Raw genomic sequence first — 42,099 nt, forward strand, 5'->3', positions numbered from 1 at the left:
CAGCTTTCCTGATCGCGCGGATTGTCCTTCAGCCCCTTCTGGAGCAGCGCGGCGGCATCCCCGAAGCGGCCCTGCCGGGCGAAGGCATCGGAGGTGATGAGATAGCCGGGCGGCGGCGTGCCGTGATCGAACAGCGCGGCGCGGCCCTCGACCATGTCCTCGCCCTGCGTCCCCTCCGCAAGCGCGCGCGCCTTGGGCGCGGAGGCGAGGCCGGGCGAACCTTGCCAGGCATAGCCGGCAATGCCGAACACCAGCACCGCGCCGAACAGCGTCAGCCCTTCGCGGGGGAGCTTGAGAACCAGCACGGCAAAGGCAAAGGCCGCGAGCGCCAGCGCGCCCACCGCGAGCCAATCCCCGATCATGCCGCCTCTCCCGCATTGTCATCATCGCTGCGCCGCCTGCCGAGCCGCCGCAGCAGCACGCCGGCGACGATCAGGATCACCAGCACCGGAATGGCGAACAGCGGCCAGGTGGTCGAACTCACCTCGGGCTCGTAACTGACATAGTCGCCATAACGCGCGATCAGCCAGCTGCGGATCTGCTCGGGGCTTTCGCCCGCGAGAATGCGGCTCCTCACCTGATGGCGCATGTCGCCCGCCATCGGGGCGTCGGAATCCGCGATGCTCTGCGACTGGCACTTGAGGCAGCGCAGCGTGTGCATCAGCGCCGAGGCCTCGGCCTCGAGCTTCGGATCGGACAGCTGGTTATAGGCATAGGGCGCAGGCGGCATGGTGTCCTGCGCGGCGAGCGGCAGGGCGGCGAGTGCCAGCACTAAAGCGAGCCACCAGCGGATCATTTCGCCTTCTCCAGTTCCGCAAGCAGCACGGGCACATCCTCGGGCCGGATATCGCCGATCTTCTGGTAGCGGATGACGCCCCTGGCATCGATCACGAAGGTCTCGGGCACACCGGAGGAGCCGATCGCAAGCTGCACCTCGGAAATCTTGTCGCTGCCGATGCGGGTGTAGGGGTTGCCGTACTTGCTGAGGAAATTGGCGACATCCTCGGGCCGGTCGCGGATCGCGATGCCGATGATCTCGACCCCCTGCCGGTTCAGCGCCTCGAGCTGCGGGGCCTCGGCGATGCAGGGCAGGCACCAGCTCGCCCAGACGTTGAGCAGCTTGGGCTTGCCGGTGAAGTCCGCCTTCGAGGCGCCGGGCAGACCGTCGAAAGCCGGATCAAGCGCGAAGGCCGGGAGCGGCTGGCCGATCATCGTGCTTTCGACGAATTCGTCCTTGGGCTGGGTCAGCATGAAGGCCGCCAGCCCCGCGAAGAAGGCGAACGGGAGAAGCGGAACCCACAGGAACAGGCGCGAGCGCATCGCGGGCTACTCCGCCGGCACCGGCGCGGGGGCGCCGAGCGCTTCGACATCGGCGCGGCGGCGCGCGCCCTTGGCCGAAGCAACGCGGCGCTTGACGTCGACCCGCACGCGCCCGGCAATCGCCAGCACCCCGCCCAGCGCCACCAAGATGCCGCCATACCAGATGAAGGTCACGAAGGGCTTCCACCACAGGCGTATCTGCCAGCGCCCGTCTTCGGCCTGGTTGCCGATCACGGCGTAGAGCTGGCCGTCCCACTTGGTCAGCAGCGCGCTTTCCGAGGTGGACTGCGGCGGCGACCAGAAGGTGCGCGCCTGCGGATCGAGGATCACCGGCGCAGCGCCATTGTCGCTGACCGAAAGCTGCGCCTGCATGGCGGTCCAGTTCGGCCCGGCAATCGGCATCACGCTGTCGAGGGTGACCTTGAAATCGTCGATCTGCTCGGTGCCGCCGACCGCGACCGCAGCGAGGCGCTCTTCGGAGAAGGCACCCTCGCAGGCCATGCCGAACAGCGAGACCGCGATGCCGAAATGGGCGATGACCATGCCCCATGTGGCCACCGGCACGCGGGTGAGCTTGCGGCCCTTCAGCGGCAGCACCGCGGCCACCGCGAGCGCGGCGGCAAGGCCGAGCCCGAGCAGCGGCAGCAGCGGATACTGGCCGAAGAAGCTCACCAGCGCGATCACCCCGATCACCAGCGCCGCGATCAGCGCCAGCTCGAACTGGAGCCGCGCGGGCTTGTCGCTCTTCCAGCGCAGCAGCGGGCCGACCGCCATCACCAGCAGCATAGGAATTGCGAAGATCGCCGAGGCCGGGTTGAAGTACGGCGGGCCGACAGAGACGCGCACGTCGAAAGCCTCGGTCAGCAGCGGGTAGAGCGTGCCCAAGAGCACGATCGCGAGGATCGCGGAGAGCATCACGTTGTTGAACACCAGCGCGCCCTCGCGGCTGAGGGCGGCAAAGCGCTTGCCCTCGGCCACGGCGCCCGCGCGCAGGGCGAAAATGGTGAAGGCCCCGCCGATATAGATGCCGAGCAGGCCAAGGATGAAGGCCCCGCGCTCGGGATCGACCGCGAAGGCGTGGACGCTCGTCAGCACGCCCGAGCGCACGAGGAAGGTGCCCAGCATCGACATCGAGAAGGCGAGCACGCCGAGCATGATCGTCCACGTCCGCAGGGCATCGCGCGCGGCCAGCACGCTCACCGAATGCATCAGCGCGGTCGCAGCCAGCCACGGCATCAGCGAAGCGTTCTCGACCGGGTCCCAGAACCACCAGCCGCCCCAGCCGAGTTCGTAATAGGCCCAGTAGGAGCCCGCCGTGATCCCCAGCGTCAGCAGCACCCAAGCGCCCAGCACCCATGGGCGCATGACGCGGGCGAAGGCGGGATTGACCTCGCGGGTCAGCAGCGCACCCATCGCAAGGGAGAAGGCGACCGACAGGCCGACATAGCCCGCATAGAGCGTCGGCGGGTGGATCGCGAGGCCGATGTCCTGCAGCAGCGGGTTGAGGCCGCTGCCCTCGGCCGCGGCGACCGGCAGGCGCTCGAACGGGTTGGAGGCGAGCAGCAGGAAGGCATAGAAGCCCAGCGCCACGAAGCCCTGCACCGCCAGCGTCGCGCCCATGGTGCGATCGGGCAGGCGCTTCTCGAAAGCCGACAGCAGCCCGCCCGAGGCTGCCAGCACGCCGACCCACAGCAGCATCGAGCCCTCGTGGTTCCCCCAGGTGCCGGTCAGCTTGTAGATCAGCGGCTTCATCGAATGGGAGTTCGATGCCACCAGCTTCAGCGACAGGTCGGTCACCGCGAAGGAATAGAGCAGCGTGGCGAAGGCCAGCACCGCAAGGAAGGCCTGCACGATCGCCGCAGGGCGGGCATAGATCGCGAGCGGATTGACCTCGCCCGGGGCTGCGCGCAGGCTCGCCGCGCCCGATACCATCTGGAGCACCGCCAGCGCCGCGGCGAGCCACAAGGCGGCCAGACCAATCTCGGGTATCATCGCTTGGCCCTCGCCTGTGTCACGCGCTTACTTCAGACCCACGGTGGTGTCGGCCGCCATCTTGGCCGCCGCATCGGTGCCCATGCCCTCGAGCTCCTTGGGCACGTAGTTCTCGTCATGCTTGGCGAGGAGGTTGGTCGCCTTGAACACGCCGTCGGGGCCAAGGCTGCCCTCGGCCACCACGCCCGAGCCTTCGACGAAGAGGTCGGGCAGGATGCCGCTGTAGCGCACGGGGATCGCATCGGCGCTGTTGCCGGTCACCTTGAAGTTCACCGTCACGCCGTCGGCCTCGGTGACGAGCGAGCCCTTCTGCACCATCCCGCCAAGCCGCACCGCCTGCCCGACTTCGGGGGGCGCCTTGGCCATCTGTTCGGGCAGGTAGAAATAGTTCGCCTGATTGCGCAGGCTCCACGCCGCAAGCAGCCCTGCGCCGACAATCGCCAGGAGAGCGATGATCACGAGGACCAGACGTTGGTGCTTGGCTTTCATCCCGTCACTCTCGTTCAGCGGCGCTTTGCAGCGTCACGCTTGGTCTCGGCGCGGACCATGCTGCGCCATGTCCAGACAATCAGCAGCGCCAGTGCGACCGCCGATACCCCGTAGGCGAGCCACACGAAATCCCACTGGTTCAGCGCCTCGCGCATCAGGCCTGCTCCATCACGGCTGCGGGAGCGGGAGCGGCGGCGGGCGCATCGTCATCCAGTGCGCGGCGGCGCAGGCGCGCCTCGACCTGCGCCTCGGCGATCAGCGCGCGCATCCGCATCAGCACCAGAGCGCCGAACAGCAGCGAAAAGCCCACCACCGCCACCAGCAGCGGCGCAAGGAAGGTGCCCTGGATCGCGCTCTTGCCGAGGGTGATGCTCGAAGGCTGGTGGAGCGAGTTCCACCACACCACCGAACGGTTGATGATCGGCACGTTGATCGCGCCCACCATCCCGAAGATCGCGGCGATCTTGCTCGACGAGCCTTCCTGCTCGGCCGCTTCGGTCAGCGCGATGTAGCCCGCGTAGAGAAACAGCAGCACCAGCATGGAGGTCAGCCGCCCGTCCCACTCCCACCAGGTGCCCCATGTCGGGCGGCCCCAGATCGAGCCGGTGGCGAGACACACCGCACAAAATACCATCCCCGGCACGGCAATCGCGCGGGCGGCAATCGCGGCGAGAGGGTGCTTCCAGATCAGCAGCATGGCCGAGGAAATCGCGATCCCGGCCCAGCCTCCCATGCCCAGCCATGCGGCCGGCACGTGGATGAACAGGATGCGCACCGTATCGCCCATCAGGCGGTCCTGCGGGACCACGAACAGGCCCCAGCCAATCGCGCCCAGCGACAGCACCAGACCGCTCCAGAACAGGAGCGGCGTCAGCCGCTTGGCGAGGCGCAGGAATCGGGTGGGGTTCGCGTAGATGTGCATGGGTTCAGCTGTCGGGGCGGCTTGTAGCCTTACACCCGTTCCCGACAAGAGCGCAAATGGAGGGGCGGCGGAATTGTTCCCGCCTGCCGCCTGCCATTCGTCGCGATCACCCGCGCCCGATCAGCTTTTGCGCCATCCGGTCGGCGACGACATCGGCGGTGAGGCCGCTCGATGCGCTTTCCTGCCAGATCGACTCGAGCCGTCCGGGGATCTGCGCGACCAGGGCGTTGACCTCTTCGATGTCCCCTGCCCGGCCTTCGCGGCGGGCAAGATATTCGGTCGCGACCGAGATGATGCCGCCCGCATTGATGACATAGTCGGGCGCATAGAGGATGCCGCGCGCGGCGAGCTTGGCGCCGTGCTCGGGCCGCGCGAGCTGGTTGTTCGCCCCGCCCGCCACGATCGCGCAGTCGAGCGCCGCGATGCCGGTGTCGTCGAGGATCGCGCCCAGCGCGTTGGGGCTGAAGACGTCGCAGGCCGTGCCCATGATCGCATCCGAGGCCACCGCCACCCCGCCCAGCTCGCCCGCGAGCGTGGCGGCGCGTTCGGCGTTGATGTCGGCCAGCGTCAACTTCGCGCCGTCACGTGCCAGCAGGCGGGCAACGCCGCCGCCGACCGAGCCGGTGCCCTGCACCGCCACGTGAACGCCCTGAAGGCTGTCCTTGCCGAGCTTGTGGCGCACGGCGGCCTTGATGCCGAGATAGATACCGTAAGCGGTGAACGGCCCGGGATCGCCGCCAGCGGCGCCTTCACCCTCGACCGGAAGGCCCGAGACGTGCGCAGTGCGCTTCGAGACCGCGACCATGTCGGCTTCCAAAATGCCCACGTCCTCGGCCGTGACATAGCGGCCGCCCAGCCCTTCGACCGCATCGCCGAAAGCGGCGAGCATTTCGGGGGTCTTGATCCGCTGCTCGTCGGCGAGGATCACCGCCTTGCCGCCGCCCATCGGCAGGCCCGCCATCGCGTTCTTGTAGCTCATGCCGCGCGAGAGGCGCAGCGCATCGCGCATGGCCCCTGCGGGATCGTTGTAGTGCCAGAACCGGGTGCCGCCCGCCGAGGGGCCGAGGTGCGTCGAATGGACCGCAATAATCGCCGTAAGCCCGCTCGCCCGGTCGTGGACCAGTTGCACAAGTTCGTGTGCGTCGAAATCGGGCTCGGCCCAGAATGCGGTCATGTCGTCTCCCCTGCGCGGCCGGGTATCCGGCGCGGACGTGCTTTCGCTCGGGGAAAAGGGGGAAGATGGGGCGACCAACGGGGTTCGAACCCGTGACCTCCGGTACCACAAACCGGCGCTCTAACCAACTGAGCTATGATCGCCACACGCCCCTGTCCGCAACCACCGTTCGGGTGCCTGCGGGCCCGTGCGAGAGAGCGCGGATTACGCAAGCAGACCGCACGGTCAAGTGCGCTGATCAGGGAGGCGCGCCTCTTGCACAAAGCCCTTCCCAAGGGAAGCGAAAACTTCGCCGCGCGCATTCTTGCGCAAGATTGTTACGCGGACCCAAAATCATTGCCTCGCGCCCGCACGCATCTATCCTCGCGGTCACCATGTCGATGCCGCGCGATTCCATTGCCGAACGCCTTGCCGCACAGCCCGGAGTGCAGCGCGTGCCGACCGCGAAGGCCGCGCTGTTCCAGCACAAGCGATTCGTCGCGTCCGATCTGGCCGCCGAGCTGATCGCGCTGATCGATACCGACCGCCGCCCCTCGACCATCGCCGACGACAATGGCGATGCCTATTTCCGAACCAGCGAGACCTGCGATCTGCCCGCGTACCTGCCCGCCGTTCAGCGGATCGAGGCGCTGATCACCGCGCTGTCGGGAATCGATCCGGCCTATGGCGAGCCGCTCCAGGGCCAGCGCTATGCCGAGGGGCAGGAGTTCAAGCCGCACACCGACTATTTCACCCCCGGCGGGCGCGATTATGACCGCTATTGCGCGCTGTCGGGCAACCGGACGTGGACCTTCATGGTCTATCTCAACGATGTCGCCGCAGGCGGCGCGACGCGCTTCAAGCTGCTCGACAAGATGTTCCAGCCCGAGGCGGGCAAGCTGCTGTGCTGGAACAACCGCCTGCCCGACGGAGGCGTGAACCACGCGACGCTCCACCACGGGATGAAGGTGAGGAAGGGCGTCAAATACGTGATCACCAAGTGGTACCGCGAGCAGCCCTGGCAGGGATAGGCACGCGCGCCTCAAACGAAAAAGGCGACCCCGTCGGGCCGCCCTCCTCGTTGCGGGCCGGAGCCCGCGCAGCTTGTGACGCGCTTACTTCTTGAGGCTGAGGCCACCGAAGCGCTTGTTGAATGCGGCCACGCGGCCACCTTCGGCAACCTGCTGGCGACCGCCGGTCCAGGCGGGGTGGCTCAGCGGATCGATATCGAGCGCGAGCACGTCGCCTTCCTTGCCCCAGGTCGAGCGGGTCTGGAATTCGGTGCCATCGGTCATCTTGACCGTGATCATGTGGTAATCGGGGTGACCTTCGGTCTTCATGACATATTCCTTCGAGCTTTCGCCGGTGCCGACCGGCGGTGCTATGAAACGGGAAGCGCGCGCCTTAGTGGCGAAAGCGCCTCAATGCAACCTCTCTTGCGCGATCAGGGCTGCGAGGCTGCGACCGCGGCCTTCAGCTCCTCGAGCTTGCGTTCCTGCGCCGCGAGATCGCCCACCCGCGACGCCTTGCGGAAGGCATCGTCAAGCAGCGCGCGGTCATAGGGTTCCATCGATACGCCGCCCTCTTCCGGGAAGCGGTACTGCGTGCCGTAGACCTGCGGCTGGCCGATGCTCTGGAGATAGCGGTCGAGCGTCGCTGCCGCGATCCACTCGGCGTCCTTGTGGCCCAGTGCCGCGGCCCTGACCGCCAGAACATGGGCCAGCAGGTAGTCGCGCGGCTCGTTGCCGTGCTGGAAGACGAACGCCGCTCCGAAGAAATCCGCAGCCGTGACAAGCGCCCCGCTGGCGAGCAGCTCGCGCGTCCGCACGCGGCGCTGCGTATCTGCCGCGAAAGCAGCCTCGTGATCCTCTATATCGGTCATGCGCTGGGCCTGGTCGGCCTGGAACATCGCCGCCATCTCGGGGTTGTCCGCCGTCTGCGCGAGCGCCGGAACAGCGCCTGCGAGCGCAAGGCCCAGACCGATGCCCATGAGGCCTCTGGCCAAACGTCGCATCCTTACCCTCCCCGACAGAACCTCAGGCGGACGGCGGGTCCGTCATCATCGCGGTGAATTCGACCTCGCAGGTCGTCTTCCCCTCGACGCTCGCCACGCCCTTGAACTTGTAGACGCGGCTGCGCTTCTGGGTGAATTCGACGTGGAGATCGAGCAGGCAGCCGGGCGTCACGGGGGCGCGGAACTTGGCGTTCTCGATCCCCATGAAGATCACGAGCTTGCCGGTGCCGGCGAGCTCCATCGTCTCGATCCCGAGGATGCCGGCGGCCTGCGCCAGCGCCTCGATCTGGAGCACGCCGGGCATGATCGGCGCTCCGGGGAAGTGCCCCTGGAAGAACTGCTCGTTCATGCTCACGGCCTTGACCGCGTGAATCCGCTCGCCGAGCGTGATCGCCTTGACCCGGTCGACCAGCAACAGCGGGTAGCGATGCGGCAAGGCCTTGAGGATCTTGACGATATCGTAATCCAGCGGCGCTTCCGCAGCCGCGCTACCCGTGTCGCTCATCTGTCCGTGCCCCGTGTGCCGATCAGCGGCCGACCGGCGCGGCCGGGTTGGCCGGCTGCTGCTGGGCCTGCGCGGCCTGCTGCTGCTGGATCTGCGCAGCGATCGCGAGACGCTGGGCGATCTCCTGATAGATCGTCACGGCATCGCGGTTCGGCTGGTAACCGGCGGGCGGCACGACGCCGACAGCGGGAACCTTGGTGTTGAGCGAGGCGGTCACCTTGGCGGTGATGTCGGCTTCCGGCGGCGCGTAAAGCAGCGAGCCGGGCTCGAGCACCATCTGGATCTTGTCCTTGGCGACAACTTCCTGAAGCGCGGTCGGATACTGGCCGATGATCTGCTCCACGGCGAAGACACGCGCGAGGTCGATCTGGTTCGAGAGCGCCTGGATTTCCTGATCCAGCGTCTGCAGCTTGGCGAAGTCGGGCGACTTCTGCATCGCGGCCTGCTCGGCCTCGTCGACCTGCTTGTCGCCGTTCTTGTCGAACTTGGCGAGCATGGTCTGGCGCTCCTGCGCCTTGGTGCGGCGCAGTTCGGCCTGGGTGGCGTAGGTGGTGTTGACCTGCTCGAAGCCGGTCTGGAAGGCGGTGGTGCCGATGATGGTGCGCGGAATATCGACCGTGGCGATGTTACCCTGCACCTGCGCGGCGGCCGGCAGTGCGGCAACAGCGGCGAGGATCAGGCCAGCGGGCGCAATGAGCTTGGAGAAACGGGTCATCAGAATTGGGTTCCTACGTTGAAGGTGAAGCGCCGCTCGTCGTCGCCTTCGACCTTGCGGATGGTCTGGGCGAAGTCGATGCGGAAAGGTCCGAAGGGCGAGTTCCAGTTGACCCCGATCCCGGCGGTGATGCGCGGGCTGGCGGAATCCCCGAGGAAGAGCTCGCGGATGTTGGTGTTGGGCGAGATCAGGCGGATGTTGGCCGATCCGTCGGGCTGGGTGGCGTTGGTGGTCAGCTCCGCGGTGCCCGGGATCTGGTAGAGCGCCTGGCCCTGATCGTTGCGCAGCGGGGTGCCGGCCGGGTTCACGGTCAGCACCGGGGTTTCCACGCCCCACAGCGCGCCGATATCGGCCCAGATCGAGGGCCTGAGGCCCAGCTCGCGCGCGCCCGAGCCCAGCGGGATTTCGAGCTCGGCACGGCCGAGGTAGTAGTTGCGCCCGCCGATCGCGTCATCGCGCACATTGCGGCGCTCGGTGATGAAGGTCGGGTTGCCGTTGGCATCGAGCACCGGACGGCCGAGGTTGTCGAGGATCGACACCTGGGTCAGGATGCGCGGGCCCACGCCGCGGATCGCGAAGCCGCGGATCTGCGGTTCGCCGAGGAAGAAGCGGTCGGTCAGCAGGACGTCGTCGACCCCTGCCCCGGCGCGTTCCTGCAACGGAATGATCGTGCCGCCTTCGGCCAGCACCGAGAAGATGAAGCCCGAATTGAACACGTTCCAGAACTGCTGGCCGCGCCCGCGGAAGCGGACATAGCGCACGTCCCCGCCGAGACCGGCGAATTCGGCGCTCAGCGTGACGGTCCGGCCGCGCGAGGGGCGGATGCGCGAGTTCAGCGAGTTGTAGTTGAGGCTGAGGCCGACGATCGAGCTCAGCCGCTTGCCGATCGCGTCGCACAGGAAGCGGCCGGCGCGCAGCGGATCGCACTCGGTGGTGCCGTTGCCGTCAAGGTCGGAGAAGAACAGCGACCGGTCGAGCGAGACGTCGTCGTAGTTCAGCGTGTAGCTGCCGATCAGCGACATGTATTCGGTCAGCGGCACGCCCGCCCGCAGCGAGAAGCCGGTGGTGGCCTGCTTGAAGGTCGTGTTGCGGTTGTTGCCGGTGAAGTTGAAGCTGTTGAAATCGCGGCGGTAAATGTCGATCCCGCCCGAGATGTTGCGATCGAAGATATAGGGATCGCTGAAGCTCACCTGCGCCGAGCGCGAGAACTGCGAATAGTTGAGGCTGAGGCCGATGGTCTGCCCGCGCCCGCGGAAGTTGCGCTGGCGGATGGAGCCCGCAAGAATGAACTGCTCGATCGACGAGAAACCGGCCGAGAACTGGAGTTCGCCGGTCGGCTTTTCCTCGACGTTGGCTTCGAGGATGATGCGGTCGGGCGCGCTGCCTTCGACCTGCTTCACTTCGAAGTTTTCCTGGAAATAGGCGAGCGAGTTGATGCGCGCGGTGGTGCGCTGCACGCCGAGCGAGTTGAAGGCATCGCCCTCGGCCAGACGGAACTCGCGGCGCACGACCTTGTCCTGCGTCAGCGTGTTGCCGTTGATGTCGACCCGCTCGACATAGACGCGCGGCGCCTCGCGCAGGACGAAGGTCACGTTCATCTTGCGCGTGTCGGGATCGCGCTTGAAGCGCGGCTGCACGTCGGCGAAGGCATAGCCGTAGCGGCCGGCAAGCTCGGTCAGCTGCTCGACCGTGTCCTCGACCGTCTTGGCGTTGTAGAAATCGCCGTCCTTCATCGGCAGCTGGGTGCTCATCACCTCGCTGTCGAAGTCGCGCAGCTGGCTGTCGACCTTGACCTCGCCGAAGGTGTAGCGCTCGCCTTCCTCGACGACGTAGGTGATGATGAAGTCCTGCTGGTCGGGCGTCAGCTCGGCGACAGCGGAGACCACGCGGAAATCGGCATAGCCGTTGGTCAGGTAGAACTGGCGCAGCTTCTGCTGGTCGAAGGCCAGACGGTCCGGGTCGTAGCTGGTGTTCGAGCTGAAGAAGCTGGTGAGACGCGACTGCTTGGTCACCATCTCGCCGCGCAGCTCGCCATCGGAGAACTTCTCGTTGCCGAGAATGTTGATCTGGCGGACCTTGGACTTGGGGCCTTCGGTGATCTCGAAGACGATGTCGACGCGGTTCTGCGGCAACTGCACCAGCTTGGGTTCGACCTGCGCAGCGAAGCGGCCCTGGCGCTTGTAGAGCTCGAGAATGCGCGACACGTCGGCGCGCACCTTGGAACGGGTGAAGATCTGGCGCGGCGCGAGCTTGATCTCGGGCACGATCTTGTCGTTCTTGAGGCGCTTGTTGCCCTCCAGAACGATGCGGTTGATCACCGGGTTCTCGGTGATGTTGATGACGACATTGCCGTTGTCGTTGCGGATCGAATAGTTGGCGAACAGCTCGGTTGCGCTCAGATCCTTGATCGCCTCGTCCGCGGCGGCAGCGGTGTATTCCTGCCCGACGCGCAGGCGGATGTAGCTGAGGATCGTGGTCGCCTCGAGACGCTCGGCGCCGACGACGGTGATCGAGCGGATCGTGCTGGCACGCGGCGTCGCGGCAGGCGCAGGCGCGGGCGCGGCAGGAGCGGGCTGTGCGGCAGGCTGGCCCGCGGCAGGCGCCGTCTGGGCTTCGGCCAGCGCGGGAACGCCGGCAAGGATCGAACCGCAGGCGAGCAGGCTCGCCAGACGCAGCGCCGGGCGCGGGGTGACAGGGTTGCAGTCGACCGGCACCGCGCCTGTCTCGCTCATTCGGTTCATGCAGCTAAAATCCCGTTCTCAACCCAGTGCGTCACGATCCTTGCGATCCATGACGTGCCTATCTGCCCGATCCTTCGGAGCGCCCCTGCGCGCTCGTGCTCTATCGCCCCGTGCCGCCTCTGCCCGATGTGCCCCGCGCAATCAAGCCGCGAGCGCCGTGCGGCGGCTGCGTTTCCACCGCCGGGCCTGCGCGCCCGGCCCGTCAGCTGCCGAAAATGGGGAGCGAAATAATGTCATTCACCGTCACCACCGCCATCAGCATCAGCACCAGCGCGATGCCGGTGCGATAGGCCCACTCGGTCGCCTGCGGCCCCACCGGCTTCCGGCGGATCGCCTCGGCCGCGTAGAACATCAGATGCCCGCCATCGAGCGCGGGGATTGGCAAGAAGTTGATGAATGCCAAATTAAGCGAGATCATCGCCGCAAAGTGGATGAAGGCCCCCATCCCGAGGCTCAGCTGCTCGCCCGAGAACTTGGCGATCTTGAGCGGCCCGCCCAGTTCCTTGACCGAGCGTTCGCCGGTGACGATCTGGCGGATGCCGGTGATCATCATCCCCGTCACATCCCACGCCTGCCTCGCGCCGAGCGGGATCGATTCAAGAACGCCCACATCTTCAAGCTCGTACTTGCCGCCGGCAGGGGCCACACCGATCAGCCCTTCGGCGCTGACATTGCCGAAATTGTCCTTGCGCTCGACCCGCGCGGTGGTGAGCGGATAGTCGATCCGCTGCCCCTCGCGCTCCACGGTGAAGACCATGCGCTTGCCCGGATGGAGCGCGACCTTGGTCTTGAGATCGGTGAAATCGCGGATCTCGCGCCCGTCGATCGCGACCACGACATCGCCGGTTTTCAGCCCCGCAGCCTCGGCCACGCTGCCTTCGGCGAAGGCGCCGATGGTGCGCGAATCCTGTTCGTTCGCAATCACCGGCTTGCCGATGATCGCGAAAAACGCCGCGAAGATGCCGATGGCGATAAGCAGATTGCTCACCGGCCCCGCCGCCACGATCAGCGCGCGCTTCCACAGCGCGGCGGCCTGGAAGCTGCCCTCTTCCACCGGCGCGTGGGGATCGGGGATCGAGGCGGGGTTCATGTCGCCCTTGAACTGGACATAGCCGCCCAGCGGCAGCGCCGAGAGCTTCCAGCGCGTGCCCTGCCTGTCGGTGAAGCCCGCCAGTTCCTTGCCGAAGCCGACCGAGAAGGCTTCCGCCTTCACGCCGAACAGGCGGCCGACCAGCAGGTGGCCGAGTTCATGCAGGGTGACGAGCGGCCCGAGCAGCAGCGCGAAGCCGATCACGTACATCCAGAAAGGGGGGCTCTCAAACAAGGGCGCGGTTCTCCAGCAGGCTCTGTGCCTGCATCCTTGCGGAATGGTCCACGGCGAGCACCTCATCGAGGCTCGCGGGGCGCGGGGCGTCGTTGCTGCGCATCAGGGTCTCCTCGACCAATGCGGCAATGCGGGTGAACGTGATCTGACCGGCGAGGAAGGCGGCGACCGCCACCTCGTTCGCGGCATTGAGGATCGCGGGCGCCGAGCCGCCGGCCGCAATCGCCTCGCGCGCGAGCCGCGTGGCAGGGAAGCGCTCCTCGTCGGGCGGAAAGAAGGTGAGCTCGCCGATGGCCGCCAGATCGAGCGGGGCGAGCGGCGTTTCCATGCGCTGCGACCAGGCCAGGCACGAGGCAATCGGCACGCGCATGTCCGAAGGGCCCAGCTGCGCCAGCGTCGAACGGTCGCGGAATTCGACCATCGAGTGGATCACGCTCTGCGGATGCACCACGATCCCGAGCTTCTCCAGCCCGACAGGGAAGAGGTGATAGGCCTCGATATATTCGAGCCCCTTGTTCATCATCGTGGCGGAATCGACGCTGATCTTGGCCCCCATCGACCAGTTGGGATGCGCGACCGCCTCGGCGGGGGTGGCGGCATCGAGCTGGGCCTGCGTCCACGTGCGCAGCGGGCCGCCGCTCGCGGTGAGGGTGATCCTTGCCACATCCTCGATGCGGTTGCCATTGAGACACTGGAAGATCGCGTTGTGCTCGCTGTCGGTGGGAAGCAGCGTCGCGCCGTGCCGTGCCACCGCCTCCATCAGCACCTCGCCCGCGGAAACGAGGGCTTCCTTGTTGGCGAGCGCGATGGTGCCGCCGCGCTCCACCGCCGCCATCACGGGAGCAAGGCCAGCGCAGCCGACGATCGCCGCGACGGTCATGTCGGCAGGCCGCGCAGCCGCCTCGACCAGCGCCGCGCGCCCGCCGGCGGCTGCAATCCCGCTATTGCCCAGCGCCTCGCGCAGTTCGGGAAGGCAACGCTCGTCGCCCACCACCGCAAGCTTCGCGCCGAATTCGATCGCCAGCGCCGCCAGTTCGCCCGCGCTGCAATGGGCGGTCAGCGCCTCGACCTGCCAGTCGTCGGGATTGCGCCGCACCAGATCGAGCGTCGATGCGCCGATCGATCCCGTGGCGCCCAGCAGGGTGAGGCTTCGCGTCATCCTGCCAGCATACCCGTCAGGAGCCGCAGCTGCTCGATCACGAACAGCATGAAGAACACGCTGATGAAGCCGTCGAGCCGGTCGAACAGCCCGCCGTGACCGGGGATCAGCGCGCCGGAATCCTTTACGCCCGCGCGCCGCTTCATCCAGCTTTCGAAGAAATCGCCTGCCTGCGCGATCACCGCGATCAGCACGCCGCCGATCACCGCCATCACCAGCGCGGGCGTGGTGGTGCCGGGATAGGCCGCGGGGCCGAAATCGGTGAGCTCGACCGCGAGCCCGAGCAGCGATGCCAGCACCGCGCCGCCCGCCAGCCCGGCCCAGGTCTTGGAGGGGCTGATCTTGGGCGCGATCTTCGGCCCGCCGATGGCGCGGCCCGCGAAGTATGCACCGACATCCACGGCCACGATCGGCAGCAGGAAGCTCACCAGCACGACGAGGGGGGCATAGCCCGTGAAGGCGGGGTCGAGCGGCAGGACCTGCCGGCCGTTCCGCACCGCCATCATCGCATAGGCCGCCCCGCCGACATAGATCACGCCGGCAAAGAACCACAGCGTCTCCGCCACGCCCGACACGCCGAAGCGCTCGATCAGGCGGTTCCATTCCCACAGCACGCCCAGCGCCAGCAGGATCACGAAGCCGGTCCAGAACCAGCCGCCCAGCCACAGCGCCCCGCCCGCCAGCACCAGCATCACGATGGCGCTCGCGAAGCGCACCGGCAGGTCGGACACGCCGCCGCTTGCCTGCGCCATCGCTCTATCGTCCGCCATAGCGCCGCTCCCTCCGCGCAAAATCATCGAGAGCCTGCAACAGATGCGCAGGCTCGAAATCGGGCCACAAGGTATCGACGAAAAGCATCTCCGCATAGGCCGCCTGCCACAGCAGGAAGTTCGACAGGCGGATCTCGCCGCTGGTGCGGATCAGCAGGTCGAGCGGCGGCAGGTCGGCTGTGTCGAGATGCGCAGCGATGGTGTCGATCGAGACCTCGCCCCCGCCCGCCGCAGCCTTGGCCGCCGCCCGCGCGATCTCGTGCTGGCCGCCATAATTGAGCGCCACCGCCAGCGTCTGCTTGCCGTTCGCGGTCTGCGCGAGGGCATCCTCCAGCATCGCGACGATATCGGGCGCGAGGCTCTGCCAGTCGCCGATGATCTTGAGCTTCACGTCGTTGGCGATGAATTCGGGCAGGTCCGATTTGATGAACTTGCGCATCAGGTTCATCAGATCGTCGACCTCCTCGTCAGGCCGCTTCCAGTTTTCCGAGGAGAAGGCATAGAGCGTCAGGCACTCGAGCCCGGTGCCCTCGAGCGCGCGCACCAGACGGCGCACCGCCTCCACCCCGCGCTGGTGACCCACCGCGCGCGGCAGCGCCCGCTTCTTGGCCCAGCGGCCATTGCCATCCATGATGATGGCGACATGTCTGGCGCGCGACTGGTCCAATACCATCCCCAAATATCCGTTCGCCTCGAGCGAAGTCGAGAGGCCCTGCCCGCTGCTGTGTCTCGACTGCGCTCGACACGAACGGGTGCTGGGTCTCTGAATCGCCTTACTGCGTCAGGATTTCCTGTTCCTTCTTGGCGGCCGCCTCGTCGGTCTCCTTGACGTATTGGTCGGTGAGCTTCTGGACCTGATCCTCGGCGCGCTTGCGCTCGTCCTCGGAGATTTCCTTCTTCTTCTCGTCGGTCTTGAGGCTTTCCATTGCATCGCGGCGCACGTTGCGGATCGCGATCTTGGCCTTCTCGGCATATTGCCCGGCGAGCTTCGCCAGCTCCTTGCGGCGCTCCTGCGTCAGATCGGGGATCGGCAGGCGCAGGGTCTGGCCGTCGATGATCGGGTTCAGGCCGAGATTGGCATAGGCAATCGCCTTTTCGACAGCGTGAAGGTTCGACTTGTCCCACACCTGCACGCTGAGCATGCGCGGCTCGGGCGCCGAGACGGTCGCGACCTGCTGGAGCGGCATCATCGAGCCGTAGACCTCGACCTGCACCGGATCGAGCAGGGTGGTGTTGGCGCGGCCGGTGCGCAGGCCCTGAAGATCGCTCTTCAGCGATTCCACCGCGCCCTTCATCCGGCGCTCGACATCGGCCTTGTCATATTGCGGCATGGCTGGGTTTCCCTCTGATTGTCTTAGCTGCTTTGAACAATGGTCTGGACGCCCTCGCCCGCCAGCACGCGGGCAAGGTTGCCCTTCTCGCGGATCGAGAAGACCACGATCGGGATCTTGTTGTCGCGGCACAGCGCGACAGCGGAGGCGTCCATCACCTTGAGATTGTCCGCGAGCACGCGGTCATAAGTCACGGTTTCGAAACGCACGGCATCGGGGTTGTGCTTGGGGTCGCTGTCATAGACCCCGTCGACGCTGGTGCCCTTCAGGAGCGCGTCGCACTTCATTTCGGCAGCCCTCAGGGCCGCGCCGCTGTCGGTGGTGAAATAGGGCGCGCCGACGCCGGCAGCGAAGATCACCACGCGGCCCTTCTCCAGATGACGCTCGGCGCGGCGGCGGATCACCGGCTCGCACACCTTGTCCATCTCGATCGCGGACTGCACGCGGGTCTGGACGCCGAGCTGTTCGAGCGCGTTCTGCATCGCCAGCGCGTTCATCACGGTCGCGAGCATCCCCATGTAATCGGCCTGCGCGCGGTCCATCCCCTTGGCCGCGCCCGCCATCCCGCGGAAGATGTTGCCGCCGCCGATGACGAGGCAAACCTCGAGCCCGGTTTCCTTGGCCGCCTTCACTTCCTTGGCCAGCTCGGCGACGAACTCCGGGTCGATCCCGAACTGCTGGTTGCCCATCAGCACTTCGCCCGAGAGTTTCAGGAGGACGCGCTTGATGGTGGGCAGGCTCATGGGGCGGGGAGACTTTCTGGCGGGAGTTGGCTAGCGGGGGCCTTTATCGGGGTGTCACCGTGCTGCCAAGAGGATAGCGGGGATAATGGGCAAGACAATCATCCGCAGAAGCCTCGCCGCGGTGCTGCTGCTGGCCGCGCTGGTGGCCGCCAAGGCGTGGCATGACACGATGCGCGCGCCGGCGGTGGAGCGGCTGGTGGTGGAGAGCGCGGCCCTCCCCGCCGGATCGCCGCCCGTCACCATCGCGCTGCTCTCCGATATCCATGTCGCCGGCCCCGACATGCCGCCCGAACGCCTCGCGCGGATCGTGGCGCAGGTGAACGCGCTGAAGCCCGATCTCGTGGCGATCAGCGGCGATCTCGTCAGCGAGAAGCGCACCGCCTCGCATATCTACACGCCCGCCGAGGTGGTCGCGCCGCTCGGGCGCCTGTCCGCGCCGCTCGGCGTGGTGCTGGTGCCGGGCAATCACGACCACTGGTTCGGCTGGGAGAAGCTCGCCGCCGAGATCGTGCGCTATCCCCAGATCACGGTGCTGCGCAACGAGGCCCTTGTGCGCGGGCCGCTGGTGATCGGCGGGGTCGACGATGACTTCACCGGCCGCGCCGATCTGCCCGCCACCGTCGCGGCGATGGCGGGCAAGCCGGGTGTGCGCGTGGTGCTGACCCACTCGCCCGACATCTTCCCGCAGGTGCCGGTCGATGTGCCGCTGGTGCTCGCCGGGCACACCCATTGCGGCCAGATCGCCTATCCCTGGGGCGGCTCGCCCGCGACGATGTCGGACTATGGCGACCTCTACGCCTGCGGGGTGGTGCGCCAGCATCGCAAGGTGCTGGTGACCAGCGGCGGGCTCGGCACCAGCCTGCTCCCCTTGCGGCTGTTCACCCATCCCGAGGTGTGGCTGATCGAGATCCGCCCGCAGCCGCGCTGAGGCGGGAGGCCTGTCCGGGCCTAGTGCCCGTCCGTGGCAGACGCGAGGCGGGAGAACAGGAAGCAGATCGCCGCCGTAAGTGTGAACACCACCAGCAGCGCGCCGGGCATGGTCAGCGGCTCGACCAGCAGGCGGTTGAGCGCCTCGGCGAGCGCGCCCAGCCCGCGCGCCCGTACACCGGCGCCAAGGTCAGCCCCCTCCTGCGCAATGCCGGCGAAGAGGAAGAACACGAATGTCACGACGGTGGCGATCCGGAGCGGCTTCATCGGAAGCCGAAATAAGCCGCGCCGGCAAACACCCGATTAACAACGAAAACGGCCGCCGCAGCACCAGGCTGCGACGGCCGCTTTTGCGTTCCGTTGGGAAGAAGGATCAGCCCTTGAGGGTCGCGGCGACTTCTGCGGCGAAGTCGACTTCTTCCTTCTCGATGCCTTCGCCGAGCTGGAAGCGCACGTAGTCGACCAGCTTGATCGACTTGCCGGCGTCCTTCGCGGCCTTGGCGATGTACTCTTCGACCGTCGCCTTGCCGTCCTTGACGAAGATCTGGCTGAGCAGTGCGTTTTCCTTGGCGAACTTCTTCACCGCGCCTTCGACCATCTTGGCCTGCACGTCGGCGGGCTTGCCGCTTTCAGCAGCCTTTTCGGCGGCGATCTTGCGCTCGCGCTCGATCACGTCGGCGTCGAGGCCGTCAGCGTCCAGCGCCTGCGGGAACATCGCGGCAGCGTGCTGGGCGATGTCCTTGCCGAGCGCGTTCAGCGTGTCGGCATCGGCATCCGATTCGAGCGCGACGAGCACGCCGATCTTGCCGAGGCCGTCGGCCGCCGCGTTGTGGATGTAGGGAACCACAGCGCCCTGCGTCACGGCGACCTGCTTGATGCGGCGGATCTGCTGGTTTTCGCCGATGGTGGCGACGTTCTCGGTCAGCTTGTCACCCACGGTGCCGCCGCCCGGATAGGCCGCGGCCTTGAGGGCTTCGACGTCGCTGGTGCCGGTCGACAGCGCCACGGCAGTCGCATTGCGCACGAAGGTCTGGAACTGGTCGTTCTTGGCGACGAAGTCGGTTTCCGAGTTGATCTCGACGGCCACGCCCTTCGTGCCTTCGACCAGCACGCCGACGAGGCCTTCGGCCGCGGTGCGGCTCGACTTCTTCTGGGCGGTGGCGAGGCCCTTGGCGCGCAGGGCGTCAACCGCGGCTTCGATGTCGCCGCCCGCTTCGGTCAGCGCCTTCTTGGCGTCCATCATGCCAGCGCCGGTGCGCTCGCGCAGCTTCTTCACGTCGGCGACGGAAATATCGGCCATGGGAAATTCCTTCTTGTGTGTGTTCGGGCGCCCGGCCCTGCCATCCGGGGACGGAGGCAATGCCGGGCGCGCTAGAGGGGGATTGTGACGGGGAAGCGACGAACGGAGCGCCGCATCCTCGCGCAGAAATCAGGCTTCGGTTTCTTCCGCGGCCGGTTCTTCGGCGATCACGGCTTCGGCCGGGGGTTCGGCCATCGCGCCGAAATCGCTCGACACGTCGGCCTGGAACTTGCCCTTGCCTGCGAGCGCGGCTTCACCGATCGCCTGGCAGTAGAGGCGCACGGCGCGGCTGGCGTCGTCGTTGCCTGGAACCGGGAAAGCGATGCCGTTCGGATCGACGTTGGTGTCGAGGATGCCGATCACGGGGATGCCGAGAACGTTGGCTTCCTTGATCGCCAGGTCTTCCTTGTTGGCGTCGATCACGAACATCACGTCGGGAATGCCGCCCATGTCGCGGATGCCGCCGAGCGACAGTTCCAGCTTCTCGCGCTCACGGGTGAGCTGGAGGACTTCCTTCTTGGTGAAGCCCGAGGTGTCGCCCGAGAGCATTTCCTCAAGCGACTTGAGGCGACGGATCGAACCCGAGATGGTCTTCCAGTTGGTGAGCATGCCGCCCAGCCAGCGGTGGTTGACGAAGTGCTGGCCCGACATGCGAGCGGCTTCCGCGATCGGCTCCTGCGCCTGGCGCTTGGTGCCGACGAACAGGACCTTGCCGCCCGAACGCACGGTGGCTTCGACGAAATCGAGCGCGCGCGCGAAGAGCGGCACGGTCTGCGACAGGTCGATGATGTGGACACCGTTGCGCGCGCCGAAGATGTACGGCTTCATGCGCGGGTTCCAGCGGTGGGTCTGGTGGCCGAAGTGAGCGCCGGCCTCGATCAGTTGCTGCATGGTGACGACGGGAGCCGCCATAGGTATTTCCTTTCCGGTTGTTCCTCTGGAAGGCTGGAACCGCGCTTGCGGAGTTCCCGCGAGCGGCACCGGTATGAGCGCCTTCCATGTGAATTTGCATCCGCTCCGGGCCGAATGCCCCTTGCGATGCGAGCGCGCCCTTAGCGGCGGGAACACGCGAAATCCAGTCCTGAATCCCGCGATCCGTAAAATATCGGGCCGGAACGGTTGCAAAGCCGCTTGACAGGCTGGAACATGTAGGGAACAAGGGCGTGGAACAAAGAACGAACGATTGATTCAGGGGAATTCGCCATGCTGACCGCCGCCATCACCGTCCTGTTCACTCTCACCGGCCTCGTCGCCGCGGCGACCATCGCCCATTCCCTGCGCGAGGCACGCTCGCTCTACTTTCGCCTGCTGCGCGAAGGCGAAGTGATGCGCGCCGGCATCACGCTCCAGGCCTCGGCGATCGAAATGAGCCTGCGCCCGGCTCCGCGCCGCGCGGTGGCTACACGGCGCCCGGCCGGGCTGCGTCCGATGCCGCTTCCTGCATACGCCGCCGCCTGATCCGCGCATATTTGGCAAGGCCGTAGGGCATCAGCGCCAGATAGACGAGGCTGATCGCCGCGAGCGTCCACCACGGCTCCAGCAGCAGCGCGGCAAAGGCAAGGCCGGTGAAGGCGATCAGCGGCAGGCGGATCGAGCGGCGCGGCCGCAGCGAGGCCCAGCTGAGCGTCGGCAGGTTGGAGATCATCAGCACCGCGATCACCGTCAGCCAGCCGGTCATCAGCACCGGCTCGCGGAACAGGGGCGAACCCGTCTCGAGCCACAGGTAGAACGGCGTGAAGGCCAGCCCCGCCCCGACCGGCGCGGGAACGCCGGTGAGGAAGCCCGCAGATTTGTGCGGCTGGTCGTCCATGTCGATCCGCGCATTGAACCGCGCCAATCGCAGCGCGCAGCAGATCGCGAAGGCGAGCGCGGCGAACCAGCCGAAGCGCGGCCACTCCTGAAGCGACCACAGGAACATGATCAGCGCAGGCGCGACCCCGAAGGAGAGCGAATCCGCGAGGCTGTCGAGCTCGGCGCCGAAGCGCGACTGGGCATTGAGCAGCCGCGCGATGCGCCCGTCGATCCCGTCGAGCACGCCCGCCAGCACCACCAGCCCGATGGCAAAGGCCCATTGCCCCTCGATCGCGAAACGGATGCCGGTGAGGCCCGAGCAAAGCGCCGCCGCGGTGATCGCATTGGGCAGCATCGCCCGCAGCGTCAGGCCTCCTGCGCGCGGATCGCGGATCGGCTGCTCGTCATCCTCGTCCTCGGCCGCCTTGGGCCCGAGCCGCGCGGTCAGGAAGCGTGCGCCCGGAAGCTTGCGCGCCCGCGCTCCGCTCTCGCGGCGTTGAGGGGGGCGGCTCATTGCGAAATTCCTTCGATAAGGCCGCGCTGGCCGATTTCCGCCAGCACCGTCTCGCCCGCGATCACGGTCTGGCCGATCATCACCCTGGGATCGGTGCCCGCAGGCAGATAGACGTCGACCCGGCTGCCGAAGCGGATCAGCCCGATGCGCTGGCCCTTGGCGAGAATGTCGCCCGGCTTGACGAAGGGCACGATCCGCCGCGCCACCAGCCCGGCGATCTGGGTGAACCCGATGCGAAGGCCGTCGCTGCGCTCGACCAGCAGGTGCTGGCGCTCGTTCTCCTCGCTCGCTTTGTCGAGTTCGGCGCTGATGAAGCGGCCGGGGATATAGACCACGCGCCGCACCGTCCCGCCCACCGGCGTGCGGTTGATGTGGACATCGAACACCGACATGAAGATCGACACCCGCGTCACCGGCCCGGCGGGCAGGACCGGCGCGCCGGTGCCATCATCGATCTGGAGCTCCAGCGGCGGCTCGACCTCGGTGATCAGCGAGACGATCCCGTCGGCAGGCGAGAGGATCACATTGTCGGCCTGCGGCACCACCCGCTCGGGATCGCGGAAGAAGGCGAAGATGCCTGCGCTCAGCAAAGCCAGCGGCCAGCCGAGCAGGCCCCAGCCGACCGCGAGGAAAAACAGCGCCGCACCGGCCGCGATCAGCCCGAACTTGCGCCCTTCCGGGTGGATCGCGGGCCATTCCCAGCCCGCCTCGCCCCGGCCCTTGTTGTCGAGAATTTCGCCTGCCATCGGTCAGCTTCTAGGGAGGGCTTGCGCTCCCCGCAAGGCAAGTCGGCCCGTCAGGCAACCTTGCGCACGAACACGGTCCCGGCCGAATAGCCCGCCCCGAAGGAGCAGATCAGGCCGGTGTCACCGGCTGCAAGCTCCTCGTTATGCTGGTGAAAGGCGATGATTGACCCGGCGCTGGAGGTGTTGCCGTAGGTATCGAGCACGGTCGGGCTCTCGTCCTCGGAGGCCTCGTGGCCCAGCACCTTGTGCGCGATCAGGCGGTTCATGCCTGCGTTGGCCTGATGCAGCCACAACCGGCGCAGGCTCTCGGGATCGATGCCGAGCCGCTGCGCCTCGTCGATGATCATCTGCGCGACCATCGGCACCACTTCCTTGAAGACCTTGCGGCCTTCCTGGACGAACAGCTTGTCGGCTTTGCCCTCGCCCTCGGGCGCGGCGCGGTTCAAAAAGCCGAAATTGTTGCGGATATTGTTGGAGAACACCGTCTTCAGCTTGGTGCCGAGGATTTCCCAGTGCTGCGCGGGGGCGATCGCGGCGTCCTCGACCAGCACGGCGGTGGCGACATCGCCGAAGATGAAGTGGCTGTCACGGTCGCGCCAGTTGAGGTGGCCCGAGGTAATCTCGGGGCTGACCACCAGCACCGACTTTGCGTTGCCCGCGCGCACATAGTCGGCGGCGGTCTGAATGCCGAAGGTCGCCGAGGAGCAGGCGACGTTCATGTCGAAGCCGAAGCCCTCGATCCCCAGCGCCTGCTGGATCTCGATCGCCATCGCAGGGTATGCGCGCTGCATGTTCGAGGCGGCGCACAGCACGGCGTCGACATCTTCCGGCTTGCGGCCCGCGCGCTCGAGCGCCTGCTTCGCCGCCGCGACGCCGATTTCGGCCATCACTGAAATCTCGTCGTTCGACCGTTCGGGCAGGCGCGGGCACATGGTGTCGGGATCGAGGATCGGCGCCTTGCTCATCACGTGACGCGCCTTGATGCCGGAGGCCTTTTCGATGAACTCGACCGAGGAATAGGCCAGCGGCTCGGCCTCTCCGGCCGCGATCGCATCGGCGTGCGCCGCGTTGTGGCGGTCGACGAAGGCGTTGAAGCTCGCGACCAGCTCTTCGTTGGTGATGACCTCGGAGGGCGTGAACAGGCCGGTGGCGGAAATGACCGGGCGGCCGGTAAGTGCGACTTGCGTTTCCTGCATGGAACTCTCGTGAATAGGGACCGCGGCCTTAATCCGCCCCCACACCGGCTGCAAGTCTTGCAAGCGCGGTGTCAGTGGGCGGTCAGGTTGCGGGCGCAGGCTCCGCGCCGCCGCCGAGCACCTCGCGCAGCAGAGGATTGGGGAAGGTGCGCGCGATGGTGACGGCGTGAAACTCCTCGGTCAGGCCCGGCAGCTGGGCGAGCTCGTAGAGCATCCCGTTTGCCAGCTCGTCGCGCACCACGATCGGCGGGATCACCGCAACGCCCGCGTCGGAGCGGGCGAGGAGGCGGAGCATCGCCATGTCGTCGGCCTCGGCGGCGATGCGGGGCACGATGCCGAGCGTCTCGACCATCGCATCGAAGCCGGCGCGCAGAGCGGTCTCGGGCGTGGGGAGGATCAGCGGCGCCTCAGCCAGCAGCACCGGCAGCCCGCGTGCGGCGAGCGCGAGGCGCGAGCGTGCACCGACGAGGCTGACGGGTTGCTCGGCAATCCGGCGCACCAGATAGGGGCTCGCCGCATCGCGCGCGGGCACCTGATTGGTGAGCAGCACGTCGATCCTGAGCGCATCGAGCGCACGCAGCAGCGAGCCCTGCGTGCCCGAGCGCAGCACCACCTCGACATCGTCGCGGCCCAGCAAGGGCTCGAGGAAACCCATCTGGAAGTTGCGCGACAGGGTGGCGAGCGCGCCGATGCGCAGCACCTTCCTCTGCCCGCCCACTGCGCGGAAGGTGGCGGTCAGCTGTTCCGAGGCGCGGAAGATCTGCTCGGCATAGTCGAGCGCGATCCGCCCCGCCTCGGTCAGCACCAGGTTGCGCCCGCGCCGCTCGAACAGGTCGTGGCCGAGATCGGTCTCCAGCGCCTTGATCTGGGTCGAGACCGCGCTCTGCGAGATGTTGAGCGCCCTGGCCGCCGCGGTCAGCGTGCCCTCGCGCGCGACCGCACGGAACAGGCGCAGGTGGTGGAGGTTGAGAGTCGCCAAGGGAGCCGCTCCGCATAATTGTTCGCTTCAAACGAACGATTGGCGACAAAATATGTATTTTCTTAAATTTCGTCCAGCCCCTATCCGCACCCCATCGCAATCACCCTCTTGCCGACGGAGTGCCGCATCATGCCCGACACCCTCTCCCTCACCCTGCTCGCGCCGCTCGCGCTGCTGCCGGGTATCCTGCTCGCCGTCGTCCGCCCCGGCAAGCGCCCGGGGAGCCTGCCCGTCTGGGCCGAGGCCTCCGCCTTCGCCGCCTTCGCACTGGCGCTGACCGGCCTCGTGCAGAACGCCCTCGGCCCGGTGTCGGGTGCCGCGATCCTCGAAGGCCCCTTCGCCCTCGCCCTGCGCGCCGATCTGGTGGCCGAGAGCATCGCCACCCTCGTCGGCTTCATCGGCTGGATCGTGATGCGCTACAGCCGCACCTATCTCGACGGCGAGGCGCGCGAGGGGGCGTTCCACGGCCTCATGCTCACCACGCTCGCCGCGGTGCTGGTGTTCGCGCAGGCGGGCACCTTCCCCACGCTGATCATTGCCACCTTCGCGGTCGGCCTCACCCTGCGCAAGCTGCTGCTGTTCTACCCTGACCGTCCCGAAGCGCAGCGCGCCGCGACCAAGTTCGCCTATGTCTGGCACGGCGGCGACGTGCTGTTGGCCTTCGCCGCGGGCCTGCTATTCAGCCGCTTCGGCACGCTTGACCTTGCTGCCCTCCCCGCCGCAGCCGCCGAACAGGGCCTCGGCCTTGCCGGCACTCTCGCGGTCGCCGCGATCGTAGCTGCTGCAGCCTTGAAGACCGCCGCCTTCCCCTTGCACGGCTGGCTGACCGAGGTGATGGAGGCCCCCACCCCCGTCTCCGCGCTGCTCCACGCCGGGATCATCAATTCGGGCGGCGTCTTGCTCATCACCGCGGCGGGCCTCGTCCAGCAGAGCACCGGCGCGATGGCCGCGCTCGTGATGATCGGCGGCTTCACCGCGCTGTTCGGCGCGGCGGTGATGCTCACCCAGAGCGCGATCAAGACCGCGCTCGCCTGGTCGACCGTCTCGCAGATGGGCTTCATGCTGCTCCAGTGCGGCCTCGGCCTGTGGACGCTGGCGCTGCTCCACATCGTCGCGCACTCGCTCTACAAGGCCCACGCCTTCCTCTCCTCGGGGACGGCCGTGACCGAGGTGTCGAACATCCGCCGCCCTGGCCCCATCGCCGTGCCGAGCGTGCCTGCGGTGCTCAAGAGCTTCGCCCTCGCGCTCGCCATCTTCGCCGCGATCGCGACCTCCTTCACCTACGCCTTCGGCCCCAAGACCCCGCAGGCGCTCGCCCTCGGCGCGATCCTGATCTTCGGGGTGGCCTACCTTGTCGCGCAGGGCCTTGCCGACCGCGCGCCGGTGGCGCTGACCAAGCGCACCGCCGCCGCCTCGCTCGCCGCCGCGATCGGGTACTTCAGCTTCCAGACCCTCGCGCAGGCCATCTGGGGCCGGGTGCTGCCCGCCGCGCCGATGCCGGGCGAGCTCGAATGGGCGCTGCTGGTGATCGCGGTCGCAAGCTTCGGCCTCGTCGCCTTCGCCCAGGCGCTCTTCCCGCTGTGGGCGCACCATCCCGCCACCGCAGGCCTGCGCGTTCACCTCGCCAACGGCCTCTACCTCAACGCCTTGCTGGACCGCGCCATCGGCGGCTTCCGCACCACCACCCATCGCTAAGCACCCCGCACACGGAGACGACCCATGCTGATGAACCACGCTGACATCGCCCCGGCCCGCTTCTCGGCGGTGCTCGAAGCTGCCGAAGCCGCCGGGCGCATGATCCCGCCGGCCTTCCCGCTCGATGCGACCGTGGCGGTCAACCCCTTCCTCGGCCAGACCGGCGAGGACCTCGCCACCGCCGCCGCACGGCTCGCCCGCGTCGCCGGGGTGCGCGTGACCCGCAATGGCGCCGATTACTGCGATGCCATCGCCAGCGGGGCGATCACCGAAGCCGACCTTGCCGAGGCGCTCGCCGCCTGCCCCTCGCCGCTCAAGCCTGCCGACACCGCGATGCTGCGCCACGCTGCGGCCCGCATCGGGGCCGGCCCCGCCCCGCGCCCGCTGCCGACGGTTGCCGATCTTGCCGCCGAGGCGACCGGGATCGACTGGCCCGCGCTGATCGACAAGTGCATCGGCCTGTGGGCCGCGGGCCACTTCGACCGCGGGCAGGCGCTGTGGAGCCCCGCGCCCGGTGCCGAGGCCTTCACCGCCTGGCGCGGCTGGGCGATGCATGACCTCACCCCCGAAATCGCCGGGCTCGAAGGTTTCTGCGCCCATGTCGCCTGCGCGCCGGACACCACCGAACGCGCGATCCTCTCGGCCGCCGAGACCCTCGGCCTCAGCGAGGCCGCCGCGCCGACCGCCTTCCACCGCCTCGCCATGAGCCTCGGCGGCTGGGCGCAGCACGCGCGCTGGATCCTGTGGCAGGCCGAGCTCCAGGGCGGCAGCGACCGCACGCTGATGGACCTCCTCGCGATCCGCCTGATCTGGGACGAGGCGCTGCTGGTGCAGACCCCCGCCATCGCCCAGAAGTGGGCCGCCACGGTCGACGCCCACGCCGCGCCGGTCACCCCGTCGGAAGAGGACATCGCGCTTGCGATCCTGCAGGACGCCGCCGACCGCGGCCACCAGCGCCGCCTTGCCGCCGCGCTTGATGGCGCGGCTCCGGCCACTGACGCGCGGCCCTTCCTCCAGGCCGCCTTCTGCATCGACGTGCGTTCGGAAGTCTTCCGCCGCGCGCTCGAAGGGATCGACGGGCGCATCGCCACCATCGGCTTTGCCGGCTTCTTCGGCCTGCCGCTGGCGCACCACGCCCACGGCTCGGACATCCTCGAAGCGCGCCTGCCGGTGCTGCTCAATCCCGCGGTCAACACCACCAGCGCGGGCGATCCGGCAAAGGACCAGGCCGACCGTATCGCCGCGCGCGGCCGCCGCGCCTGGGGCCGCTTCCGTCAGGCCGCCGTCTCCTCCTTCGCCTTTGTCGAGGCGATGGGGCCGGTCTATGCGGTCAAGCTGGTGAAGTCGGCGCTGGGTTTCGTGCCCAAGCCCAAACCCGAACCCGCCCCTGAAGTCATCGGCGGCATGAGCGCCGAGGCCAAGGCCGATACCGGCGCTGCCGTGCTCAAGGCGATGAGCCTCACCAAGGGCCACGGCGCGATCGTGCTGCTGCTGGGCCACGGCGGCAATGTCACCAACAACCCGCACGAGAGCGCCTACCACTGCGGTGCCTGCGGCGGCTACACCGGCGAGGTCTCGGCCCGCCTGCTCGCGATCCTGCTCAACGATCCCGAGACCCGTGCGGGCCTCGCATCGCGCGGGGTCGAGGTGCCGGCCGACACGCTGTTCGTTGCCGGCCTGCACGACACCACCACCGATGCGATCACGATCTATGACGATGGCCTCCCCGCCGATCGCGGCGGCGACCTCGGGATCGTGCGCGGCTGGCTGGCGCAGGCGGCGAAGATCGCCCGCGCCGAGCGCGCGCTGCGGATGCCTGGCGCAAGCGGCGAGAGCATCCCCGCGCGCGCCCAGAACTGGGCCGAGATCCGCCCGGAATGGGGCCTAGCCGGCTGCGCCGCCTTCATCGCCGCCCCGCGCGAGGCGACGGCGGGCCGCGACCTCGGCGGGCGCGCCTTCCTCCACTCCTACGACTGGCAGGCGGACGCGGGCTTCGGCACTCTGGAGCTCATCATCACCGCCCCGGTGGTGGTCGCGAGCTGGATCAGCCTGCAATACTACGGCTCGAGCGTCGCGCCCGAGATGTTCGGCGGCGGCAACAAGCTGATCCACAACGTGGTCGGCGGGATCGGGGTGATCGAGGGCAATGGCGGCAAGCTTCGCCCCGGCCTCCCCTGGCAGGCGGTCCACGATGGCGACGGCCTCCAGCACGAGCCGCTGCGCCTCAGCGTGATGATCGAGGCCCCGCGCGAGGAGATGCTCCGCATCCTCGACAAGCACCCCGCGGTGCGCGCGCTGTTCGACAACGGCTGGCTGCACCTCTTCGCACTCGAAGGTGGAAAGGTGGCCGCGCGCTACCTCCCCGGCCTCCAATGGGCCGACGCCGCGCCGGAGAAGCTCGCAGCCTGAAGCGCCGCCTGACGAAGCGCTGACGCGCGCGCCGTCGCCCGCTCCGGGGTCACGACCTGCCGCAAAGCCGGCAGGTCGCCGCCGGCGGGCGGCGGCGCGTGCCTTTTCTGAGCCCCCCCTCGCCGGACACCAGCACGGCGCCAACCGGCTCTCGCCCCCCCTCCAGACCCCCGCCAGCCCCCTCTCGCACCCCTCTATCCGCAGCGTTTCACGTGAAACATGGCGCGCGGGTGTGTGGGACGAACAGCGGAAGGCGCTAGGCGTGGATCCAGTAACTGAATTCGGCGAATTGTGCGCCAGTCCACCACGGGCTTGTGCCAGTGCTGTAGCGGAAATTCTTCGCCCCCGCCTGACTTTGGAGCGGCAGCGTGACTTCGCCGGCCAAATTGCGCTTCGCTCGCCGGTCATCAGCTTCAGGAACGACGATGACGATGTGGCCGGACTTGCCCTCCTCCTTGCGGCGCGCGACAATCAGGCCGATCCCGCCGGAATTGGCCGCCAGTTGCAGCTTCGTCAGCGTACCCATCTGGCGCCAGCCGAACTGCGGTCCGAAATCGCGCAGCCAGCGGAACAGGTCGTTGGCGCGCAGCTCGTCGACTGTCGCCCCGTAGAGCGGCTCGATCGCAATGCCCGCCGAAAGCTTGGCGATCGCCGCCGCGTTCCACCACACCCGCGGTAGATAGGCTCCCGCCAGATGGCAGAAATCATGCGCGTAGATGTTGCAGAAAGTCAGACCGTTACGCGGCCAGTAGCGTTTGTGCGCCGGCTTTTCAGGATCGAGCCAGTCGACGATGGCCTTGATCGACTGGCACAGTTCCGCCGGTGTCGCACCGCTGCGGCCAGGCTGGCCCGCTTCATTGAGCGAGCCCGCATTGGCCGGCTTGGCGCGGGCAATGATGGTGCCCGCCGCCAGCGGGAGATAGGCGGCCGGAAGCGCCGGCGTATCCGGAACCAGCTGGACCGCGAGCTCTTTGGCCACGGTTTCGGTCGCCGCCGGGCTCAGGAACTTCGCTGCGGCCCAGCCTGTTAGGTGGGCACCCAGAAGGTTGGTTTCGATCCTGAGAAACCCGTTTTTCTCCTGACGGGGAGAGAGCACACTGACCGGATGGCCGGCCGGCAGTCCGCGCAGGATGTTGCTCGGCCGGTCCTTCTGTTCGGGTGAGCTGCGCAGATTGAGTACGCCGCCATTGGTGGTCTTGACGACATAGGGGGTCGCAATATCGACGCCTGTGCTGGGCGGCAGAACCGCCTTACCCGGCGTTGGAGCGACAGGCACGCCGTCGCCGGCGGCAACGCTGTGGGCCAGTTGGAGATACTTGTAGTAGTTCTCCCCGTAGTAGGTCCCGTCCGAGGCCCTGTAGCCCTGCTTGAGCCCCAACCCCTGTTTGTATGATCCGCTGTTGTAGGCGATGGCAATGGCCGCGCGTTGCATGTCGGTGAGCCGCGTGCCGGCAGGGATCTTGGCGCGCTGCATGGCTGCCGTCAGTTCGGTGATGCAGCGGCTCAGCGAATTGGCAAAGTCGGCATAGCCGCCCATAAAGTACGGTGCGGTCTGCACGTTGAAAAACTGCAGATCATACTGGAAGATGCCGAAGCCTTTGCAGAACTTGTTCGGGTTGGCCGCGGCTCCGCCATAGCCGGGAATGTGCGCGGACATGGCCAGCAGAGCTGCCCGCGCCTTGGCGAACATGGCCGTCCCTCCCGGCCGCGATTCCAGGTGCGCGCGGTCCCGGGGAAATGTCGACGTGCGGTCGAGCGTATCGCCGACACACAACGCAAGAATGTCCGGCACCGCCATCCCCTTGCGGCGAAGGGTTGCCCAGATGTAGCCCGTCTCCTGACAGGCCAGCGCGACCAGCATGTCGAGGTCGAACGGCGTAGTCGCAACGGCCTGCGTGATGGCAGGTCCGAACTGATCCTTGAACCACTTGATGTCGGCAGTATTCGGCATGGTAACCCCCCACCCAAAAGAATTGCGATTATCCGCATCGCCTGCCGTTTCGACCCGCTGGCCGGTTGACGAATGGCGATAGCCGGGCGCAGGCGCGGTCTAGCTGACGACGATCAGCTTGTTCACGTCTCCCGTGTGCTGGATGCTCAGCGTGACGGTCTGGCGCACCTGCTCTTCGGAGAGCCCGGCCATGCCGCCCAGCGCGATGAAGAACGCCGCCATGCGCCTGTCGATGCCATCGGTTCCGAAGACGATGAACTTCTGGCCGGTGGCAAGCCAGTCCTTGGTCCGGCCCATCACGCGCTTCTGCGCCTTGGCGAATTCATCGAAGTTCCAGGCCTCCGGATTGCCCGCAACAATCGGCAGATCGGACGAGAGCTTGTGCAGTTCTTCGGCCAGCTTGATCAGGTGCCAACCAGCCATGACCCGCTCATGCAGAAGCAGGAAGTCGCTCATCCTGCCGCTTGACCCGCTGCCGATGGTAACCGAGCCGGCGATTTCCTGCTTCGCCCAGCTCTCCGACCATTCCTTCCGGCCGAGCGCCATCATGATTTCGAGATCGGTGCCACTCTGCATCCTGAGCAGCTTCAGCGCAGCCTCCAGCCCGTTCGTGTGATGCTTCAGCTTCACGTCGGGCGCGCCGGTCGCGGTGTCGATCAGCGCATCGACGGCAACGCGCATCGTCTGTTCGGGATTGGCCTCGAGCACCTGCATCATCTGCTGTCCGGTCAGCGGCAAGGCCACGTCGATCACCGCCGGAACCGGGCGACTCCCGCCTGCATCGATCCAGCTCTTGACCGTTTCCGCCGCATCGCGGGCGCCTTGCGCAGTCAGCAGGCTGAAGCGCTGCATGTCGTCGATCAGCTTCTGCAATTCGTTGAGCTTGAGCCCCTTGCCGTCCTTCCTGCGCATGTTGAGCCCCAGATCGAGAATGCCGGGCTTGGCCGGCGTCCTTTCCGCATCGATCGCACGGGCGATGCTGATGCTGTCGAAGAAGGTCGCCTCGGTAGTCTCCTTGTCGCCGAAGGCCGTGGTCGAGATGTCCTGCGCCAGTCCTTTCGAGAGCACCGTGACGTTCCCGCGGTGGTCCAGCGCGATTTCCGCCTTGCCGGTGAACACCGTCTTGAAATCCGCCTTGACGCCGAAGCCGATGAAGGCCCCGCCGCTGGTCTGGGTATGCGTGACGACCCGCTTGAGCGCCGTTCCCTCGTCGAACAGGACGTGCTGCCCCGGATCGAGCACAAGCTTGGCAAGGTCTGCGAAATTGCCCGACAGAAGGGTGTCGAAGGTGGGTTGCGAAACCCCCGCGAAGAGCTTGGCGTTGAGCTCGATCGTGGTGTCGTCGGATTTGACCTGCGCATAGGTGATGGTGAGACTGACCTGCCGGTTGGCGGCCTTGGTCAGCATCTCCAGCGCCTTCTTGACGGTGCCATCATAGGCGGCGATCAGCTTGCGAATTCCGGCAAGCGCGTCGTCGACGTTGGCGACCACCCGGTTGGCATCGGCCCCGACGCGCGACAGGATTTTCGCGATCTTCTGCCGCTTGGGCTTGGTGTCCGTCACCGCGCCGATGGTGCCGGACAGATCGTCCTTGAACGCGGCAATCAGCTTGCGCAGCTCGCCCAGCACGGCGTCGTCCTTGTCGAGCGATTCAAACAGCGGCAAGCGCGCCTTGAGCGCCGCGAGCAAGAGCCCGGCCTGCTCGTCGATTTCGCCGAACCCGGCCGAGACCAGCCCGTCGAGCGCGCCCTTGAGCTGGTCTGCAAGGAAATCGCCGATTGCCGTGCTGTCTGCGGTTGCCGTGCCCAGCAGCAGCGCCATGTCGGCCTTGATCGCGGCGGCAATCTTCGTGTCGCCCAGCAGATCGCCGATCACGCCGTCGAACAGGCTGCCGGCCTTGCCTTGCAGATAGGTGCCCGGCTTGAGATAGGGCGTGATCGCGGCCAGCCCGTCGTCCCATTCCTTGACGATAGGTTCCAACTGCTCATGGATGTGATCGGCAAGCTTGCCGAAATCGAGCGAGATCTTGATCCCGAGCGAGTGTTCGTCGCGGCGGTTCTTCTGACCGGAGACGACAAGGCGCAGATCAGGATCGATCGCGTTGGGCGCCCCGAGGCGGCGGAGCGAGATCTGGAACTTGCGCTTGCGGATCAGGGTGGCCTTGAACGTCAAAGCGATCGCGGCGCTGCCGACAGCGGGTATCTCGAAGCTCTTGCCGAGTGCGACATCCACCTGCGCCGTGACCCCGCCGCCCAGCACAAGGTCATAGCCGAAGAAGTCGCTCGCGGAATTCATCGCCCGGCGCACCGCCGCGATATCGAACGGGCTCGGCACATGCGCCAGCCGGGTCGCCACGGCGCTGCACAGCAGCTGGTTCTGGTCTGACGGCTCGAAGTAATAGTCGAGGCTGGCTTCTCCATCGCCTCCGATCGAGAGGCCGGCCGAACCGAAACTGAAGGGAACCTTGCCCGCCCCTTTCGCCGACAATTTGCCGGCCGCTCCGATCCGCACCATGCGCTCGCGCGGGGCTTCGAGCGAATAGGGCCACAGGCTGCCGCCCTCGAGCACCAGTTCGGCCTTTCCGCCGAGGTCGAAATCGAAGTCGGCGCTCTCACCGGCACTGGCATCGGCATCCCCTGCGTCGATCAGGCTCCACGAAACGGCCCCGGTGTTTTCCGAAAACTCGCTTTCGGGATGTCGCGACAGCGGGTGAACCAATCGTTCCGCATGGCTGAGGCCGATCGTCTCGAGGACTGATGAAATCTTCGTCCGCAGCTTCGTGAGGCTTTCAAGGGTTTGCTCGAGCCCGAGAGCGGCAAAGGCGGCCTTGACGTCCTCCCGGTCGATTTCCTCGTCCACCCGGGCGATGAAATCGATCACGGACGTGAACCCGTCGAGGCGGGGGCTGAGCTCGGCCCAGCGCCGCGCCACGGTCTCGATGGCTTGCAGCGCTTCAAGTTCCGACGAAAGATCAAGCGCGCGGGCACCGACCTTCAGGATGTCGAGATATTTGGTCATGGCTCAGCTTCCTCCCCAAAGCTTTCGAGTTAATTCAGGTCTTTCCGGGCAGGTTTTATGCAGCACCGGCTGCTCTGCCTAATTCACACCCGGTTGCCTGCGGCCATTTTCCGCTGGCTTGGCCAGCTGCCGTATCCGAAGGCCTGCCTGATCATCGACCCGGCGAAAGCGGACACGCGTCCGCTCGCCGCGCGTCAGACGAACGGCAACCGCGTCGGCCAATCCGGCTCGCGGTCTTCCAGAAAAGATGTGCGTGGCCCACTTTTCGCCCCCCGGCTGTGGTCGATCCGTCAATACGGTCTGATATTACGACAATTTCCGAGTCATTGCGATGGCTAACTGTTCTTTCGAAACAAGCCGCGCTGACGAGGGAGATCCCCGGCCCAAGGCCGCAGTCAAGGTCGCCGAAAACGGGAGGGTGTGGTGGCAGGGCTTATACCGAACCTACGCCTCATCCTATTGATATTGCGTAGTGTTTAGGAGGCCACACGACGGCGTCCCCACAACGAACCCCACAAACTTCTCGATAGAACTCTGATTAGGTTCACGATTTTGCCATCCAAAATCTAGCAGAATGGCGCTGCTTGTGAAGCGCTGGCGACATTCAGCGGCCCAGATGTGCGTCAAGACGTTCGACCTAAATGAGGCACAATCCTGAAGGACAGACCTGAGGTCGGTTCAAAGGAGCTACGCTTCCCCCTCCCCAGTTCTTGGTATTGACGACATCAAGGGACGCCCTGCGGCCGGATGCCGGAGCGCGGATGCATCCTGTTTGGTGTCATTGGTGCGGATGATGGTCGCCGCAGAGGTGCAAGTTGCTCAACAGCTTGCTAGACTGCCTGAACAATGCGCACCGATCTTGATCATCTGCCCCCGCAAAAGCAGCGCGAGCTTGAGCGCGTGGTGCAGCTGATCTTCGAGGAGTTCGACGACGCCTTCGCGCTCGCCAAGCACGAATGGAAGAAGGCCGGGCGCATCCTCAAGGTCATCCTCTACGGCAGCTATGCGCGCGGCACCTGGGTCGATGAGCCCCACACCGCCAAAGGCTACCGCTCGGACTTCGATCTGCTGATCATCGTCAGCGACAAACGGCTGACCGACAGGGTCAAGTACTGGGCCAAGCTCGATGAGCGGCTGATGCGCGAATATGGCGTGACCGGGACGTTGCAGACGCCGGTCAACTTCATCGTCCACACCCTGCAGGAAGTAAACGACGGGCTTGCGCACGGGCGATATTTTTTCATGGACGTGAAGGCCGAAGGGATCGCGGTCTACCAGTCCGACGACACCGAGCTGCATACCCCCAAGCCGAAGACCCCGACGCAGGCGCTGACGATGGCGCAAGGCTATCTCGAAGAGTGGTTCCCGCTTGCCGCGAGTGCAAAGAAGGGGTTCCACTTCTTTCTGTCACAGCAAGAGTGGCGCGATGCCGCATTTATTCTGCACCAAGCCACTGAGCGGCTCTACCATTGCGTCCTGCTGGTCTCGACGTTCTACACGCCCCACGTGCACAATCTCGGTTTCCTGCGCACCCAGGCTGAGCGGATCGATCCGCGCCTCACCTATGTCTGGCCGCGCGAGGCAAAGCGCGATCGCGCGCGGTTCGAAAAGCTCAAAGACGCCTACGTCAAGGCGCGCTACTCGAAGCACTACCGCGTCACCAAGGAAGAGCTCGAATGGCTCGGCGCACAGGTCGAGGAGCTTGGTCGCGTTGTTCACGAGGTCTGCTCCGAGAGGATCGAAAAGCTCAAAGCGGACGCGAAGGCAAGACCGGACAAGGTTCTATGAGGGGATGGGTCATCCCATCGGCTATCACGGACTCCGAACCGCAAGCCAACCTTCATCTTGCGGCCCGGTTGCAGCGCAAATTTGCGTAGCGCGAGCGTCGCCGCCTGACAAAATCAACCACATTAGCTATTTTGGTCACCCGGCAAAAAAACCCGACGCTCTGGAAGGTCCAGCCGGGATTTTTGCATTCTGGAACCTGCAGATGATTCAGGGTGCGAGCAGTCAAAAAAATCGAGGGAAGCGTGGGTGAAGCGAGGCGCCGAAGGGAAGCAGCACTAAATGGTCCCTGCCCGTGCGGGGCAAACGAGATAGCGCGGTCGTGCTGCTTCAATGGCCGCACTTGGCATAGGCGAGCGACATCACTCGGCCTGCGAGCATTGCCACCAGCAGGCGTCGTCGACAAGTGCTACATGCGCGAGCTTGGCTCTTGCGAAGCGCCAATCTCGGGCGAGCATTTGATATCGCAGTCGGTGATGCTGGTCCTTCAAGGAAACGGTGAGTTCTCGATCGCCGGCGTGCCTTGGCTGCCAAAAGGCGAGGAACGAGTTCTTGGCGCGAATGCGCTGCGTGCTAACTGCCTCTGTGCCAAGCATAACAGCGCACTAAGCCCAATCGACAATGCTGCGAAGCATTTATTCCAGTCCCTCAAGACTTTTCTAGAGGTCGACGCAGGCGAGCCCCGCCATTCGCTAGTCTCAGGCTACGACCTAGAAAGATGGATATTGAAAACGGCGAAGGCATTAGCTGTGTCGGGGAACTTGGCGAGGGGTGAAGAGCGGCTTTCCGGCGCTTTCGCCCAAGACAACTCACTTATTGAGTTGCTCGACGACCCCACCGCTTGGCCAGAAGGATCCGGGCTCTACTGCACAATGCAGGAGGGCGATTTCATGCTCAACCATTCGCGTTTCCAATTGATCCCATGGGTCGAGACAATACACGGGAAGGATGAGATTGTTGCGCTTAAGGTCAACATCCTCGGTTTCAGTTTCGTGCTGCTACTCGAGCCGTTCGACCCCGAGCGATTTCCTGAGCTGGTGACCGCGAATTATCGGCCAGGTCGGATCGAGATACAATACGCTAAGTCGATCAGCTGGATAACGATTAGCTGGGAAGACTCGCACCCGCACAGCCAGTTGAGTGTTCAGCATGTGAAAGCAGTGGATGCGCCGAAGGCCCCCGCTCAAGGTTCGTAGGCACATCGCTTCAGGTACAATTAGCCTAGTGACACGCACCTTACTCCATTTGACGCAATCCATGACATGTGTCATGTGTCGTGTTTACATGACACAGGACATGGAAAATGGCTTACTCATCGGTTGGCGCGTATGTGAAAGCGGAAGTCATACCGGCAGGTATGGCAGTTGCGGAGGCCGCTCGCCGACTAGGCGTAGCCCGGCAGACCTTACATTCATTTCTCACCGGTAAAGCCAAGCTGTCGGCAGAAATGGCTGCACGCCTAGAGCGCTGTTTTGAAACGACTTCAGCAGCGCTGCTTGCTCTGCAAATGCAAATCGATGAAGCTGCTGAACGTGCGCGACAAACTTCCAAGAACTCAGCCGGGTACCTGACCATTGGCGCAGGGGAGATCGAAAACTGGTCACTTACTAAACGTGTTTCTTCCCGCGCTGCATTACCACTTCTCGTGCGCCGCCTCGTCTTCGCGACGACGCCCGATCTGACGGAGCTGGATTTTCACGGTGAGGAAGAAGCCGAGCGGCATGGGTGGGATGGAATAACCGCTACAGCGCAAGGCTCCGAAAAGGTGCCAAGTGGAAAATCGTGTTGGGAACTTAGCAACTCGGCAAACCTTCCAGGAAAGCCTAACGATGATATTCGTTCTCGTGAAGCAACGCTCAGCCCTCAAAAGCGGAAAGACATCACCTTCATTTATGTAACCCCGCGTCGCTGGGAAGGAAAGAAAGCATGGGCCAAGTCACACCGTGCATCCGGAAAATGGCGAGATGTCCGGGCGTATGACGCCGATGATCTTTCTCAATGGCTCGAAATTTCGGTTGCAACACAGATATGGTTTGCCGAGCAAATCGGTCGCCCCACCGATGGCGTCAGATCGCTTGATCGCTGCTGGATTGAGTGGGCGAAATCAACGAAACCTGAATTGTCGGCACGGTTATTCGACGGCTCGATCAAAGCGAACTTATCTACATTAGAACGTTGGCTCGCTGATACGGGTGGGCGGCCGCTTGTGGTGACAGCGGACTCATTAGCTGAGGGTTTGGCGTGGCTGGCATGCGCTTTAAGCGGGCATGTAAGGGAAACGGCAGTCGTCACTTCAACGCCAGATGCACTTCGCCGCACAGCCGCTGCGACATTCGGTAGTATAATTGTTATCGACAACGAAGAAGTTGAAAAGGTCGCTGGCCCCTACTTGGCCTCGCATCATATTGTCGCGGTCCGGACCAAGAAGGCTATCGAAAAGGATGCGGACATCGAGCTAGATCAGGTTGACGGTGAATCCTTTCGGCTTGCTCTTGCAGATATGGGTTACGCTCATGAAGAGGTTTCCGCGATTAGCGCACAGACCGCCCAATCACCGACAATATTGCGTCGCCACCTCGCCACCCTTCCTGAACTGAAAAATCCCGAGTGGTCCAAACAAGGCAGCGCTCTTGCACGCAAACTTATTCCGATTCTACTAGCTGGAGCATGGAACAAAACGAACGAGTGGGATCGTGAAATTGTTGTCAGCTTAGCACAGAGTGCGTCTTACGAGCAGGTAGAACGGGACATGCTAGATCTATTGGCGCTTCCCGATACCCCTGTCTGGGCGATTGGAAATTACAGGGGAGTTGTATGTCGCAGAGATGCACTGTTTGCAGCTCATTCCAGTTTACTGGATTCCGACCTTGAAGCGTTTTTGAACGCCGCTGAATTTGTCCTTTCAGAGGATGATCCGGCTCTCGATCTGGAGCCAGACAAGCGCTGGTCCGCTGGTATTTACGGCAAAAAACGGGAAATCTCAGGATCATTGCGTCAAGCTATTGGCGACATGCTTGTGCTGCTCGCAGTGTATGGTGACGAACTTACGAAAGGGCGATTGGAAAAGATTGCCCCCCGCATTGATCGGCTGGTGGAGCATTTGGTCTTGAATAAGCCATACCGGCATATGGTTGCGCTCTCCTCAGATATGCAATCGCTGGCCGAGGCATCCCCACGCAGCTTTTTGGCCGCAGTCAAAGCCGACCTTTCCAAGGAGGCGGATTCTCAGATTAAACTAATGCTTCGACCGGTCTCACCAGGTGGGTTTGACAGCCCAGACCGCACCGGTCTGCTCTGGGCGTTAGAACTTCTTGCTTGGGACCCCACACATTATCTGGATGTTGTGCGTATTTTGGCGGCGCTAAGCGAAGTGCCAATCAATGACAACTATATGAACAAGCCAGAGAATTCTTTAGAATCCCTTGTGAGTTGCTGGCACCCGGAAACTTGTGTGGAGATTGATGGGCGTATTGACGCGCTGAAAGTTATCGTAGCCGAAAGCCCAGAGGTAGGCTGGCGCATATGCCACGCTCAAGTCGCCCAGAGCCATCGAGTGGCGACGCCCAATGCGCGCCCTACTTATCGTCCGATCATGTGGTCGGGGCCTCGTCGTTTGACCAATGTAGAAATGTACTCAATGTGCGATGCTGCGCTGGACCTCATGCTGTCATGGACTGCGCCAAGCACAGAAAAGCTCGCACAGCTGTTAGAAATAGCTGACCAGTTTAGCGACGCAGATCACGACCGGCTGACACTAAAGATCGAGGAGTGGTTTGAGGCAAAACCGGGCGATGATGCCAAATCTCAGCTCTGCGAAACCCTCCGATTGATGGGTTACTCGGCTTCGACGAAGTCGCGAAGGAAGGCCACAAAAATCTCGAAATACTTGTCGAATCTCGCCACCCGACTTCAACCCATTGATCCGGTGCAAAAGCATCGCTGGCTCTTTGCAGAAAGTTGGGTTCACGAATCCCGTGTCGAGCTTGATGACGAAGACTTTGACTATGAAAAACGGGAGAAACGTATCTCGGATTTGCGTGATGCTGCCGCGGCTGAAGTTTTTGCGTCCAAAGGCCTGCTAGGTATCTTAGATCTCCTAGCGAACGCTAACGCCAGCTATGCGGTCGGATATCATTTGTCAAAAGCGATCACTACTGAGCAAACCATTGAGTTGGTTCGTGAATTAGTCTCGTACGACGACCTCGAAATGCGTTCCAAACTTTTGACCTGCGCCAATGGTTTGTTGAACAGAGAGGGTGAAGAAGCCGCACTCGGGTACGCGTTTCAGGTTATGGCAACGAAGGAAGGTGTTCCGATTATCGACGATGATGCGGCAATTCGGCTTTTCCAGATTTGCCCGATCAATCGTCCTACGTGGCGAATGATTGAGGAGCAAAGGCCCGATTTGGTTGGGCGGTACTGGCGTGAACTGATCCCCAATGCCTGGCGGCTTGAAGCTGACGAGCTACAGGAGATGGTGGACAAACTGCTTAGGGCAAACCGGCCCCGCGCAGCCTTTTGCAGTATCCGCTTCGACGTTGAAAAGTTGGGCGGACCGACCTTGGCGAAACTGATGCGATCGCTGGTTGCTGGTGGCAACGAGGAACCTGGGGCCTACTTACTTGACGGGTACCGCCTCTCAGATGCGATGAAGCATCTGAACGCATCTCGGGAATTATCAATGGATGAGATGGCCTCAATTGAGGTAGCACTAGTCGATTCCCTCACGAACAACAAATATGGCATCCCCAATCTAGAGAAAAAGATCTCAAGCGAACCCGCGTCTTTCGTCCAGCTTGTGGCTCTAATGTATAAGCGGAAGGACGGTGGGACTGATCCTGAACAATATCAGATCCCAGATGATGCAAATAAAGAAGTCATTTTCCATAATGTCTATCGTGTTTTGGATTATATCCGCAGAACACCAGGATCAAACGACGAAGGTGAAATTGACGTCGCAACCCTAATCCATTGGATCACGGACGTTCGATCTCAGTTAGCCGAACTTTCTCGCGGCGAGATCGGGGATCAATGCATCGGCCAGCTTCTGGGAAGGTGTGAACCTGGCAAGGACGGTATCTGGCCCAATGAAGCTGTCCGGCTAGCTTTGGAAAGCGTAGGCACAGAGCAGATCTCACGTGGGATGGAGCTGGGCGTCTATAACTCTCGTGGCGTAGTCTACCGAGGGCACGGCGGCGATCAGGAACGGGTCTTGGAGGCCAAATATCGGTTGTGGGCCGCCGCACTTGCGCCCTCACACCCGTTCACTTCGCGCATGCTGAACAATATTGCTGACATATACCAGCGCGATGCTGAGTGGCATTGTCCGTCGTCAGAACATTTGGCACAGGTCGCGGCGTAAATTAGCGGAGTGCGGGCCTCGTCTGTTGTTGGGTTTTAGGCGGCGAGCTTACGGTGTTGCAAGCGCCGATGTTCAATGGTCTGTCGCTTGATCCTTTCGCGTTGTTTGATGATGGCTGGTGCCCTGCCGAAGTAGGCGTCTGCGGGCGTCACGTTGTTTAGGCTCTCGTGGTATCGGCGGTGGTTGTAGTGCTCGACGAAGGTCTCGATCTGGGCCTCAAGGTCGCCGGGCAGGAAGTAGTTCTCGAGCAGGATGCGGTTTTTAAGGGTCTGGTGCCAGCGCTCGATCTTGCCCTGGGTCTGGGGGTGCATCGGGGCGCCGCGCACGTGGCTCATCTTGTTGGCCTCGATGTATTCAGCCAGTTCGCCCGCGATGTAGCTGGGACCATTGTCGCTGAGCAGCCGGGGCTTGTGCAACACCGTGGCGCTGTCGCATCCGGATGCGACCAACGCTACATCCAGCGTGTCGGTCACATCCTCGGCCCGCATGTTGGTGCACAACTTCCAGGCGATGATGTAGCGCGAGAAGTCGTCGAGCACGGTGGAGAGATACATCCAGCCCCACCCGATGATCTTGAAGTAGGTAAAATCGGTCTGCCACATCTCGTTCGGCCGGGTCGTCTTGGTATGGAACGCATCAGCCGCTTTCACCACGACGTATGCCGGGCTGGTGATCAGATCGTGGGCCTTGAGCAGGCGGTAAACCGTAGCTTCGGACACAAAGTATTGGCGCTCATCGGTAAATCGCACCGCCAGTTCGCGCGGTGACAGCTCGGACTGCTCCAGCGCCATTTCGACGATCTGGTCCTGCACCTCGGGCGCGATCCGGTTCCACACCCGGCCTGGAGCCGATGGCCGATCCGCCAACGCCTCCGGGCCGCCTGCGAGGTAGCGGTCATACCAGCGGTAGAACGTCCGCCGGGCGATGCCGAGTTGGTCCAGCGTTCGCTTGGCAGGCAGGTGGGACTGCTCGACGATCCTGATGATCTCGAGCTTCTCGGATGCGGGATACCTCATTCTTCGTCGCCCCCATCCGCGATCATGCTTTTTTTGAGCAAACGGTTTTCCAGCGTCAGGTCGGCCACGCATTCCTTCAGGGCGCGGGCTTCGCGGCGCAGATCCTGCACCTCGCCAGTGGTCGCGGCACGGGCGGTATCACCGGCCAACCGGCGCTTACCTGCTTCCATAAACTCCTTCGACCAAGTGTAATACAGGCTCTGGGCGATGCCTTCCTTGCGGCACAGCTCTG

37 protein-coding genes, 1 tRNA gene and 1 pseudogene (1 of these 39 cut by a window edge) are annotated in these 42,099 nt (G+C 64.9%); 9 read left to right on the forward strand and 30 right to left on the reverse strand.

The genetic code is table 11. The annotated features are described in order from the left end of the window. The 9 genes from BZF57_RS14650 to BZF57_RS14690 all read right to left on the reverse strand — a co-directional run. Window positions 1–362, reverse strand: partial view of a tetratricopeptide repeat protein gene (locus BZF57_RS14650; protein WP_086739301.1) — the 5' portion only. It extends 286 nt beyond the left edge of the window; only the first 362 of its 648 coding nucleotides appear in the window; the start codon lies at window positions 360–362; the stop codon falls past the left edge of the window. Then, window positions 359–796 carry a cytochrome c-type biogenesis protein gene (locus tag BZF57_RS14655; protein ID WP_086739303.1) on the reverse strand — a complete coding sequence of 146 codons (438 nt, stop codon included), beginning with the start codon at window positions 794–796 and terminating at the stop codon, window positions 359–361. Before BZF57_RS14655 ends, BZF57_RS14650 begins: the two co-directional genes overlap by 4 nt. Further along, window positions 793–1,320 (reverse strand): DsbE family thiol:disulfide interchange protein, encoded by a 528-nt coding sequence (locus BZF57_RS14660; protein ID WP_086739305.1) that lies wholly within the window; start codon window positions 1,318–1,320, stop codon window positions 793–795. The genes BZF57_RS14655 and BZF57_RS14660 overlap by 4 nt, the downstream gene beginning before the upstream one ends. Window positions 1,321–1,326: 6 nt before the next feature. Then, complete coding sequence (locus BZF57_RS14665) at window positions 1,327–3,312, reverse strand: heme lyase CcmF/NrfE family subunit (RefSeq protein WP_086739307.1); 1,986 nt, start codon at window positions 3,310–3,312, stop codon at window positions 1,327–1,329. A gap of 27 nt (window positions 3,313–3,339) precedes the next feature. Next, on the reverse strand, window positions 3,340–3,801 hold the full coding sequence (gene ccmE, locus BZF57_RS14670; protein WP_086739309.1) for a cytochrome c maturation protein CcmE: 462 nt from the start codon (window positions 3,799–3,801) through the stop codon (window positions 3,340–3,342). Window positions 3,802–3,815: 14 nt separating this feature from the next. Beyond that, a complete protein-coding gene (ccmD, locus tag BZF57_RS14675) occupies window positions 3,816–3,956 on the reverse strand; it encodes a heme exporter protein CcmD (protein WP_086739311.1) in 141 nt (46 codons plus the stop codon). Beyond that, complete coding sequence (gene ccmC / locus BZF57_RS14680; RefSeq protein ID WP_086739313.1) at window positions 3,956–4,723, reverse strand: heme ABC transporter permease CcmC; 768 nt, start codon at window positions 4,721–4,723, stop codon at window positions 3,956–3,958. Before ccmC ends, ccmD begins: the two co-directional genes overlap by 1 nt. Before the next feature lie 106 nt (window positions 4,724–4,829). Beyond that, entirely contained in the window at window positions 4,830–5,897 is a 1,068-nt protein-coding gene (locus BZF57_RS14685; RefSeq protein WP_086739315.1) for a Leu/Phe/Val dehydrogenase, read from the reverse strand. A gap of 66 nt (window positions 5,898–5,963) precedes the next feature. Then, a tRNA-His gene (locus BZF57_RS14690) sits at window positions 5,964–6,040 on the reverse strand. A gap of 231 nt (window positions 6,041–6,271) precedes the next feature. On the opposite strand from BZF57_RS14690, the gene BZF57_RS14695 reads away from it, so the two are divergent. Next, entirely contained in the window at window positions 6,272–6,907 is a 636-nt protein-coding gene (locus BZF57_RS14695; RefSeq protein ID WP_086739317.1) for a prolyl hydroxylase family protein, read from the forward strand. An 84-nt stretch (window positions 6,908–6,991) separates the two neighbouring features. Here the strand turns inward: BZF57_RS14695 and rpmE are convergent, their stop codons facing one another. The 11 genes from rpmE to pyrH form a co-directional block, all read right to left on the reverse strand. Next, entirely contained in the window at window positions 6,992–7,216 is a 225-nt protein-coding gene (rpmE, locus tag BZF57_RS14700) for a 50S ribosomal protein L31 (protein ID WP_086739320.1), read from the reverse strand. Window positions 7,217–7,320: 104 nt separating this feature from the next. Beyond that, window positions 7,321–7,881, reverse strand: coding sequence for a hypothetical protein (locus BZF57_RS14705; protein WP_240506004.1), 561 nt, complete (start codon window positions 7,879–7,881; stop codon window positions 7,321–7,323). A 31-nt stretch (window positions 7,882–7,912) separates the two neighbouring features. Continuing rightward, the gene (fabZ, locus tag BZF57_RS14710) at window positions 7,913–8,395 is read right to left on the reverse strand and encodes a 3-hydroxyacyl-ACP dehydratase FabZ (protein WP_086739324.1); all 483 of its coding nucleotides are present in this window, start codon (window positions 8,393–8,395) and stop codon (window positions 7,913–7,915) included. Window positions 8,396–8,417: 22 nt separating this feature from the next. Continuing rightward, the gene (locus tag BZF57_RS14715; protein WP_086739326.1) at window positions 8,418–9,110 is read right to left on the reverse strand and encodes an OmpH/Skp family outer membrane protein; all 693 of its coding nucleotides are present in this window, start codon (window positions 9,108–9,110) and stop codon (window positions 8,418–8,420) included. After that, window positions 9,110–11,842, reverse strand: coding sequence for an outer membrane protein assembly factor BamA (gene bamA, locus BZF57_RS14720; RefSeq protein ID WP_086739328.1), 2,733 nt, complete (start codon window positions 11,840–11,842; stop codon window positions 9,110–9,112). Before bamA ends, BZF57_RS14715 begins: the two co-directional genes overlap by 1 nt. 211 nt (window positions 11,843–12,053) lie before the next feature. Further along, entirely contained in the window at window positions 12,054–13,151 is a 1,098-nt protein-coding gene (gene rseP, locus BZF57_RS14725) for an RIP metalloprotease RseP (RefSeq protein ID WP_086739330.1), read from the reverse strand. Between the two features lie 16 nt (window positions 13,152–13,167). Beyond that, window positions 13,168–14,334: a 1-deoxy-D-xylulose-5-phosphate reductoisomerase gene (dxr, locus tag BZF57_RS14730; protein WP_086739333.1), complete on the reverse strand. Its 1,167-nt coding sequence runs from the start codon at window positions 14,332–14,334 to the stop codon at window positions 13,168–13,170. Further along, window positions 14,331–15,104: a phosphatidate cytidylyltransferase gene (locus tag BZF57_RS14735; RefSeq protein ID WP_240506005.1), complete on the reverse strand. Its 774-nt coding sequence runs from the start codon at window positions 15,102–15,104 to the stop codon at window positions 14,331–14,333. The genes dxr and BZF57_RS14735 overlap by 4 nt, the downstream gene beginning before the upstream one ends. Next, window positions 15,091–15,777 (reverse strand): polyprenyl diphosphate synthase, encoded by a 687-nt coding sequence (gene uppS, locus BZF57_RS14740; RefSeq protein WP_086739337.1) that lies wholly within the window; start codon window positions 15,775–15,777, stop codon window positions 15,091–15,093. Before uppS ends, BZF57_RS14735 begins: the two co-directional genes overlap by 14 nt. A 100-nt stretch (window positions 15,778–15,877) precedes the next feature. Continuing rightward, window positions 15,878–16,435 carry a ribosome recycling factor gene (gene frr, locus BZF57_RS14745; protein ID WP_086739339.1) on the reverse strand — a complete coding sequence of 186 codons (558 nt, stop codon included), beginning with the start codon at window positions 16,433–16,435 and terminating at the stop codon, window positions 15,878–15,880. Between the two features lie 23 nt (window positions 16,436–16,458). Then, entirely contained in the window at window positions 16,459–17,178 is a 720-nt protein-coding gene (gene pyrH, locus BZF57_RS14750) for a UMP kinase (protein WP_086739341.1), read from the reverse strand. Between the two features lie 85 nt (window positions 17,179–17,263). On the opposite strand from pyrH, the gene BZF57_RS14755 reads away from it, so the two are divergent. Continuing rightward, complete coding sequence (locus BZF57_RS14755) at window positions 17,264–18,106, forward strand: metallophosphoesterase (RefSeq protein WP_086739343.1); 843 nt, start codon at window positions 17,264–17,266, stop codon at window positions 18,104–18,106. Window positions 18,107–18,126: 20 nt separating this feature from the next. Here the strand turns inward: BZF57_RS14755 and BZF57_RS14760 are convergent, their stop codons facing one another. The 3 genes from BZF57_RS14760 to rpsB all read right to left on the reverse strand — a co-directional run bounded on the left by BZF57_RS14760 (window position 18,127) and on the right by rpsB (window position 20,317). Further along, the gene (locus tag BZF57_RS14760; protein WP_086739345.1) at window positions 18,127–18,372 is read right to left on the reverse strand and encodes a hypothetical protein; all 246 of its coding nucleotides are present in this window, start codon (window positions 18,370–18,372) and stop codon (window positions 18,127–18,129) included. Between the two features lie 106 nt (window positions 18,373–18,478). Further along, a complete protein-coding gene (gene tsf, locus BZF57_RS14765) occupies window positions 18,479–19,405 on the reverse strand; it encodes a translation elongation factor Ts (RefSeq protein ID WP_086739347.1) in 927 nt (308 codons plus the stop codon). 129 nt (window positions 19,406–19,534) lie between these two features. Next, window positions 19,535–20,317 carry a 30S ribosomal protein S2 gene (gene rpsB / locus BZF57_RS14770; protein ID WP_086739349.1) on the reverse strand — a complete coding sequence of 261 codons (783 nt, stop codon included), beginning with the start codon at window positions 20,315–20,317 and terminating at the stop codon, window positions 19,535–19,537. Between the two features lie 291 nt (window positions 20,318–20,608). Here rpsB and BZF57_RS14775 point away from each other — a divergent pair, with 291 nt between their 5' ends. Continuing rightward, window positions 20,609–20,863, forward strand: a complete 255-nt coding sequence (locus tag BZF57_RS14775; protein WP_086739351.1) for a hypothetical protein — start codon at window positions 20,609–20,611, stop codon at window positions 20,861–20,863. Here BZF57_RS14775 and BZF57_RS14780 read toward each other — a convergent pair. From BZF57_RS14780 to BZF57_RS14795, 4 genes are all read right to left on the reverse strand, one after another. Continuing rightward, window positions 20,805–21,710, reverse strand: a complete 906-nt coding sequence (locus BZF57_RS14780) for a CDP-alcohol phosphatidyltransferase family protein (RefSeq protein ID WP_086739353.1) — start codon at window positions 21,708–21,710, stop codon at window positions 20,805–20,807. The two genes, BZF57_RS14775 and BZF57_RS14780, sit on opposite strands and share 59 nt — an antisense overlap. Continuing rightward, window positions 21,707–22,456 (reverse strand): phosphatidylserine decarboxylase, encoded by a 750-nt coding sequence (locus BZF57_RS14785; RefSeq protein ID WP_086739355.1) that lies wholly within the window; start codon window positions 22,454–22,456, stop codon window positions 21,707–21,709. Before BZF57_RS14785 ends, BZF57_RS14780 begins: the two co-directional genes overlap by 4 nt. A 50-nt stretch (window positions 22,457–22,506) precedes the next feature. Then, window positions 22,507–23,652 carry a beta-ketoacyl-ACP synthase III gene (locus BZF57_RS14790; RefSeq protein ID WP_086739357.1) on the reverse strand — a complete coding sequence of 382 codons (1,146 nt, stop codon included), beginning with the start codon at window positions 23,650–23,652 and terminating at the stop codon, window positions 22,507–22,509. Window positions 23,653–23,734: 82 nt separating this feature from the next. Next, window positions 23,735–24,631 (reverse strand): LysR family transcriptional regulator, encoded by an 897-nt coding sequence (locus BZF57_RS14795; protein WP_086739359.1) that lies wholly within the window; start codon window positions 24,629–24,631, stop codon window positions 23,735–23,737. A gap of 129 nt (window positions 24,632–24,760) precedes the next feature. Here BZF57_RS14795 and BZF57_RS14800 point away from each other — a divergent pair, with 129 nt between their 5' ends. Together BZF57_RS14800 and BZF57_RS14805 are read left to right on the forward strand one after the other, a co-directional pair. Next, complete coding sequence (locus BZF57_RS14800) at window positions 24,761–26,326, forward strand: proton-conducting transporter transmembrane domain-containing protein (RefSeq protein WP_086739361.1); 1,566 nt, start codon at window positions 24,761–24,763, stop codon at window positions 26,324–26,326. A 30-nt stretch (window positions 26,327–26,356) separates the two neighbouring features. Next, a complete protein-coding gene (locus BZF57_RS14805) occupies window positions 26,357–28,735 on the forward strand; it encodes a YbcC family protein (RefSeq protein WP_206073278.1) in 2,379 nt (792 codons plus the stop codon). A gap of 256 nt (window positions 28,736–28,991) precedes the next feature. Here the strand turns inward: BZF57_RS14805 and BZF57_RS14810 are convergent, their stop codons facing one another. Next, the gene (locus BZF57_RS14810; RefSeq protein WP_086739365.1) at window positions 28,992–30,686 is read right to left on the reverse strand and encodes an SH3 domain-containing protein; all 1,695 of its coding nucleotides are present in this window, start codon (window positions 30,684–30,686) and stop codon (window positions 28,992–28,994) included. A 99-nt stretch (window positions 30,687–30,785) separates the two neighbouring features. Then, window positions 30,786–33,704, reverse strand: coding sequence for a hypothetical protein (locus BZF57_RS14815; protein ID WP_086739367.1), 2,919 nt, complete (start codon window positions 33,702–33,704; stop codon window positions 30,786–30,788). 57 nt (window positions 33,705–33,761) lie between these two features. Here BZF57_RS14815 and BZF57_RS20845 point away from each other — a divergent pair, with 57 nt between their 5' ends. The 4 genes from BZF57_RS20845 (at window position 33,762) to BZF57_RS20850 (ending at window position 40,851) form a co-directional block, all read left to right on the forward strand. Next, the gene (locus tag BZF57_RS20845; protein WP_143738511.1) at window positions 33,762–34,043 is read left to right on the forward strand and encodes a hypothetical protein; all 282 of its coding nucleotides are present in this window, start codon (window positions 33,762–33,764) and stop codon (window positions 34,041–34,043) included. 507 nt (window positions 34,044–34,550) lie between these two features. Next, window positions 34,551–35,492, forward strand: a complete 942-nt coding sequence (locus tag BZF57_RS14820) for a HEPN domain-containing protein (RefSeq protein WP_086739369.1) — start codon at window positions 34,551–34,553, stop codon at window positions 35,490–35,492. 410 nt (window positions 35,493–35,902) lie between these two features. Beyond that, window positions 35,903–36,685 carry a hypothetical protein gene (locus BZF57_RS14825; RefSeq protein WP_086739371.1) on the forward strand — a complete coding sequence of 261 codons (783 nt, stop codon included), beginning with the start codon at window positions 35,903–35,905 and terminating at the stop codon, window positions 36,683–36,685. A gap of 107 nt (window positions 36,686–36,792) precedes the next feature. Then, window positions 36,793–40,851: a HigA family addiction module antitoxin gene (locus BZF57_RS20850; protein ID WP_143738512.1), complete on the forward strand. Its 4,059-nt coding sequence runs from the start codon at window positions 36,793–36,795 to the stop codon at window positions 40,849–40,851. A 35-nt stretch (window positions 40,852–40,886) separates the two neighbouring features. Here the strand turns inward: BZF57_RS20850 and BZF57_RS14835 are convergent. Beyond that, window positions 40,887–42,099 (reverse strand): annotated as a pseudogene (locus BZF57_RS14835) (IS3 family transposase); the annotation flags it as partial.

It is taken from the genome of Erythrobacter colymbi (assembly GCF_002155685.1).
GTDB classification, from domain to species: domain Bacteria; phylum Pseudomonadota; class Alphaproteobacteria; order Sphingomonadales; family Sphingomonadaceae; genus Erythrobacter; species Erythrobacter colymbi.

Coding starts and splice junctions, on each gene's coding strand:
- BZF57_RS14735 (WP_240506005.1), bottom strand. CDS start 15,104: ATGGCGGACGATAGAGCGATGGCGCAGGCAAGCGGCGGCGTGTCCGAC.
- BZF57_RS20850 (WP_143738512.1), top strand. CDS start 36,793: ATGGCTTACTCATCGGTTGGCGCGTATGTGAAAGCGGAAGTCATACCG.
- BZF57_RS14805 (WP_206073278.1), top strand. CDS start 26,357: ATGAACCACGCTGACATCGCCCCGGCCCGCTTCTCGGCGGTGCTCGAA.
- ccmE (WP_086739309.1), bottom strand. CDS start 3,801: ATGAAAGCCAAGCACCAACGTCTGGTCCTCGTGATCATCGCTCTCCTG.
- BZF57_RS14785 (WP_086739355.1), bottom strand. CDS start 22,456: ATGGCAGGCGAAATTCTCGACAACAAGGGCCGGGGCGAGGCGGGCTGG.
- fabZ (WP_086739324.1), bottom strand. CDS start 8,395: ATGAGCGACACGGGTAGCGCGGCTGCGGAAGCGCCGCTGGATTACGAT.
- BZF57_RS14780 (WP_086739353.1), bottom strand. CDS start 21,710: ATGAGCCGCCCCCCTCAACGCCGCGAGAGCGGAGCGCGGGCGCGCAAG.
- bamA (WP_086739328.1), bottom strand. CDS start 11,842: ATGAGCGAGACAGGCGCGGTGCCGGTCGACTGCAACCCTGTCACCCCG.
- BZF57_RS14760 (WP_086739345.1), bottom strand. CDS start 18,372: ATGAAGCCGCTCCGGATCGCCACCGTCGTGACATTCGTGTTCTTCCTC.
- uppS (WP_086739337.1), bottom strand. CDS start 15,777: ATGGTATTGGACCAGTCGCGCGCCAGACATGTCGCCATCATCATGGAT.
- rpmE (WP_086739320.1), bottom strand. CDS start 7,216: ATGAAGACCGAAGGTCACCCCGATTACCACATGATCACGGTCAAGATG.
- ccmD (WP_086739311.1), bottom strand. CDS start 3,956: ATGCGCGAGGCGCTGAACCAGTGGGATTTCGTGTGGCTCGCCTACGGG.
- BZF57_RS14715 (WP_086739326.1), bottom strand. CDS start 9,110: ATGACCCGTTTCTCCAAGCTCATTGCGCCCGCTGGCCTGATCCTCGCC.
- BZF57_RS14825 (WP_086739371.1), top strand. CDS start 35,903: ATGCGCGAGCTTGGCTCTTGCGAAGCGCCAATCTCGGGCGAGCATTTG.
- BZF57_RS14815 (WP_086739367.1), bottom strand. CDS start 33,704: ATGACCAAATATCTCGACATCCTGAAGGTCGGTGCCCGCGCGCTTGAT.
- BZF57_RS14775 (WP_086739351.1), top strand. CDS start 20,609: ATGCTGACCGCCGCCATCACCGTCCTGTTCACTCTCACCGGCCTCGTC.
- BZF57_RS14810 (WP_086739365.1), bottom strand. CDS start 30,686: ATGCCGAATACTGCCGACATCAAGTGGTTCAAGGATCAGTTCGGACCT.
- BZF57_RS14660 (WP_086739305.1), bottom strand. CDS start 1,320: ATGCGCTCGCGCCTGTTCCTGTGGGTTCCGCTTCTCCCGTTCGCCTTC.
- BZF57_RS14755 (WP_086739343.1), top strand. CDS start 17,264: ATGGGCAAGACAATCATCCGCAGAAGCCTCGCCGCGGTGCTGCTGCTG.
- BZF57_RS14695 (WP_086739317.1), top strand. CDS start 6,272: ATGTCGATGCCGCGCGATTCCATTGCCGAACGCCTTGCCGCACAGCCC.
- frr (WP_086739339.1), bottom strand. CDS start 16,435: ATGCCGCAATATGACAAGGCCGATGTCGAGCGCCGGATGAAGGGCGCG.
- BZF57_RS14655 (WP_086739303.1), bottom strand. CDS start 796: ATGATCCGCTGGTGGCTCGCTTTAGTGCTGGCACTCGCCGCCCTGCCG.
- dxr (WP_086739333.1), bottom strand. CDS start 14,334: ATGACGCGAAGCCTCACCCTGCTGGGCGCCACGGGATCGATCGGCGCA.
- tsf (WP_086739347.1), bottom strand. CDS start 19,405: ATGGCCGATATTTCCGTCGCCGACGTGAAGAAGCTGCGCGAGCGCACC.
- rseP (WP_086739330.1), bottom strand. CDS start 13,151: ATGTACGTGATCGGCTTCGCGCTGCTGCTCGGGCCGCTCGTCACCCTG.
- BZF57_RS14800 (WP_086739361.1), top strand. CDS start 24,761: ATGCCCGACACCCTCTCCCTCACCCTGCTCGCGCCGCTCGCGCTGCTG.
- BZF57_RS14665 (WP_086739307.1), bottom strand. CDS start 3,312: ATGATACCCGAGATTGGTCTGGCCGCCTTGTGGCTCGCCGCGGCGCTG.
- BZF57_RS14685 (WP_086739315.1), bottom strand. CDS start 5,897: ATGACCGCATTCTGGGCCGAGCCCGATTTCGACGCACACGAACTTGTG.
- ccmC (WP_086739313.1), bottom strand. CDS start 4,723: ATGCACATCTACGCGAACCCCACCCGATTCCTGCGCCTCGCCAAGCGG.
- BZF57_RS14820 (WP_086739369.1), top strand. CDS start 34,551: ATGCGCACCGATCTTGATCATCTGCCCCCGCAAAAGCAGCGCGAGCTT.
- BZF57_RS14790 (WP_086739357.1), bottom strand. CDS start 23,652: ATGCAGGAAACGCAAGTCGCACTTACCGGCCGCCCGGTCATTTCCGCC.
- rpsB (WP_086739349.1), bottom strand. CDS start 20,317: ATGGCGGCTCCCGTCGTCACCATGCAGCAACTGATCGAGGCCGGCGCT.
- BZF57_RS20845 (WP_143738511.1), top strand. CDS start 33,762: ATGCAGCACCGGCTGCTCTGCCTAATTCACACCCGGTTGCCTGCGGCC.
- pyrH (WP_086739341.1), bottom strand. CDS start 17,178: ATGAGCCTGCCCACCATCAAGCGCGTCCTCCTGAAACTCTCGGGCGAA.